Raw genomic sequence first — 57,536 nt, forward strand, 5'->3', positions numbered from 1 at the left:
CTCGCCGGCCGTCGAGGAAGGCGCGGTACGAGCGAATCAGTTCCTCCTGGAACACAGCGGTGTAGCCCTGTGTCGTCACCAGTCGGTGGTGCCCAAGAATCTTCGCGGCAATGTGGATCGGCAGGCCACCGGTGACCATCTCGGTGGCGAACATGCGCCGAAAGTCGTGCGCGGTGGCCTTGATCGGCTCACCGGCGGCGTTGCACACTCCCATCCGCTCCCATGCCTGCGCGAGTAGTTGGTTGACCATCCCTGCGATGATCACCTTGGACTGGTAGTCGCGATGGCGTTGGAACAGATGCGGCAGCGGTGGTCCCCAGGATCGCTCATGGGCATCGTGGCGAGCCACCAGCGAGACCGATCCGCCGCCGATGGCGCGCAGCCGACTGACGACGCTGGCGAGAACGCTGGCCAACTCGGGCGTGACGACCAGCAGCCTCTCCTGGTTCGTCTTGGACGGCACGATCTGGAGCAGCGGGATGACCTCACCGGTATCCGGCACGCGGTGACTGACAACAGCGAGTTGGGTGAGCTCGAGCAGCTCTTCGACTCGGACGCCGGTGTGGCGCAGCGTCTCAACGATTGCCCACGTCCAGAACGCTTCGTCCTCGAGGTAAGTCAGGTCGAGCCGCTCGGCGGTGGCGACGATTTCAACCTTGACCGGTTCCTCGACTGTTCGGCGGACGGGGCCATGCCCATCAACCCTCAGCGCTAATCGGCGGTAGCGAATGCCGATGTGTTCGAAGGTCTCGTCGTACCCCGCGGATTGGCCGGCGACGAGAAGCTCGCCCTGCTGTCGTAGGTGGTCTGCAACAGAATCGGACAGGCGCATCAAGTGCGGCAGCCGGTCCCGGACACGCTGGTGCATACGCGCGGTGACCTGCCGCTTGTTCTTCATATAGCCCTCGGTGTCGCTACGCCGCACCGGGCACGGCACTGCCCAGGGAGCCCAGGACGGGTCTTCCAGCGCCCAGGCGGCGATATCGAGGTAGAAGGCTCGGACGGGTACGAAGATGTTCAAGACGGCCAGTCGTTCGCGGACGGTGCCGTCGGCTCGGACGACCGTTCGTGTTCGCTGTCGCCAGGCTTCGGCGACGTCCTGAGGCAGGTGGAGCGAGTCGATGCCTGGGTTGTGGGCTTCGATGTCGGCCCAGAATGCGGCAAGGACACGAGCGAGGTTGGCGAAAGTGCTGTAGTCCAATGCTGGGCGTCGTTCGTCGAGGTAGCGGACGATCACGTCGCGGATTGGCCGACAGATCAGGTTGTTCGAGTCGACGATCTCACCGGTCGACAACTGGCCGCGCATCCGCATCGTGTGAAACGGCGCGTCCGGGATCTTCGCGATGCCTCGCACTAGATCCCAACCGATGCTGATACTTCCGCGGGTTTGCCCGCCGGGTCGCCCAATTGCATATCGCAGGTTCATGAAGTCGTCGAAGGTAAGCTCGTCAAGGTTGCGCCCGCAATGGAGGACTAGCGTGGTGAGGGTGTTGAGTGCGTTGACTCGCTGGGGTTTACGGATTTGCAGCTTTTCGGCGTTCTGTTCGGTCAGTGCGAACAGGTCCGGTCGGAAGGCTGCGCGGGCTTTTCCGTAGAGAATCGGCGAGGACAGGGTACGCAGGAGCCTGTGGCTGGGCAGGATGAACCGGATCAGCATCAAGCAACCCAGGGCGTCGATGAAGACAAGCCGCTTGGCCTGCCGGGAGCGGGGATCGTCCCGGGTGATCGCTTCGATCCAGTGGAGGGTGTCGTCTGGGTTCGCGAGTTCCCAGCGTGCCTGCCAACCGTCGACGGGGTGGGTGGCTAGCCAGTCGAGGATTACTCGCGTCGCCGCGATGATCGGCCCTTGTTGTCGTGGCGAGCGGCGGGTCATTTCGGGCGAGGCTCTCAAGGCGGTGAGCACATCCTCGGCAGCCGTGCAGTCCAATGGACCGCCGACGCCGCCCCGCGCGCCCCAGCGCGCGCGTTCCTCGTCGGTAGCCCGCCAGACCGGTGACCGCTTGGCTGGTGTCGGTGCCGGCGCTCTCACTTCGCAGCTCCACCGAGAAGCACGGTCAGGTCCGCGGGGTCGTACCGATTGGCCACGGGTGGTGCCTCCGGAGCCGCCTCGTGTTGCCGGTCGAGATGTGTCAGAACTCGCTTGGCGACCTCAATATCTTCCTCGAATAATGGTGACGTCGGATATTCGAACTGTCCGAATGCCTCATGCTCTCGGTGATCGTCGGCTGATCTCGGCGGCGTAGTTGGTCCAGTCTCCGGCGGAGAGTCGCTGCCATGCGACTGCGACGTCGGTGTGGATGCCGAGGGTGCGGGCCAGGATCGCTGCGGGGATCTCGGTGGCGAGCTGGAACAGGGCGGTGCTGCGGTCGGCGCCTGGCCGGATGCCGAGCTTGTTCAGTCGTTCGACGAGTTGGCCGGTGCTGATGGGCCGCCCGGGCTGCCCGCCTGGGAACAGCCAGAGCGATGGTGTCAGTGCACCGATTGTGGCGTGCCCCTTGCGTTTTTCGGCGACGGTCCGTGCCAGTTCGTCGACGGGGTGGGGAAGATTGATCGGTGAGGAGCCCAGGTGCAGCCTGACGGCGCCGTTGCTGGTCTCGAGGTCGACGATGGTCATCCGCGAGATTGCTGCCAGGGTTTGGGCGTAGAGAAGCACGAGCAGGCCCGCGAGCCGGTCCTCGGCCTTGATCGTGTCGTCGTGTAGCAGCCGGCGGGCGATGTCCCATCGGTGTTGGTCATCGAGCGGCCGGGTGGGCCCCATCCAGCGGCGTGCGGGGACGCGGGCGCTGATCAGCTTGTTCTTGTGGGCCCAGCGTATGAAGTGCCCGGCGGAGCCGCGGTTGGCCGCGGTGTCGTCGGTGAGCCATTGGTCGAGGTCTGCTTGTTGACAGGTGTCGAGGGTGAGTTGGTGATCGGTCAGCCAGTCGAGGAAGGCGACGGCTCCGTAGGTGCGCTGCCGGACGGAGTTGAACTGTTGGATCGTGGTGACGGCGCCGTTGTTGCGTTGCCGCAATCGGCGGACGAGCTGCCAGGTTGTGTAGCGGTGCAGCACGTTCCGCTGCTCGGGATCCGTCTGGGCGGCCACGACGCGGCCGAGCAACTTCTCGGCGCGGATCATGTGCTCGTCACGTTCGGGCAGGGCGCCGACACCGACGAGGACCTGCCGCAGGTGAGCGAGAGCCTGGCTGTCGGGCAGTTCGTCCAGCGCTTCGTGGGTCAACGCCCGCCGACCGGCGGCGAGGTCGGCCAGGACGGGTGCGACGGACTTCTTCCTCAGCCATCGCATCGCAGTGATCGGGTGCTCGGCGGTCGCGATGTTGTTCCGCAGCGCTTGCAGCCCGGGATGCAGAGACGCCGAGGACGGGCCCAGGATCTCGTTGAGGCCCTGGTTGATCAGGCAGCGGGGGCATTGCCCGGGATGCGGGTGGGCGGGGTCACTGCAGGTGGGGCAGTCATGCCAGACGGCAGGGGTGGTGCAGTCCGCGCAGCGTGGCTGGTCCAGGGTGCCTGAGACGATGGACGCGGTCCGGCCGCAGGAACAACACCGTGCCGTGCGCCCCTGACAAACAGGACACCATGGACGGCCGGTGATTCGGGAGGTGCCGCAGGGTTTTTCTTCGCCGCAGATCGAACAGACAGAGTTCGGCAGGGGCGGACAGGTTCCGCAGATCGGGCCCTCCGGCGTGCGGAGACTGACCGAGCGGCGGCGCCCGCAGTTGAGGCAGACTTCGAGATTGTCGGGGTCGGTGACCAGGCAGTTCGGGCAGAGCGGCCGGCCCTGTTCGTCCCGGGTCGCGGGCTCGCGGTTCGCGCCGCAGCGGACACATTCCTCGACACGGCTGTGGGCGATGCAGGTGCGGCAGACGCGTTGTCCGTCGAGGGGTTTGTCGATCCGGACGACTCGGTGGCAGCGGGGGCATGCCGGTCGGACGATCCCGGCGACGCCCGCGGCATGTAGGGCTTCGATCAACGGAAGGATCGCCCGGACGGGCGCGAGGTGCCCAGCGCCGGTGAGCAGTTCGGGTTGAGCTTCCAGTGCCCAGCCGATCCCGCGCTGATGGGACGGTCGGGAGGCGAGCTTGCCGACCGCGACGGCGATGAGGTCCGGGTCGACGTCCGGGTCCAACCGTGCGATCACACTGTGTATGACGCCGATCGGATCGCGGTCGTCGCGGTCGGGGCATCGGGCGCAGCGGGGCTGCCCGGTGCGGTCCCGGGTCGCGGCATGGCGCTGTTGGCCGCAGGCCGCGCAGGTCAGGGGTCGGATGCCGCAGGACCCGCAGTACCAGTCCTGACCGCGCCGCTGCAGGGTCCGCATCGGTTTGCCGCAGCCGGCGCAGACCGGCGGGGAAACCTCCGCGCCCGCCTCCCGCAGAGCGATCAGCAGATCCCCGATCGCCCGGGGCGCCGGGGAACGACCGTCGGTCAAGGTCACCGAGCGCTCGGCGAGAAAGGCCGCCAGCCGCCGCGACTTCGACCGCCCGCCAGCGACTCCGGCGACAACGGCTCGGACCTGGTCCGCTGTCAGCCGACCATCGACCGCCAGCACCAGGTCCGTGACGAACCCGACGGGGTCCGAGATCACGCGACCGTGGTCAACTGCGGTCACGGCAGCTCGACGCCGCGGATCCGCGCCCGCCGGGGGCGTAGGTCCCCGATACCGGCCTCGGCGCCGACAGCCCTCTTGCCGCGCGTGGTGGCCTCGGCGGCAACGGCCGGTTCGATCAGGTCGTCCATGGTGCAGTCGAGGATGTCCAGCAGCGCCATCAGGATTTTCAGGCTCATCCGTTCGGGCCGTTCGACCACGAGCCGATAGACCTGGCTCGAGGACAAGGTGACGCCGCGTTTGTCCAGCGGCTCGATCAGGTCGGTGGTCTGGAACATGCCGCGGTCGGCCATGACCTTGCGCAGGTGCCAGTGGTAGTCGAGTTTGGCGGGCATCATCGGTCCTTCTCTGACGGGGCCAGTACGGGCGCCAGCGCCTTCTGCAGCATGGTGTTCATGTAGTCGGTGCTGACGTGGGTATAGATGGCCGTCGAACTGTCGCTTTCATGCCCGACCTGCGATTGGATAAATCGACGGTCGGCGCCATCCTCGGTGAGGTGGGTGACGTAGGAGTGCCGGGCGCTGTGCACGACCAGCGCCTTCGGGAGCTTGAGCGCATCCCGGTAGGCGACGAACCGGGCGTTGATCTCCGCGGGCTTGATCCGCCCGCCCCGCTCGGTGACCCAGAGCGCCGGATGATCCGGGCAGCCGAACCGGGGCCGGACGTTCTCGACGTAGTCGACCACGGCTTCCACCGCCCAATCCATCACCGACAGCACATTCCGCCGCCGCGGCGGCTGGCCCCGTTTCGCCTTCCCGTAGCGAACGTTGAGTGTGCCGTAACGGCCGAACTGCGGCGCCGCCGGGTTGCGACCGAAGTCCACCAGATCCAGCTTCGCCGCCTCGGAGCGGCGGAGGCCCCACCCGTATATAACCTTAAAAATCGTCGCATCACGGTAAGCAGCAAGGGCCCCTTTGCGTTTCGCGCGCACCGCGCGCTCGACCTGATCGTCGGCATAGTCCAGGAACCGCTGCATCTCCTCCCGGGTGAACGGGCGCGCCTCCGGCCGGCCCTCGTAGTCGTTGAGATGAGCGATCGTGTTCCACTCGTGGCAGATCGCCACCGGATGGGTGCCGAACGCTTCCTCGCACGCGACAGCCCACCCGTATCGGCCGTCGACCAGATACTCGCTGAACAACCGCAACCCGCACTGGTAGCCCCGAATCGTCGACGACGCCAGGTGCTTTTCGCTGGTCAGCCACAGCGACCACTCATCGATGTGCGTCGGGGTCCACTGCCACGGATAGTCATTGACGAACTCCATGAACCGCCGAACCAACTTCTCCCGGGCCGTGATCGTTTCCTCGCGCAGCCCGCGGGCAGCCTGCTGGGCCCGCCACCCACGAAACATTCCCTCTGCCATCGCATCCTGCGGGCGCAACTGCGCCACCCCGGACACCAGCTCCAGACGAGCCGCCCCAGCGAGATCGACCTGCCGCAACCCACACTCCTCACGCCACCGAACAGTGCGAGAATCATGCATCAGACGGGCTAGTTAGGGCAAACCGGCTGGCCAACAGGCATTCTCCCGTCACCGCTACGGTATTCTCACCCTGCTTCCCATCAGGCCACCAGCAGATTTTCGCCCGTCTGATGCAATTCCCGAGGGTTCAGGTAGATCGACGCCGTGGTGTCAATGTCCGCGTGGCCGAGAATCACCTGCACATCACGCAAGGTCAGGTTCGAGTCGCGTGACATCCGCAGCGCCGCGGTGTGCCGTAGGTCGTGCATCGTCCAGTTCGTCCCGAGCGCGCTGTTGACCCGCCGGAACACCGCCCGCAGCGCGTCATAGGTCAGTGGTTGCTCCGCAGGTCCAGTGCCCCTGTCACGTCGACGCACCGTGCGCCAGATCGGCTCGTTCGGTCCGACGGGGGCGCTCCCGCCAAGATAGAGGCGAAGCCAAACGATGGCTTCGGCACTGGCCGGGAGCCACTGCTCGGCGCGGCTGCCCTTGCGGATCACGCGCACCAGTTGATCGCCCCAATCGACGTCGACACCGCGAAGACCGAGCAACTCACCAGCGCGCGCGCCGTTGCTCAGCGCCAGCGCCAACAGCGCCCGGTCCCGGTGCGAGCGCAACGCGGCGAACACATCACGCCACTGCTCGTCCGATAGGGTCCGCGGCCGCCGCTTCGCGATCGGTGGGTTGTAGCGCAGTCGACCCTCGGGCCGGAACGGCTCCATCGGATTGTGATGCTCGTTGGGCCGAGCGCGCCCCGCCCGCCGCACCGGATTGACGACCGGTCCCTCGCCGAGATCCGCCCAATACTCGTAGAACTCCCGTAGTACCGCCAACGCGTGACGGACCGTCCGCGGTTGGTAGCGGTCGTTCAGGTATGCCTTGCGAGTGATTGGATTGACTGTTCCCGCTGTCGTCGACGACACCGTGCGCGCGGACGCGCCTGGCTTGGTCGCCGCACCGAGCCACAGGGCGTAGTCGCGAATCTCCGCTGATGTCGCGCGCTGCCACGGCACGCCGACTATCCGCAGCCATCGCCACCACCGCAGTAAGTCGTAGGCGTAGCTGCGCGCGCTACCCGGCCGGTTGCCGAGTGCGGAGAACTCGACCAGATACCGGCGAATCGGCTCGATCGCTCCGCCGACATCGTCGACCACCAGCCATGGAGAAGGACCGGAAGCCTCGACCACCGAACCCCACCGCTCAAGTTCAATCCGTAAGCGATCCACCATCCACCCCTTCCGAGAGCCGTTGCCATCAAAAGAGGTCTATGCCACTGCCTTCAACTCGAACCGCAACCAGGACGGCGCGTCGTCGCTTAGTCCGGTCAACACCCCCATTTGAGGTTGCGCAACTGTCGTTGGGGCTGCTCGTCGTCGGTGTCCTTCGGCACGCGGACGATCACGACCGGGGAGGTCTTCGTGGGCGCCACGTTGTAGTCCGGCGCCATCTCCGGGTCGGCCCGCTCGGGGTCGATCTCGAAGGTCTCGAGCAGTGTTTTCCGGCTCGTCGTCGATGCGTAGCGACCGCACATACCGATAGCGTGCCACGGCGCACCGACGAGGCGGGTGAGGCCGTCAGTGGGCGTCGTGGAAGGCCTGCTCGATCTCGGTGGGGATACGGCCGCGAGAGGAGAGCTCGTGGCCCTGCTCGCGCGCCCAGGCGCGGATCTTCTTCGTTTCGTCGGATGGCCGCTTCACGACATTGGCGTTGCCCGGTCGGTCCGAGCGGTGCTTGCGGCCGCTGACCCGGGTGGAGTGCGCGATGTAGTACTCAAAGGTTTCGCGGATTTCCTTCGCGTGCTCGTCCTTCAGGTCGATCACGTACTCGACGCCGTCGACTGCATAGTGGATGCTCTCGCCGTTCTCACCGAAGGCGGTGCCGTCGATGTCGTCGACCATCTCTACTACGACCTTGCGTGCCACAGATTCCACTCCTCGTTCTCCGGTACCGACCGGATGACAGTACTGGCAGTATCAGAAAACGTCGCGCGCCCTACGGGCCTGGTGGTGCCCGGGCAGAGGGTCTGACTCGAGAAGGGTCTCGACCCACATCGTCCAGTCGGCTGACCCAGGCGTACGCGGTCACACTCGTCGCTCTACCTGCGACCGGCACTTATCATGCAAGGGTGATATCATGTAGGTGTGATACTCTCGCGCGGTGGGGACGTGGACCGTAGAGGTCGGGCTGGTCGAAGAGTGGCTGTTGGCACTGGATCAGTCGTCGTACGAGCAGGTGGTGGCCGCGCTCGAGTTGCTCGCGGAGCGCGGACCGCAGCTCGGCCGACCTCTAGTCGACACGGTGAAGGCGTCACGTCACAAGAACATGAAGGAACTCAGGCCGGGGTCCAGTGGCCGCTCGGAGCTGCGGGTGCTGTTCGCGTTCGACCCCGAGCGAAAGGCGATCCTGCTGGTGGCCGGCAACAAGGCCGGACAATGGAAGACCTGGTACAAAGTCAATATCCCGATCGCCGATGACCGCTTCGCGGCCCATCTCGACGAGTTGGAAGGTAGGTGAACACGATGGCAAAGAGTCTCGAGCAGATGCTCGTCGAGCGTCCTGTCGATCGCGGCGCGGTCGAGACACACAAGGCCCGCATGATCGACGAGGTGCGTGCGTATCGACTTCAGGAGCTGCGCGAATCGGTGGCGATGACACAGAAGCAGCTGGCCGAGCGGCTCGGAGTCGGGCAGAACCGGGTGTCCAACATCGAGCACGGCGACCTCGAGCGTGTGCAGATCGACACGTTGCGCCGGTATGTCGAAGCCGTCGGCGGAGCACTACGCGTCGAGGTCGAACTCGGCGACGAGCGCTTCCAGATCGCGTAATCGACGGTCGGAGATAGCCCAGATGGTGTTCGGCTGGTCCCGGACGACGTCCGTTCTGGCCGGAGGCCAGTCCGGTGGTGGGATCGTGCTCGCCCACGAAGGCGGCCTTGGCGGTAGTCAAGTAGTGCTCGGCTTCCCCGCGGCTGCGGGCCTGGAGGTCGTAGCCGAGGCGGGTGACGATCTCTGCCGGTGTGGTGTCGAACCTGTCCATCGCGTCGTGATCGTCCAGAATCCAGGCGGCGGCTTCCCGCTCGCCGGACGACCAGGGTTCGGCGGCCGTCCATCCGCACCGGTGTACGGCGCGGGCGCGGGCGACCCAGTCGGCGAGCCGATTCCGGCGCAGGGCGTCGACACCGCCGTTCGTCTCCGCGTCCATGGCCCAGATCGTTTCGACGAGGCGGCCGATCGGCCAGTCCTCGGCGGGGACAGGAGCGGGCTGCGCATCCACAGGAGCGATCGCATCGTCCGCGATGGACGCGGAGCCTTCCACCGCGCGGAGTGCCTCGGGGAAGGTCGTTCCCGGGTGGGCGGCCTGATAGGTGCGGGCGGCCTTCTTCTTCGGGGAATTCTTCGTCATCGCGGCGGTCCAATTCACTACTCACGGGCGACGCCCCGCATTCGCCGCCGTGGTCAGTGACGGATCGGGCTGTCGCAGATCCAGCGGACCTTGCCCTCGAGTGCCACCGGAAATGATGATGCGGGCATCACGGTGACTCGGGGTCAGCCGTGCAACAACCGGCTCTGACCACGAACCTAATGGGAGTCAGCAGCAGCCGACGACATCACCTACGAAACGCGTTCAGCATCCACCCCGCCCCATGTCGACCGTCCGCTTTGATGATTCAGCGGCCGATCGCGACGGTCGCCGCTGACTGTCCCCGGGTCAGGCACGCGAATCACGCCGCCGTTGGTCGTTCCTTCGGTATCAGTAGCGCGAGAAGGGCGACGATCAGGCCGCCGCCGGCGAGGTACAGCCCCCAGCGATCGGTTCAGGCTGACATTGCCCGGATCCGACCGGATCGACGCCAGCACTGCGGTGCCACCCTCCAGCTCGCCGCTCTCGTCGCCGGCCGGGCGACCAACGCCACAAGCTTCGCCACAACCTCGGTCGACAACCGCGACAGAACCTTGTCGAAAGGGACGTCCTCGCCGCGGCTCAACCCCGACGCGACGATCCGGTCGATCCGGCCAGTCGTCGGCGGTTCCAGCTTCCGGCGACGCAGCTCGGCCAGCAGATGATCCCGCACCCGATCACCGCTGCGCTCGATCTGAGTCACATGATCGGCCAGCCACCATGTCAGCGCGTCCGCACCGGCCCCGGTGCATTCCCGGAACCCGAGGGCCTGGCGGATCTGGGCACGGTGGTGCTCGATCGTGCTGCCGGACCAGTCGTAGAACGCGATCTCCGTGCGCTCCACTCCCACCTGACGTGCCACGTACTCGATCGCCTCGTCCGGGACCTCGGCCCGCCCTCGTGGGAACCGGCCCCGCTCGGTATAGAACCGGAGCAGCAGCGCGAACCCCAGCCGAGTGGGACCCCGCTTGCCACCGATCAACGCCGGCTCGTCTCCAACGATCGTCCACGCGTCGATCAGCTCGTCCTCGTCCACCTCACGCACCACAGCCGCGCAAGCTAAAACGAGATCACCATCAGCACAGGACAATTGCGGAACGCGACACGACCCTTACTGCCCTGCGCTCGGCATTCACCCCGACTTGCGGCTGGTGACACGATCCTTACCGGCACCCCAACTGATTCAAATTTCGCATTGCGCCACCGGCTTCCCCGGGGTAGATCGGCTATCTACTGCAGGTGCCGGTAGAGCCGGCCGTGGTTGCTGAACCAGGCGACATTCCCATCGGACCCCCGAACGAAGTTGGATCGGGTACCGGTGGGTTTGAGGTCGGGGCCAAGGTCGAGCCCATAGTCGGTCTTGTAAAACGCAAGGCCGAGATTCGGGACTGTCTGCTCATCCGGCAGGTAGGTGCCATCCGGGGCGTCGCTCATGTTGCCGACGAGCTGGCCATCTTTGCCGCGGAAGTTGATCACGACGGTCCCCAGGGTGCCCGATTGATCGATGTCGTCAGTGGCATACGCCCCCTCGTAGGGCGCCAACTCGGCCGTGCTCAACTTCTGGGGCGTCGCGGGCAGGTTACTGATTCCGGCGAAGCGGCGAAGCGACCAGTCCTCGGCGAACAGTTCGTTGAGCAGTTTCCCTCCACCCTCGGAATTGGTGAGCACGGTCATGGCGAAGTTACGGCTGGGCACCATGAAGAACCCGGATCGTTGACCCGCCCAGGTCCCGCCATGTTGGACGATCGTCTCGTTCTCCGCGGACGGCCGCAGCATCCATGATGCTCCCATGCCGGTGAGTTCGACCTGAAGCGTGCCGCCGACGCCTGGATTGGAACGCATGGCGATGAGCGAGTCTTTGCTCATCAACCGATCTCCCTTGGGTGTAGTGCCGTCGCCGAGGTGGAAGCGCGCGTAGCGCACCTGATCCCGCACGCTGGAAATCAACGATCCGGTCGGGTTGCAGCTGCGCGAGAAGAACCAGAAACCCGGATCCACAACGGCTTTTCCGTCGTCGACGTTGTGGGAGGCGGCGATATTCCGGCCGATTATCTGGTCCGAGAAGAAGCGGGTGTGACTTAACTCGAGCGGGTCCAGCAGCATCTTCTGGACGGCGTCCTCGTAGACCGATCCAGTCACGACCTCGACAATCCGCCCCGCCACCACCAGCCCCGCATTGTTGTAGGCGAAGACCGTGCCCGGCGGGGTCTTTTGTGGGAGCCGGGTCATCGACGCCACAAACTTGGTTATCGCGTCGTCGCCTCGACCGAAGTCCTGGAGATCGTCACCGAGCCAACCCGACGTGTGGTTGAGCAGTTGTCGCACCGTCGCCGTGGCGCTGGCTTCTGGGTCGGCGACCGCGAAATCGGGCAGATACTGGCGTATCGGTGCCTCCAGATCGACCTTGCCCTCGTCGACGAGGCGTATCACGGTCGTTCCGGTGAACGTCTTCGTCGTGGAGCCGATCCGGAACAGGGTGTCGCCGTCTACCGGTGTCGGGTGGTCGACATTGGTGACCCCGTACCCCTTGATGTACTCCTCACCGTCGGCAATGACGCCAACCGCGACCCCGGGGATCGCGTAGTCCTTCATCGCCTTGTCGATCTTGGCGTCGAGCTCGTTGAACGCTTCCTTCGTGTTCGCCGGGACGCTCGTAGCTGTGGTGGTCGACTCCTTCGACGAGCATGCCGGCAGTACGAGCACCGCCAACCCGGCGACCGCCCCGCCAAGCACCGCCCGGCGCGACAACTCAGGGCCACCGACGGCGAACACCTCGGTCGTCATCGGCGTGGCGGGAGAATGTCGTATGCCGGCAGTTGCGTCGTGTCCGTGCAGGATGTGTCCGGCTTTTCCGGATTGTCGAAAAATGACGCGATTATCTCGGCTCCGCACGGTGGCTCTGCATACACACCGTGTGCAGCTCCGGGCACTACCGCGACTATGGATTGCGAGAGATCCTTCGCGATGTAGTCGCCCCACACCGCTCCGGTCTGCCCGTCGTAAGTTCCCGACAGCACAAGCGAAGGGATGTCACTCACGGTGATGTCTCGGATCGAGTCAGGGGCCTTCGGCACGTCCCACACTTCGCAGGCGTCGCGCAGGAACGGCAGCTGCGGCGCTTGGGCCCGAACGGACTCCGGCAGTTCAGGGAATTCCTTTTCCGCCTGTTGCATTGACTGCTCGACGGTCTCGAACGGGATCCATTCACGGCACCAAATGCTCAGGGTGAGGCCCCAATGGAGGACGCCCCTCTCCGGATGCCCCCAAACCTCGGCCCAACGCGACGCAAGGGGCTGCGCATTCCCGTGTGCGAGCTCATCGACCGTTGATGGGAACTCTTTCGGTAGATGGGTAGCCACGGGGACAAACCAGTTCAGCAGCATTCCGCCGTCGACGACAACCTTCGTCTCTCCTACACCCTCAACGTTGACCGTCGTGGTGATGGGCTTCGCTTCAAGCTCATTGACCAGCCGGATGAACGTTGCCCCCAGGTCGGGATAGCGCTCTTTGCATGCCGGCTGGTCCTCGCACGCCTCGACCATGTTGTCGAATGCCTGGCGAGCGCTGGCCCAGGTCCACCCCAGGGCACCAACCGATGGAGGCGTCACTCCGTCGAACACGATCGACTCGATAGCGTCGGCGTCTTGACGCATGTAGATCAGCGCAAGGTCGGTACCGTACGAGTGGGAGAACACATTCCACTGCTCGAGGCCGAGCGCCTTGCGTAAATCAATCAGGTCATAGGTGCTCTCGGTCGAATTGAACGCCGAGAGGTCAACGGTGGGGGCCAGGCGGTCGTGGCACTCCTTCACCGCTTCTACGTACGCATCCCGTGTGGACTCAGCGTTCCACGCCATTCCGATCCTTTGGGCGAAGAACTCGAAAATCTCCGGGCAGGGCAACGGCGAGCTGGACGTCGCGTTGCCGCGCTGTCCCATCAGGATCAGATCGCGATCACGGTTCAGCGGGACGTCCGGGTTGATCGGGGGATCCGTGACCCCATCCTGACCGGGCCCGCCCATGAGAAAGACGATCGGAGCCTTGGTCGGCGGCTGCGTTTCCGACGGAACGATCGCTACTGCCAAGCGCAAGGTTCCGCTGTCTTCTTTGGTGCGGTTCACCGGTACCACCAAGTCTCCGCAGCGAGCATTCTCCAGCAGTGGGACCGGATTCGGCGTCTTCGCGCACGGACCCTCGACCAACTCCGCCGGCGGATGAGCCACGGTCGCCGGTGCCGAACCGGACGGATCGGAATTGCTGCTACACGCTGAGCTGACGAGAATCGAGACAAACGCAATCGCCGTTATCTGGTTCGCAAACCGCATGTCGACCACCCTGAATGGCGACCGCCCGAACCTTGTGTTCGGGCTCGGCCCGAGTATTTACCCAGATAAATCCTGGCACACCCCCAATACCGGAAGTTTGAGAACCGATGAAATCCGGCGATCCTGATGCGGACGCTCGGTCGGTGATGAATCGAATCGTGCAGTCGGCCAGCTCGGTTGCGAACGCATTCCATAGGCGGCGCGAGATCACCGCCGCAAAACGAGATAGCCGGTGCGATAGATTCCCCGATTGGCGTCAGGGACGGGCCAGTTGCCCGCTGTGGTCATGATGAAAGGCAGCCCGTCCAGTCGATTGTCCATACGCGCGCCCAGCGTCCCGCTCGCGATCCTCTTACAGGACACTCGAACAGGACACTCGAAACGCTCCCTCACTCGAACGGCCACCAACGTGGAATCTGACGCGGCTCCCCGATCGGGCCGCATCCACGGGCGATAATGGTCCCTATGACCGCAGAACTTGTCCCGTGCGAGATGGACGAGTGCCAAGACGAGGCGACGCACACTGTGCGGATCCAGCCGCCGGAAGTACGGATGAGCGATCGCCTCACGTAGTTCTCGGCGAGGTACGCGAATGATGATCGCGCAGATACTCGTCGGCCCGACCCCGGCTAAGGTAGGGCAAGTCGGGTAGACCAGATCCCCTCGGTCACCGGTCCTTTGAACGACGCGGCCACGACACCGATGCAACAGCCAATCATCAATGCGGTCAACGTGAGCATCCCGGTCCGGATCCTCCCGCATCCGCGAGTTCGTTCTGACACACGGCTGCGGCTCTCTGGAGCCGAGCAGCGCCCCGTGAGGTCAGTGCCCGGGGTGAACCGTGGCGTAGGCCTCCCAGATCTCGGCGCGTAGGCGTCCGCGGTCGGAGACGGGAAGGCCATGGGCGCGGGCCCAGGCTCGCACCTCGGCAGTGGGCGGTGGAGATGCGGCGGCGTGATCGTCGCCTGCGGTGGGGGCGTCGCCGGCCGTCGCTGCCTTCGTGTCATTGTCGGTGTCCGCTTCGTCGCCGGGGCCCGCATCGTCGACGTGTTCGGACGTGTCAGCGGCCGGCGCTCTCGGTCTCGCCGCACGCCTACGGCGCGTCAGCGCACCCGCGACGCCGAGGACGCCCTTGCCGACGTCGGTGGCGGTGGTTTCGGTGCCGTCGATGAGGTGTCCGACGGTGTCGTCGTCGAGGACATCTCCGGCCATGTCCGCGGTGTCTTCAATTTTGTGCGCCGTCTGAAGGACCTCGTCACCGCCACCGGCGACCAGGCGATCCGTGTCGGCGTCGATCCGGGCGGTGCCGGCGGTCATGGCCGCCACCCTCACCGATTCGAGGAGTTGACCGCGCACCGATTCGTCGAGGGCCGCGAACTCGGGCGCTGATTGGAGCAGCTTCGTGGCTTGGTCGACCATCTCCTGAGGGCTGCCGGCGAGGCGTCCCGCGCTCGCGGCGGCGAGCATCATGCCCGGCTTCGTGTGGCGGGCTCGGCCCAGCCAATAGCCCACGATCACCGCGATCGCGACCTGCAGTCTGGTCATCATCGCCGACTCCCACGCATGGATTTAACTGTGCGCGCTACTCAGATCGACTACCCCGGACCGCGCCCGCTCAATCGACTGAGGACGGTCGTGACCGGGTATTTGGGGTGCGACCACGGCCGGCTTGCGATGCGGCGGCGCGCGCACCGACCGGTCTTCGCCTACGACTGCGGGCAGGTGGTCAGCGCGGGGCTCCTTCCATCGACACTCATCGATATATTGGGCCATGACTTCCCTGGATGCGCCGGACTCGAGCATTGCCCGCCCCGCCGGTGCGGATGCACTGGCACCGGACGATGCGGCCACCTTCGCCGGGCGGTTCGCCTGCCTGGCCGACCCCACCCGCGTGCGGCTGCTGCACCAGGTCGCCGGCCACCCCGCGGGCATCACCGTCGGCGAGGTCGCCGAGGCACTGGGGATCGGGCAGCCCACCGTCTCGCATCACGTCCGCAAGCTCTCCGAGGTCGACTTCGTGACCGTCCACAAGGACGGCGCCAGCACCGTCGTCAGGGTGAACCCGTCGTGCTACACCGGACTCCCGCACGCGGCCGATGCGGTCATGGGGGCGCTCGCCGCGCGCCCGTGCAGCCCGGACGACCTCCCCGACGACGTCACGGTGCGTCCGATGGCCGAGCAGGACTGGGACGCGGTGCGCCGGATCTACGACCAGGGAATCGCCACCCGCACCGCCACCTTCACCACCGCGGTCCCCACCCGCGACGTTCTGGACGCACAGTGGCTCTCCGATCACCGGTGGGTCGCGGAGATCGACGGCACAGTGGCCGGCTGGGCCGCCCTGAGCCCGACCTCCAGCAGGGACTGCTACCAGGGCGTCGCCGAGAACTCGATCTACGTCGGGGACGGCATGCGTGGGCGCGGCGTCGGCAAGGCCCTGCTGCGCACCCAGGTCATCGCCGCCGACGACGCCGGCCTCTGGACCCTGCAGACCTCGATCTTCCCGGAGAACCGGGCCAGCATCGCCCTGCACCACTCCGCCGGATTCCGCACCATCGGCGTCCGTGAACGTATCGCCCAACTCGACGGCACCTGGCGCGACACCGTCTTCCTCGAACGCCGCAGCCCAGCCCGCGACACCTGAGAGGACACCGCTCCGGCCCCGCCGATCGGGACTCGTTCGACCACCCCCCTCACCACGGCACTCGACGCCCGAGTGTCACACCGCACCAACACGTATAGAGGACTCATGCACCCCTCACGCGCCCACCGGCTCGCCGAACTCCTGACCCTGGTGCTACTAGCTCTGATTGTGGGCGCCTGCGCACCCGCGCCGACGCCACCCGCGCCGGCCAGCACCCCACCACCGGCGGGGCCGCCGATCACCGTGCTGCCGGCCAACGGTGCAACCGCGGTCAACCCGCTCGATCCGGTGTCGGTGACCACCAGCGGCGGCGGCACACTCGAAGCGGTCGCGATGACGAACGACGAGGGCCGCGCCATCGACGGCATCTTCACCCCCGACCACCTGTCCTGGAGCCCGGGGTTCCCTTGGGCTACGGCAAGACCTACACCCTCACCGTGACCGCGGTCGGCGACGCAGGCGCGCGCAGCGAACACACCAGCACGTTCTCCACCGTGACACCGGGTAATCAGACCAAACCCACCTTTGTCACCACCGGAGGCAACCTCCTCACTGACGACGGCACCTTCGGGGTCGGCATCGTGATCGTCACCCACTTCGACGAGCCGATCACCGACAAGGCCGCCGCCGAAAGGGCGCTCAGTGTCGAGACCACACCCCCGATCAGCGGCTCCTGGTACTGGGCGGACGATCAGAACGTGCACTGGCGTCCACAGAACTACTGGGCGCCGGGCACGAAGGTCACCGTCCGCGCCGACGTGTACGGCAAGGCGCTCGGCGAAGACCTGTTCGGGCAGGAGGATGCGGCCACCACGTTCACCATCGGCGACGCCCACATCTCCGTCGCCGACGATGCCACCAAACAGGTCACCGTCACCGAAAACGGAAGCGTGGTCCGCACGATGCCGACGTCGATGGGCATGGGCGGCACCGAAGTCGTCGGCGGGCAGACCCTGTCGTTCTGGACTCAGCCCGGCGTCTACACCGTCCTCGACAAGGCCAACCCGGTCGTCATGGACTCCTCCACCTACGGGCTGCCGGTCAACTCGCGGCTCGGCTACAACGAAAAGATCAACTACGCCACCCGCATCAGCAACGACGGCATCTACCTCCACGAACTCGCCGACACCATCTGGGCTCAGGGCAACACCAACGTCTCCCACGGATGTCTGAACCTCAGCCCCGACAACGCCCGCTGGTTCTACGACTTCTCCACCCCCGGCGACGTCGTCGAGGTCCGAGGCACCGGCGGTGCCCCACTGCAGCTGTGGCAGAACGGCGACTGGAGCGTGCCCTGGGAACAGTGGCTGGCCGGCAGCGCCCTGGCCTGAAAATTGCGATGAGGCACGCGGCACACCTCGCCGCGCAACCGCCCGCGACAGTTGCCGTGTACAAGGTGTCCACCTTGTTCAGGCCATTCTCGGCCTCGCAAGGTCCCGCGGCGCCCACTCACAACCTCCCCCAAGTTCGTTCGAACTTGCGGTCTCGACTTCCGACGTTGCCCGATTCACGCAATGGCGACCCGCAAACTCGGTAGGGTCCGTTTTCATGGCTGACCAGGGGAAGATCCGGACCGTGGTGTGGGGCACCGGAAATGTTGGGCGAGCTTCGATCCGCGCGGTCGATGCGCATCCCGGGCTCGAGCTCTCCGCGGTCGTGGTGGCCGACCCGGAGAAAGTCGGACGCGACGCCGGCGACCTCGCGCGGATGGGCCGCTCATTGGGAGTGGCAGCAACCGACGATGCCGATGCCGTGCTCGCGGACTCCCCCGGCGCGGTCGTCTACGCCGCCTCCGGCGAGATTCGGCCCGATGACGCGGCAGCCGACATCACCCGCGCCCTCACCGCGGGGGCCGTCGTGGTGACTCCGTCGATCTATGCGCTGTACGACCAGCGCAATGCGCCGCCCGAGTTGCGCGACCCGATCGAGGCGGCGGCGAAGTCGGGGGGCGGCGCCCTGTTCGTGTCGGGTGTCGATCCGGGGTGGGGCAACGACATCCTGCCGATTCTCATGACTGGTCTCGCCGGGACGATCGACCAGATCCGGTGCCAGGAGATCTTCGACTACACCACCTATGACCAGCACGATTCGGTGCGATATCTCGTCGGCATGGGTCAGCCGATGGACTACGAACCGCCGATGGTCGCGGCGACGGTGCCCACGATGGTGTGGGGCGGCCAGATCCGGCTCATCGCCAGGGCCCTCGACGTGGAGCTCGACGAGATCCGCGAAACACTGCTGCGTCGTCCGCTCGACGAGACGATCACCACCGACCTCATGGGCGATTTCGAGGCGGGCACTCAGGGAGCGCTTCGTTTCGAGGTCCAGGGCATCGTGGGCGGCGAGCCACTGATCGTCATCGAGCACGTCACCCGAATCCATCCGTCGTGCGCCCCGGACTGGCCTGTGCCGCCCGACGGCGGGGACGGCGCTCACAAGCTGATCATCGAGGGCCGCCCGCGCATCGAGGTGAACGTGGAGGCCACCGACGAGGGCGGCAATCGGGCCGCAGGCGGCAATGCCACGGCCGTGGGCCGCCTGGTCAACGCGATCCCCTGGCTCCGAACCGCCGCGCCGGGGCTCTATGACGCCCTGGACGTCCCCCTCACCCCCGGGCGCGGCAAGCTCGGCAACATTCTCAGCTGACGCGAACCCACATCACTTAGCCCTTGCGCTAACTATCGTCACGGTGAATACTTTTCCTTATGGCTCAGTATTCGGAGCAGCTGAACGGCCTCTTCCAAGCGCTCGCCGACCCCACCCGGCGCGCAGTGCTGGGCAGGCTGAGCCGCGGCCCGGCAACGGTCAGCGAACTCGCGACACCGTTCGACATGGCCCTGCCCTCGTTCATGAAGCACATCCACTTCCTCGAGGACAGCGGATGGATCCGGACGCGGAAGGAAGGCCGCGTCCGGACGTGCGCGATCGAGAAGGAGCCGTTCACCGCCGTCGAAGCGTGGATCGCGGAGCAACAGGACCTCTGGGAGCGCCGCACCGACAGGCTCGAGCAATTCGTCACCGAACACGCAGACCCGACACACACGAAGGGCGCATCGCCATGACCGACACTGCCAGAACAGATCTCGACCTCACGATTTCGCGCATCATCAAGGCACCCCGAACGGCCGTGTGGCGCGCCTGGACCGACCCGGCGAGCTTCGAACAATGGTGGGTCCCCGCGCCGTCCCGGTGCCAGGTTGTCGACATGGAACTACGCCCGGGCGGGGCATTCACGACCCAGATCAGCGAGGACGGCGGCGATTTCGTGCCGCACATGGCCGGCTGCTTCCTCGCCGTCGACGATCTCGAGCGCATCGTGTTCACCAACTCCCTCGTCGGTGGCTGGCGGCCCGCGGAACAGCCGTTCATGACCGCGATCATCACGTTGAACGACCATCCGACGGGCACGGAGTACGTCGCCCACGTGATGCACAAGAACCGCGCCGACCGCGAGACCCATGAAGAAATGGGCTTCTACGACGGCTGGGGCACCGTCACCGAGCAGCTCGCCGAATTGGCTGAGCGACAGGCATAACGGAGGAGGCAGGCATGCCTAAGATCGTCCTGCAGATGATGACGACACTCAACGGTCGCCTCGACGACCCCGCAGCGTGGATCCACGACGTCGTCGACGACCAGTACCGCGAGATCGATCGAATCTATTCGACCTATGACACGGTGCTGGTCGGGCGCACCACCTACGAGGAGATGGCCGCCTACTGGCCCCGCGCGCTGTCCGAACACGCGGGGACCGAAACCAACCAGGTCATGGCCGAACGAATGAACACCTACCGGAAGCTGGTCTTCTCTCGCTCCGGAGACCACCCGCCGACCGAATGGGCCAATACCGAACAGGTCATCGTGGCCACGGACGACGATCTGACGCGATATCTCGTGGACCTGAAGGCTCAGCCGGGCAAAGACATTCACCTGTCCGGCGGATCGTCCTTCGCGCGATCGGTCCTCGCGCTGGGACTGGTGGACGAGTTCTATTTCTTCGTCTACCCGGTCATATCACCGGGCGTCTCCTCGTTCTCGGAGATACCCGACCAGCGTGGCCTCGAACTGGTGGGCACCGAGTCGTACGGCAACGGGGTGGTCGAAGTGCACTACGTGCCCCGGGAAGGCGCGGACCCACCCCGGCCGAACAGCTTCACCGACCTGCTCGCATAACGCCGATCAGCCCACCGTCGCGAACTCCCCTGCCTCCGACCATCGTTGCCGCTCGGCGGCGAAGGCGACGGCCTGTCCGGCCCGGAAGTCCCCGATCGCTTCGGCATTCGCAGTGAGGAACTGCTGGTGTTCGGCGAGCGAGAACGTGCCGTCGGTGATGTCGACGCCGCCGCCACGGCCCGCCGCGACGTCGGATCGCAGGTCCATCAGCTCCTCCGGTTCGACCGGGTACCAGGAGATCCGGTCGAAGAACCGGAGCAGCCAGGGTGTGCCGTCCTCGAACGGTCCGGACTTCTCGGGGTGCCGGTGGTTCCACACCTGGGTGGTGCGGCCGACGAACTGGTAGCCGCCCGGACCTTCCATTCCGTAGATGCACAGATAGGCGCCGCCGATGCCCACCGCGTTCTCCGGCGTCCACGTGCGGGCGGGGTTGTACTTCGTCGTGACCAGCCGATGTCGGGGGTCGAGGGGTGACGCGACGGGTGCGCCGAGGTAGACGTCGCCGAGTCCGAGCACCATGTACTCCGCACCGAAGACGGTGTCGAACACATCGTCGACACTGCCGAGGCCGTTCATGCGGCGGATGAACTCGATGTTCCACGGGCACCACGGAGCGTCGGACCGGACACCGTGCATGTACCGCTGGATCGCCTCACGCGTCGAGGGGTCGTCCCACGACAGCGGCATCCGCACGGACCGGCTGGGCACCACGAGTTCGTTCGCCGCGGGCAGCGCGTCCTCGGCCTCGCCGAGCAGCCCCATGAGCGTGGGGATCGGCAGCACGTCGGGGTCGACCCGGACCTGCAGCGACCGGATGCCCGGTGTCAGGTCGAGCAGCCCGGCCGGCTTCTCGACCTCGAGACGCTGGTGCAGGGCGTGGGCGCGGGCCCGTAGTGCGAGGTCGAGGCTCATGTCGCCGTATTCGACGAGCACGTTGTCGTCGCCGGAGCGCCGGTATGTCACGGCGGTCTCGCCGTCGCGCCGGGCGATCACGCCGTCGTCGCGGTCTCCGGTGGTGGAGAAGACCGTCGAGTGCGCCGCCCGCCGCGCGGGCCCCAGCGCACGCGGGGACGCGGCCCGGTCGGCCCGGATCGGCACGAAGCGAATCGTGTTGCCGGGGGCCAGTTGTCCGAGCTTCCAGCGTTCCGCGGAGACGACGGTGACAGGGCACACGAACCCACCGAGGCTCGGTCCGTCCGGGCCCAGGAGAATCGGTGTGTCTCCCGTGAAGTCGAGGGCTCCGACCGAGTAGGCGTTGTCGTGGATGTTGGACGGGTGCAGTCCCGCCTCGCCGCCGTCCGTACGCGCCCAGTCGGGCTTGGGCCCGATCAACCGCACCCCGGTGCGATCCGAATTGAAATGCACCTCGTAGTCGGTCCCGTACAGCGTGTCGATGTCGGCGCGGGTGAAGAACTCGGGTGCGCCGTGCGGTCCCTCGGTGACCGCAATCTCCCATCGACTGCAGAGGGCGGGAACGTGTTCGGCCGGAACCGCGGCCGGGCTGCCACTGCCCGGTTCGCCGACCCCGAGCACGTCACCCTGCCGCAGCGTGCGCCCCTCGTGACCGCCGAACTTGCCGAGGGTGAACGTCGACGCGCTACCGAGGAACCCCTCGACGTCGAGACCGCCCTGGACGAGGACGTAGATGCGCAGACCGGGTCCGGCGACCGCCCCGACGTCGAGGACTCCGCCGGCCGGAACCCGCACCGGACGCCACTGCGCCTGCAGCACCCCGTCGACGGTGACCGGTACGGGCGCCCCCGTCACACAGACCAGCGTGTCCTCGTCGAATTGCAACGCGGGACCGGACATGGCGCACTCGATTCCGGCGACGCCCTCGGCGTTTCCGAGTGCGGTGTTGCCGAGCCGGAACGACAGGTCGTCCATGGGTCCTGACGGCGGCACACCGACGTGCCAGTACCCGATCCGTCCAGGGTAGTCCTGGACGGTGGTGAGCATGCCGGGCCGGAGAACGGTGATCTTGGCGCTCATGCCGATGCTCCCGTCGGCCGGGTCACGATCATCCGGACCGGGGTCGGATCGAAACCGTTGCAGGGGTTGTTGATCTGCGGGCAATTGGACACCAGTACCAGAACATCCCGCTCCGCGCGGAGTGCCAGGCGACGGCCGGGTGCGGACAGTCCGTCGACGATTCCGAGGGTGCCGTCGGCGTCGACGGGAACGTTCATGAAGAAGTTGATGTTCGACACCAGATCCCGCTTCCCGATCCCCCATCGGGCCCCTTCCGCCAGGAAGTTCTCGACGCACGCGTGCTGGTGTTTGGTGTGGTGGCCGTATCGGAGGGTGTTGGACTCCTGCGAACAGGCGCCTCCCACCGTGTCGTGGGAGCCGACCTCGTCGGCCACGAGTGTCATCAGCGCGTCGTGATCGTCGGTTCGCAGAACGCTTCCCGTCGTCAGGAACAGATTTCGCTGCGCCGACACGGTCGCCGCGGCCGAGTACCGGTGCCGGTGCTCGTCGGCCGCGTAGATCAGAGTGTCCACGGCCTGGTTGCCGCACAGATCCACGATGGTCAGGACGTCACCGGCCTCGACCACGGCGGACCAGGGCCCCCGGGCGCCGACTTCCTCGTCCAGGATCACCGTTCCCGGTACCAGCGGTGCGGTCTCGATGGTGGTGGTCATGCCTGCTCCCGTCCCTGGAACTGCATGGCAGCCCAGACGTCTTCGGTGTTGAGAAAGGCGCGTCGGTACTCCGGGTCGGCGTCGACCGGCACGGTGACTGCCTCCCCGGTCCACGCGAGCACTTCGAGCGCGGTGGTGTCGTAGGTCGGCGACGGATCGAGCGGATGCGCCGTGTTGGCGATCAGGACGATCACCGGGAGGTGGATCAGCAGGTCGACCGCGGTGTCCGCGCCGGCCGATCCGATGCTGCTCAGCGCCCCGTCCGCACCGACCCGCACCCCGTGGAAGAACGACAGCGACGGCGGGAGGTCGCGCCGCTCGAGGCCGTGCTTCGCGGCGGCCACGGTGAAGAGCTCACGACCGGCCGGGGAAGGCGAATGCAGCCTGCCGTCGCCGTATTTCGCGGTGTTCGACGCGAGCGACGTGGTGCCGCAGAGGGCGTCGTGGTGCCCGGACCCGTCCGACACAACGGTCGCGAGCACGCGACCCTGGTCGGAGAGCAGCGGATGTCCCGCCCCGATATACGCCTGCCACGGCACCTTGACGGTGTCGGCGACGTTCAACCGCTCCCACGGCGCGTCCGCCCGGTACAGCAGCAGGTGTGCGCAGGCTCGGCCGTCGACGTCGCGCAGTCGCAGTCGCGTTCCGCGGGCCAGCACCTTCGTGGCGTACCGGCCGCCGGGGACCGTCTCGGCCCACGTGAGCAGTGCCGGATCGATACCGGACGGCGGCGTCGGCCAGGCCGACGCCGGGACCACCGGCATCGAGTCGGTGATCACTCCCGACTGGGCACGCGCGTGTTCCCTCGCGGCGCTGGTGGTCGAGGTGTCCACTGAGGTCATGTCAGGCTCCGATCGTGACGGGGTTGGGGGTCGTGCGGCCGCGCGGGAAGCACGCGATTCCGAGCGCGACGACCGCGGCGACGGTGACGGGGGCGGCCCACCGCAGGAGGGGGTAGTCGCCGCTGGGGTCGAAGATCTCCGCTCGCGGCCAGGACAGGTTGACGACCATCAGCGCCCCGTAGCCGACCGCGAGGATGTTGACGGGGAGTCCGAACCGACCGAGCGAGAACAGCTTCCGTCCGTCAGCGTCGACCTGAGGTCCGCCGTGCGGCCAGCCCTTCAGCCTCCGCAGCAGGAGCGGCACCGTGACCATCAGGTATGCGAGGTAGATCAGGATGATGCAGACGCTCGAGAGGGTCGCGAAGATCGCGGAGTTCCCGACGTTGACGGCGAGGATGCCGATGCAGACGACCCCGATCAGGACGGACGGCGCGATGGGGGTTCCGGTGCGGGTGTTCACCTTCGACAGGAGATGCGAGGCGGGCAGGCGTCCGTCGCGGGCCATCGAGAACACCAGCCGGGACGCCGCCGTCTGGATGGCGAGCGTGCAGACGAACACGGCGATCGCGACGTCGACGAGAAGGAGCGTGCCCCACGGGGAGCTGAGGATCGACGAGAGCACGTACGGCAGACCTTCGGTGGCGAGGCGCCCGTCGGTCAGGCTCGGTGCGGCCATGAGTGCACCGATGATCATCAGCCCGCCGCCCAGCGCCGACACGGAGAGCGCGAGGCGGATCGTGCGCGGCGCCACCCGGCGCGGGTTCCTCGTCTCCTCGGCCAGTTCGCCGGCGGAACCGAACCCGACCATCACGTAGGCCGCCATCAACCCCGAGACGATCCACGCCCAGCCGTATCCGGGTGATGCTCCGGCGGTGCCGGTGTCGAACACGACCTGCGGCCCGCGCTGGGCGTGCGTGAAGAACATGCCGATCACCGCGATGACGCCGATGATCTCGCAGGTGACGCCGATGTTGTTGATCCTGGACATCCAGTTGACGCCGATGGAGTTGATGAACGTCGTCAGCACGAGGAGGACGGAGCCCAGCAGTACCGCGTTGGCGGCGCCGCTCGCGGACGTCAATGTGCTGTCCTCGCCGATGATCTGGAATCCGCTCCACACGTTGGGAAGCACGACCTGCAGGGCGATGGCCGCGGCGGAGGCCGTCACCATCTGCGCGAGGATCATGAACCACCCGGCGAACCAGCCGACGATCTCACCGCCCATCCGGCGTGACCACTGGTAGATCGCGCCGGAGATCGGGTAGCGAGCAGCCAGCTCGGCGAAGTTGAGCGCCACCATGAACTGGCCGACGAACACGACGGGCCACGTCCAGAAGAACGCCGGTCCGGCGAAACCGAATCCGAGCCCGAACAGCTGGAAGATCGTAGTGAGGATGGAGACGAACGAGAACCCGGCGGCGAACGAGGCGAACTTACCCAGCGAACGGTGAAGTTGCTGCTCGTAGCCGAATTCGCCGAGGTCGCCCGTGTCGTCGCCGCCGGCCCCACCGGACGGGCGGGGAGGTGCGGCCGGCGCGGACAGCACTTGCGCAGTCCTTGTGGGTGTACTCAAGGGCTTACTCCTTCGGCGAGAGCAATATCTGTCGCTCGATAGTTTTCTCGGGGAGAGGCCTCGGTGGGTGACGCCCGCGTATACAGATCGCGGCCGGTCGTAACAGCATCGTTGCCTACGTTTCGGGGGCGTGACGAAACCCTCACGGCGGGTGGCCACCGTCGATCCTGGACGTCACCTGACATCATGGAGCGGTGACCACAGGGCCGGGACGACCCCGACTGACCAGTCAGCGCAGACCGGGGCAGAGCACTCCCGAGGAGATCCTCGACGCCGCCGGAGAGCTGTTCACCACCAAGGGTTTCGCAGCCACGTCGACCCGGCAGATCGCCGAGATGGTCGGCATCAGGCAGGCGTCTCTGTACCACCACTTCCCCAACAAGGAAGAGATCCTGGCAGCGCTCCTCGAGGAGACCGTCTCCCCCGCGCTGGCCGCCGCCGACCGGATCTGCGGCGCCCCCGAGCCCGCCACCGTGCGCTTGCACGCACTGGCCACCTTCGACGTCACCCAGCTCACCACCACCAAGTGGAATCTCGGTGCGCTGTATCTCCTCCCGGAGCTGCTGACCGACCGATTCGAGCCGTTCCGCACCCAGCGCACGCTGCTGCGTGGGCACTATCGACAGCTCGCGGACCTCGCGCTCACCGAGATCGCCGACGGCTCCGGCAACGCCTCCCCTGTCCTAGCCGACCTGCCGTTCCGAATCGTCGAGAGCGCCATCGCAACCCGCGCCGACATCGAACGCGGCCTGCTTCCAGGACCCGAGAACGAGGGTGCCGCCGGACTCCTCGCCGACACGTGCCTCCGCGCCCTCGGATGGACGAAGCCGATGGACGATATCCGGTCGAAGTCGCGGACACTCCTCGCCGAGACGGCGACCGGAACACCCCGTCACCTCTAGCCGTACACGTCGGTCCCGTGAGATAAAGTCTGGCGAACGCTTATCACTGGGGGGTTATCTTGAGCGATGTCTTTGTCGTCACGGACGGCATCAGGAATTACAGCGCCACCGCAGCGCAGGCCGCCGAACAGATCAGCAGCGCCGCCGCGCTCGATCTCGGAACAAATCTCGCGGCACTGGCACCCGTGTTCGGTCCGATCGGCGCCGACTTTCTCGCGTCCTTCGCTGCCGCACAGGCGAATCACGCCAAGTCGGTCGCCGAACTCGCAACCCACTACGCGCAGACCGCACTCGCCGCCCACACCACCGCGGAGTCCTACGACTCCGTCGACGGCTCCACCGGCGCCGCGCTCGGCACTGTCGGCGAGGGAATCCGAGCCGCCCTCGGCACTGTCGGCGAGGTAATCGGTACTGTCGGCGAGGGAATCGGAGGGCAAGCATGACGGCCGCCGGAACTCCCGCAGAACACGGAACGATCCTCGATCTGATCCAGGGATCCCCCGTCGGCGACGCCCTCGACACACCACTGCCGAGCACACCGCTCGAGGCCCTGCAGAACTTGCCGCTCGGTCCGTTGCTCGACGCGCCGCTCGGTGACCTGCCGCCGCTGCCGGCGCTGCCGGCCCTGCCGCCGAACCCGGTCGATGCGCTGCTGCAGGGTCAGGCTCTACCCGGACTGCCGGGTGTGGACGAACTGTTCAAGCCGCTCACCGACCTCGCCGGGAGTTTCGGCACCGGTACGTTCGGCTCGTTCGATCCGACGGCCCTTCTCGACATGTCCTCGGGCATGATCGATCAGGCGATGTCGATGAGCATGGCGGGGCTGAAGGTGCTCGACCAGATCTGGCAGAGCCAGGCAGCGCAGGCGGCGCAGTCCCAGGGCCTGCAGGCGCAGTCGAGTGGTACGGAACTGAGTGAACGCGGCACGGCGATCTCCGGCACCACGCAGACCGCCGCCGCGTCAGTGGCGCGGGGCAACGCGAATCTCATGACGATCTCGGAGTCGTTCGCGGCCACCGCGGTCGCCGCCGCCCCGATGGTGATGACCCCACCCGGGCAGGCGATGCTCCTCGCGTCCGCCGCCGAGCACATCAAGGCGGCCATCGGGGTGGTGACGCAGACGCGCACCGAACTGAACGAGCAGACCCTCACGATGAACGGTCTCGCCGCGCCTGTTCCGGTACCGCCGCCTCCGGCGCCCGGAGCCGTGGCGGGGGCCGCCCCGACGTCTCCGTTCGCCCTCGCGTCGACCGTGATCGAGGAGGTGGGCAAGCCGATGATCTCCGCCGTCACCGACAGCGTCGGCGACCTGGTGTCGGCGAGCACCCAGGCGGCGAGCGTCTCGTCGGGCGACCTGCCCGCGGACACCGTCGCAGCGAAATCCGGTGTGACCTCCGCCCACGGGGGCGCGGGCGGGGTCCCCGGCGCGGTGGGAATCGCCGGCGGTGCGGGCATCGGCATGTACGGCGGCGGCGCAGGCGGAAGCGCTTCCGCGAGTGGCGGTTCCGCGGGAGTCGGCCCCGTGCCGCGCGGAACGGTCGGCGGAGCAGTCGTTCCCCCGGCGGTACCCGGCGGCGCCACGTCGACTGCCTCCGCTCCCACACCCGCACAGCCCCTGCCACCCGGCGGCGCCATGGGCGGCATGGGCGGCGCCGGCATGGCTGGTGCCGGACGCGGGGGCGACGAGCAGCTGAGCGGCCGGACCACACCGAGCTACCTCGTCAACGCCGGCGAGAACAACGCGTTCGTCGGCAATCTCCCGATGGTCGCACCCGCCGTGATCGGTGGCGACGAACTCGACGACACCGCGTTCGGCGATCGGAGCTGACCACTCGGTCGAGCTCAGTCGATGAGTGCAGCCACCTCATGATCGGTGAGCGTGGTGGTGGGTACGCGGCCTTCCGCACGCACCAGTTCCACGGCCCGGAACAGGGGGCGTTCGGACAACCCCGCGCCCCGCGCCTCGCCGCGTAACTGCTCGATGAGCACCGACGCAATCGCGGCGGCCGGTACCAGTTCACTCGTGGTCAGGGCGTCGGCCAGTCTGCGGAGCCCCAGCACCTCGAGTTCACGACCGCCGTCGGTCGTGTAGAGGGCGAGCGGAACCGCGAGGGCGCCGTCCGGATCCGTGATCCGGACGCTCACCTCGCTCACCCGCGCCGAACGCACCACCAGTTCGGCCGCGACCGCCCGCGTGACGTCGACGTGCCGGCTGCGCAGTCCCCCCGTCGACCGGATCCGCCCGTTCTGCAGCGTGACACGACGGCGCAAGGTGAGGAGGGCGGACGCGGCGGTCGGGACCGCGATCACGGCCCCGACCGTCACACCGATCCACACCGATGCGAAGAATCCGACGATGACGCCGACCACCACACCGATCAGCACGGCGATCGCCGCAACCCGCTTGAGCCGCGGTGCGATCAACTCGATCGGAACGAGGTCGAGTGATACCGGCGGCGTGTCGTCAGGCGCCAAGGATCGCTCCGACGCGCGCGACGACGTCCGCCGAGGAGACCGATTCCTGATCGCCGGTGGCGAGGTTCTTGATTCCCACCGTTCCCTCGGCGATGTCGCGGTCGCCGAGCACGAGTGCCAGCGCGGCACCGGACCGGTCGGCCGCCTTCATCGCGCCCTTCACCCCACGGTTGCCGTAGGCGAGATCGACCCGAATTCCCTGGGCGCGCAACTGCTGAGCGATCACCACCAGCTTCGCCTTCGCCTCGTCGCCCAGCGGAACCCCGAAGACCTCACAACGGGCAGTCGACCCCGCGGTTTTACCCTCCGCAGCCAGGGCGAGGACGGTGCGGTCGACACCGAGCCCGAAACCGATGCCCGACAACGGCTGACCGCCGAGCTGCGCCATCAGGCCGTCGTAGCGTCCGCCGCCGCCGATGCCCGACTGCGCGCCGAGACCGTCGTGAACGAACTCGAACGTGGTCTTCGTGTAGTAGTCCAGGCCGCGGACCATGCGCGGGTTGACCACATACGGCACCCCCAGCGCGTCGAGGTGGGCGAGCACCTCGTCGAAGTGCGCCTTCGCGGTGTCGGAGAGGTGATCGAGCATGAGCGGCGCGTCCGCCGTCATCTCGCGGACCTCCTTGCGCTTGTCGTCGAGGACCCGCAGCGGGTTGATCTCCGCCCGCCGGCGCGTCTCCTCGTCGAGGGGAAGGGCGAACAGGAAGTCCTGCAACCGTTCCCGGTATTGCGGCCGGCAGGTGTCGTCGCCGAGGGAGGTGATCTCCAACCGGAACCCCTCGAGACCGAGACCCCGGAAACCGGCGTCGGCGACAGCGATGACCTCGGCGTCCAAGGCCGGGTCGTCGACTCCGATGGCCTCCACCCCGACCTGCTGCAGCTGACGGTAACGTCCGGCCTGCGGACGCTCGTACCGGAAGAAGGGGCCGGCGTAGCTCAACTTCACCGGCAACTGGCCGCGGTCCAGGCCGTGCTCGATCACGGCACGCATCACGCCTGCCGTGCCCTCGGGGCGCAAGGTCACCGAACGATCGCCGCGGTCGGCGAACGTGTACATCTCCTTGCTGACGACGTCGGTGGACTCGCCGACACCGCGGGCGAAGAGCCCGGTGTCCTCGAAGATGGGAAGCTCGATGTGGCCGTACCCGGCCAGTCGCGCCGCGCGCGTGAGTCCGTCACGGACCGCGACGAACTCGGCGGACTGCGGTGGGACGTAATCGGGAACGCCCTTGGGGGCGGAGAAGGTGCTGGCTTTGCTCACTGTCGTTACTTTTCCTTATTTCGTTCCCGAGAGTCCAACGAGAAACGGGTTCGACCCACGTTCGGCGCCGACGGTGCTCGACCCGCCGTGTCCGGGAAGAACCGCCGTGTCGTCGGCGAGGATCAGCAGCTTGTCGGCGATGGACTGCAGCAACTGTTCGTGATTGCCGCCGGGTAGATCGCTGCGGCCGATCGACCCCTGGAACAGGGTGTCACCGGTGAGGGCGATCTCGACGGGACCGTTCCCGGTGTCGACCCGCGTCCGGAAGACCACGGACCCCTGGGTGTGGCCGGGGGTGTGATCGACGGCGAACGACATCCCGGCCTGCTCGATCACGTCGCCGTCGGCGAGTGCGATCACGTCGCTCGGCTCGACGAACGCCATGCCCTCGATGAACGGTTTCATCGTCGGTCCGATGCCGCGACCGGGGTCGGACAGCATGTACCGGTCCTCGGGGTGGATGTATGCGGGAATCCCGAACTTCTCGCAGACGTCGTAGGCGTTCCAGACGTGGTCGAGGTGGCCGTGGGTCAGCAGCACCGCGGTGGGGGTGAGATTCGACTGGTCCAGGAACTCGAACAGCGGCTCGGCGGCGTCCTGTCCTGGGTCGACGACGACGCATTCCTTTGCATCGTCCTGCGCGAGGATGTAGCAGTTGGTCTGAAACATCCCGGCCGGGAATCCTGTGACGAGCACGCGTGACGCTCCTGTTCGAGTGATCATTGCAGTCGGTACAGCCTAAGCCGCCGCCCGGCCAGGATGTTCTCAGGTTCGGATGGCAGACTCTGGAGGTCGTGTGCCGGGGGTAGTTCGCACCGACCGACTGCTATATCGACCGACTTCCAGACAGACCGATACGGGAGGACCACCGCAGTGCCGAGCAACGAGCAGCGCCGGGAAGCAGCCAAACGAAAGCTCGAGCGTCAGCTCGAACGCCGCGCCGACAGAGCGCGCAAGCGCAAGCAGTTGACCATCGCCGGTTCGGTACTCGGTGTCGTGCTCGTGGTGGCCGCCGGAGCGGTCGTGTTCGCCCTCACCAGCGGCGACGACAACGCGACGGACGCATCGGCGGCCGAGTCCGCGTCGGCGTCACCCCAGTCGCCCGGTGTGATGCCCGCGGGCCGCTCCGAACCCCTGCCCGAGAAGGTGTCCTGCACCTACACCCCCGGCCCGGCGCCGGCGGCGAAGCAGGTGAACCCGCCGCGCACCGACGAGATCGACACCACCCTCCAGGAAGTCAGCGTCAGCATGCAGACGACGCAGGGCAACATCGGTCTGACCCTGGACAACGCCGACTCGCCGTGCACCGTCAACAACTTCCTGAGCCTGGCGAGCCAGAACTACTTCGACAACACCCCGTGCCACCGGCTCGTCACCTCCGAGGGTCTCAAGGTCCTGCAGTGCGGCGACCCGACGGGTGCGGGCACCGGCGGCCCGGGCTACGGCTTCGCCAACGAATTCCCCACCGACCAGTACGACGCCTCCGACCCGTCCCTGCAGGTCCCGGTGACGTACCCGCGCGGCACCATCGCGATGGCCAACAGCGGTCAGCCCGACAGCAACGGCAGCCAGTTCTTCCTCGTCTACGCCGATTCGCAGCTGCCCCCGCAGTACACCGCGTTCGGGAAGGTCGACGACACGGGTCTCGCGACCATCGAGAAGGTGGCGGCGGCCGGTGACGACGGATCGATGCAGGCCGGCGGCGGCAAGCCCAACCTGCCCATCGACATCACGTCCGTCCGGATGGACTGACGTCTCGTGTGAGGATGGACCGATGAAACGCACCTCGATCCTCGTCGCAGGCGTGAGCCTCGCGGTCCTCCTCGCCGGCTGTTCGGATTCGTCCGACTCCGGTGGCTCGTCGACCAGCACCTCGTCGAAGGCGGCACCCACGAGCGCGGCTGCGCAGTCGCTCGACCTGTCCAAGTTCGGCACGTTGCCGCCGGTCCCGGCGCCCGCCGCGGCCACCGTGGATTGCACGTATCCGGAAGGGCAGCCCGCTGCCAAGGACGTCACCCCGCCGCCCACGTCCGGGGTGTCCACCGAGGGCACCGTCCCGGTCGATCTCACGACGAGCGCCGGACCGATCGGCCTCGTCCTCGACCGCGCCGAGGCCCCGTGCACGGTCAACAGCTTCACCAGCCTGGCCCGGCAGGGCTACTTCGACGACACACCCTGCCACCGGCTGACGACGGAGCTGGGGCTGCAGGTGCTGCAGTGCGGCGACCCCAGCGGGAAGGGCACGGGCGGACCGGGCTACGGCTTCGTCACCGAGTACCCGGAGACGGCGTTCGCGCCGAACGACCCGGCCCTGGCGAATCCGGTGGTCTACCCCCGCGGCACCGTCGCCATGGCGAACAGCGGGACACCCGGCAGCAACGGCAGCCAGTTCTTCCTCGTCTACGCCGACTCGGTGCTCCCGCCCAACTACACCGTCTTCGGTTCGATCTCCGAGGAGGGCCTCGCGACGGTCGAGAAGATCGCGGCGGACGGTGACGACGGATCGATGTCCGCCGGCGGCGGCAAGCCCAACACGCCGGTCCAGATCGAGACCGCGAAGGTCGGCTGACCTCTCCCCCGGCACGCGAACGGGACGGTCGTTCGATCTGATCGAACGACCGTCCCCTTCGTCGTTGTCAGGCGGCGGACGTCACCCGGTACACGTCGTACACGCCCTCGACGTTGCGGACCACGTTCAGCACGTGCCCGAGGTGTTTCGGGTCGCCCATCTCGAACGTGAACTTGCTGATCGCCACCCGGTCACCGGACGTCGTGACCGACGCCGACAGGATGTTGACCTTCTCGTCGGCGAGGGCCTTCGTCACGTCCGACAGCAGTCGGTGCCGGTCGAGGGCCTCGATCTGGATGGCCACGAGGAACACCGAGGACGGGGACGGCGCCCACTTGACCTCGATGATGCGCTCGGACTGCTCCTGCAGGGAGCCGGCGTTGGTGCAGTCGGTGCGGTGGACGCTGACCGCACCGCCCCGGGTCACGAACCCCATGATCTCGTCGCCGGGAACGGGTGTGCAGCACTTGGCCAGCTTGGCGACCGTGCCTTCCGCTCCGGGAACCAGTACACCCGCATCGCCGGTGCTGCGCGGGCGCATCGGCATGGTGGACGGAGTCGACCGCTCGGCGAGCTCCTCCTCGACGTCGCCGACCCCGCCCAGGTGAGCCACCAGCCGCTGCACGACGTGCTGCGCCGACACATGGCTCTCGCCGACGGCCGTGTAGAGCATCGACACGTCGGTGTAGTGCAGCTCGTGCGCGATGGACGCCATCGATTCGGCGTTCATCAGCCGCTGCAACGGCAGACCGACCCGCCGGACCTCCTTCGCGATCGCGTCCTTGCCCGCCTCGAGCGCCTCTTCGCGGCGTTCCTTCGCGAACCATTGCCGGATCTTCGTCTTGGCCCGCGGGGACACGACGAACGTCTGCCAGTCGCGGCTCGGACCGGCGTTGACGGCCTTGGAGGTGAAGACCTCCACCACCTCGCCGTTCTCCAGCTTGCGTTCGAGCGCCACCAGACGGCCGTTGACCCGGGCGCCGATACAGCGGTGCCCGACCTCCGTGTGGACGGCGTACGCGAAGTCGACGGGGGTCGACCCGGCGGGCAACGTCACCACGTCGCCCTTGGGCGTGAAGACGAAGATCTCCTTGACGGCGAGGTCGTAGCGCAGGGACTCGAGGAACTCCCCCGGGTCGGCGGCCTCACGCTGCCAGTCGAGGAGCTGACGCATCCAGGCCATGTCGTCGACCTCGGCGACGTCGCCCGAGTGCCTGCCCTTGGTCTCCTTGTACCGCCAGTGCGCGGCGATACCGAACTCCGCGGTCCGGTGCATGTCGTGGGTGCGGATCTGCACCTCGAGAGGTTTACCCTCGGGGCCGACCACCGTGGTGTGCAGCGACTGATAGACGCCGTAGCGCGGCTGCGCGATGTAGTCCTTGAACCGGCCCGCCATCGGCTGCCACAGCGAGTGGACGACACCGACGGCCGCGTAACAGTCCCGGACCTCGTCGCACAGGATCCGCACACCGACCAGGTCGTGGATGTCGTCGAAGTCGCGGCCCTTGACGATCATCTTCTGGTAGATCGACCAGTAGTGCTTGGGCCTGCCCTCGACGACCGCGTTGATGCGCGACGCCGTCAGCGTCGCGTTGATCTCCGCACGGACCTTCGCGAGGTAGGTGTCCCGCGACGGCGCACGGTCGGCGACGAGCCGCACGATCTCGTCGTACTTCTTGGGATGCAGGATCGCGAAGGACAGGTCCTCGAGCTCCCATTTCACGGTCGCCATGCCCAGCCGGTGGGCGAGGGGCGCGATCACCTCGAGGGTTTCGCGGGCCTTGCGGGCCTGCTTCTCGGGTGGCAGGAACCGCATGGTCCGCATGTTGTGGAGCCGGTCCGCGACCTTGATCACGAGCACGCGGGGATCGCGGGCCATCGCGATGATCATCTTGCGGATGGTCTCGCCCTCGGCAGCGTTGCCGAGCACCACCTTGTCGAGTTTGGTGACGCCGTCCACGAGGTGGGCGACCTCTTCACCGAACTCGTCGGTCAGCTGTTCGAGGGAGTACCCGGTGTCTTCGACGGTGTCGTGGAGCAGCGCCGCGACCAGGGTCGTCGTGTCCATCCCGAGTTCGGCGAGGATGCTGGCGACGGCGAGCGGGTGCGTGATGTAGGGATCGCCGGATTTGCGGCGCTGGCTGGCGTGTCGTTCCTCCGCCACGTCGTAGGCGCGCTGCAGGAGCGCCAGGTCGGCTTTGGGGTAGAGCTCGCGATGCAGGCTGACGAGGGGTTCGAGAACCGGCCGGATGGTCGTGTTCCGCTGCCCCGTGATGCGCCTGGCGAGTCGCGCTCGTACCCGGCGCGATGCGGACGCCGGAACGGCAAATCCCTGTGCTCCACGGTTGTTACCGGAAGCCGGGTTCGCTGCAGGTGACTCGGCATCGGATTGCGCAGACGAGGTTGATCCCGTGTTCTGCGACCGATCAAGATTCGAAGTCATGCCGTCACCTCCTACCACTGAAATGGCTCGGGCCCTGCGGCCCTGGTTGGTCTCGGGCATGCGCCCCGGTGGCCGCGACGACCACCAGGCACAACTTTAGTACTCAGACCGTGACGAGGGACGTGAGCGGGTACTTTCGGAGCCGCTCGCGGCCGCCCAGCGCCGCGATCTCCAGGACCACCGCGACACCGACCACCCGGGCACCTGCAGATTCCACCAGCCGCGCCGTGGCGTCGAGCGTTCCGCCGGTGGCGAGGACGTCGTCGACGACGAGCACCGAGCGGCCGTCCAGGCCGATCGATCCGTCCGGAATCTCCAGCGTCGCCGTGCCGTATTCGAGGGTGTACGACTCGGACAGGACGGGCGGCGGAAGCTTGCCCGACTTCCGGACGGCCACCACACCCGATCCCAGTTCCCGGGCCACCCCGCCGCCGAGGAGGAACCCCCGTGCGTCGACGGCGGCGATCACGTCCGCCTCCGGCGCGCAGGCTGCGAGCGCATCGACGACGACACGGAAACCCGCAGCATCGGAGAAGACCGGCGTCAGATCGGCGAACCGCACGCCGGGCTGAGGGAAGTTTTCGGCCCACCGGGTGAGCCGGGTGACGGCGTCACGAGCCGCAGAATGGTCGCTCACCTGCGCAGAACCCACCTATCCATGTTCCAGCCGGCGCCCGAACGCGTCGGATTGACTGTTCCTGCCTGGAGACCGTTCGCGAACGCGACCGTGCGCGGCTGGTCGAACAACGGCACCGTCGGCACCTCGGACCACAGGATGTTCTCCGCCTCCGTCGACAACGACAGCTGGCTCGCGGTCGAGCTGTCGACTGCCAGTTGGTCGACGATCTGATCGACACGGCCGTTGCTGTAATCGCCGAAGTTCGATCGGATTCCACTGCGGAGGGCATACATCGCGGTAGTGGCCGCCGCGGTCCCTGCCGCACCGGGAGCGGACGCCGTCCCCGCGAGGACCACGTCCACCTGGCCGTCGCGCAGCATGGACGGGGTGAACTCCGGCGAGGCGACGTCCTGAACGGTGATTCCCGCCGGGGCGCAGGCCGCCGCCACCGCGGACACGATCTCGGCGCGGCGCGGGTTCGGCCCCAGATACCCGATCCGGACGGTCGCCGACGTGTTGTCGGTGTCGGCCAGGGCGGCGGCCGCCGCCGTCGTGTCCGCCGTCTCGTACGGGCCGCCCACGGCACCGGCCACCGACTGGTGGACGAGGCTGTCGGGGGCCGTGACACGCGTGTCGACCGATCCACCGGTCGCGCCGACACCGCCGGTCTCGCCGGCATCGCCGGTCTCGCCGGCATCGCCGGTCTCGCCGGCATCCGCGGCGATCCCGAACTTCGACGCCAACTCCTCGCGGGGCAGGCACAGCGCGAACGCCCGCCGGCCGGCGGAGGTCTCGAACAGACCCGACGTGGACAGGACGAACTGCTCGACGCTGCGGGAGGGCACCTCCGTCACGTCGAACCCGCCGAGGTCCAGATCCGGCGCCGAACCCGCGGCGACGTCGACGACCTCCACCGAACCGTCACCGATCCGGGCGCTCACGTCGGAAGCCTTGGGCCACACCACGATCCGGGACGTGGCGGGACGGTTCCCCCACCAACGGTCGTTGGCCACCAGAACCAGGCCCTCGTCCGCGGAGAACGATTCGACTTTGTAGGGGCCGGACGCGGGGAACAGGGTGAGGTCGAGGTCGCCGGGTGTCATCGTCCAGCCGTCGTTCCAGAAGTCCGCGACGCGCGAGAGCGCGCCGGCATCCGAATTCTGTACGGCGGCCACGATGTCGGGAACACCCGCGGCACCGGCGACCACGTGCGCCGGCATCATCGACGTCGCGCCGAACAGCGACCTCCAGTCGGTGACGTTCCGTCCCGCCTTGAACGTGACGACGGCATCCTTCGCGCCGGTCTGGCAGTCGATCCGGTCGATGTCCGAATAGCCGGCGGTGCTCGCCGCGTCGAACATCGGGAAACGACCGCTGTTCGCCGCCCACGTCAGCACCAGATCGTCGCAGGACATCGGGACGCCGTCGGAGTAGACCGAATTGGGGTTCAGCTTGTACTGGATCGTGAGCGCGTCCCCGGGCATCGCATTGGCGGTGCCGATGTCGGTGTCGGCGACCGGTCCGCCTTCAGGGCCCGTGTAGGTGAATCCGGGCAGCACCCGGGCGAACGCCTGCCGCGCTCCCGACACCGCACCCGCAACGCTGTTGGCGTTGTAGGTGGTGACGGTGTTGTCGATCGCGTACCCGATCGACGGGATCTGCTCGCCCTCCTCGGAACATCCGACGAGCGAGCCGGCGAGGAGCACGGTCGCGAGGAGGCCGGCGCCCGACACGGCCGTCGTGCGGCCGTGCCGGGTGAACGCACCGCGCCGGGTGCTGTGCGATGCGGGCATGTCAGTGCCTCTTCTTGTTGCGCTTCCCGGTGGGACGTGAACCCGGGGTGGGTGCGGTTGCCGAGGTCCGGCGTCGCGGGGGGCCCGCATCCGGTGCTGCGGCTCCGGCCGTGGCCGTGGCTCCCGCCTTCTGAGCTCCGCCTTCGGCGAGGGTGGCGCGGCGAGCGAGGACCTTGCGCGTGTGCGCGGCCACCGGACCCCACCGCTCCTTCAGCGTCACCAGGAGCGGTGTCGCGAAGAAGATCGACGAGTACGCACCGACGATGATGCCGACGAGCTGAACCAGCGCCAGGTCCTTCAGCGTTCCGACACCGAGCATCCACACCGCGATCACCATCAACGCCAGCACCGGCAACACACTGATCAACGTCGTGTTGATGGACCGCATCAGCGTCTGGTTGACCGCCAGATTCGCCTGCTCTGCGTAGGTACGGCGGGTCAGGTGCAGGATCCCCCGCGTGTTCTCCTCGACCTTGTCGAACACCACGACCGAGTCGTACAGCGAGAAACCGAGAATGGTGAGCAGGCCGATGACCGTCGCCGGCGTCACCTCGAACCCGACCAGCGAATACACGCCCGCCGTGACGGCAATGTCGAAGAACAACGCGACGATCGCGGCGATCGCCATGTCCCGCTCGAATCGGACGGCGATGTACACACTGACGATCACCAGGAACACAAGCAGCGCGATCAGCGCCTTCTGGGTGATCTGCCCGCCCCACGTCTCGCTGACGTCGGCCACGCTGATCACGTTCTTGCTGACGGCGCCGTCACTGTCCTTCGGCTGGAACTGGTCGTACAACGCGTCCTGCAGCGTCACCACCTGCGCTGCGTCGAGCGCCTCGGAGCGGATCTGCACGGTCGCGCTCGAACCCGATCCCACCGTCTGCACCGAGACGGGATCCATTCCCAGCGCCTCGGAGTAGACCTCCTCCACCTGCGCGGTGTCGACACCGCCGCCTGCGGGGAACTGGATCCGCGATCCACCCTCGAAGTCGATACCGAGAGTGAACCCGCGGACGAGGATGCTCAGCAGGGAGATCAGCACGATCGTGCCGGTCAGGATGTAGTAGAAGCGGCGGCGCCCGACGACCTCGAAGGCGCCGGTTCCGGTGTAGAGCCGGGACAGCAGGCTGTGCTGGGGCATCGACGACTGGTTGACGCCCGAATCGGACAGCGAAGACTCGGGTTCCGTCTGCGTTGCAGACTGGGACGACGTGGTCGACTCGCTCATACTCGTGACTCCTTCGCCGACGCTGCGGCAGCCTTGCGTTCCTTGGCGATCTGCTGCACGGCACCCAGCCCGTTGACCCCGGGCTTGGACCAGAACGGCGACTTCGAGGCCAGATGCACCAGCGGCCACGTCACCAGGAACACGACGACGACATCGAGGATGGTGGTCAGGCCCAACGTGAACGCGAAACCGCGCACCTGGCCGACCGCGAGGATGTACAGGACTGCGGCGGCGATGAAGCTGACCGCGTTACCGGACAGGATGGTCCGCCGCGCACGGGCCCAGCCGCGGGGAACCGCGGACCGGAAACTGCGTCCCTCCCGCATCTCGTCCTTGATTCTTTCGAAGAACACCACGAACGAGTCGGCCGTCATGCCGATACCGATGATCAGACCGGCGATGCCCGCGAGGTCGAGCGTGAAGTTGATGTACCGGCCGAGCAGCACCATGATCGCGTAGACCATCACGCCGGACAGCACCAGCGACAGCGCCGTGAGCACCCCGAGCATGCGGTAGTAGAGCAGGCAGTAGATCAGCACGAGGATCAGGCCCACCAGGCCGGCGATGAGGCCGGCCTGCAGCGAGGCGAGACCCAGCGTCGCGGACACGGTCTCCGCCTCCGACGCCGCGAACGAGAGCGGTAGCGAACCGTACTTCAGGGTGTTCGCCAGTTCCTTCGCGCTGTCCGCGGTGAACGAACCGGTGATCGACGTCGAACTGCCCGCCGGCGTCGCACCCTGCACGACCGGTGCGCTGACCACCTTGGAGTCGAGCGTGAACGCGGCCTGCTTGCCGATGTTCTGCGACGTGAACGTGGCCCAGGTGTTGCTGCCCTCGGTCTTGAACGTCAGGCTCACCTCGTGCCGCGACTGCTGGGAGTTGTAGCCGGACGATGCGTCGGCAATCTCCTGGCCGTCGATGATCGCCGGCTCGAGCAGGTACACCGCCTGACCGTCGGTCGAGCACGCGACCAGCGGCAGGGCGGGGTCGTCGTTGCCGCGCAGCGGGTCGGGAACCCCGCAGTCGAGCGTGGCCATCGCCTGCTGCTGCACGGCGGGGTCGGTGCTCTGACGCGTGGCCCGGGCGGCCGCGATCTCGTCGGCCGCCTCGCCGGTCTCCGTGCCGGACGCGGGTTCCGTCGCTGGGGCCGGCTCGGGCGACGTGGACGGATCCTGCGCCGGGAACGGCCGGTTCTGCGGCGCGGGGGTCTCGGTACCGGCGGGAGCGTCCGCCGGAGTCTCACCGGTGGCCGGTGCCGTTCCGCCGGTCGCTGCCGCGGCCTGCGACGTCGTGACCGGACGGACGTACAACCGCGCGGTCTGACCCAGCGAACGCGCCTGCGCGCTGTCGTCGCCGGGGACCGTGATGACGAGGTTGTCGCCGTCGATGACCACCTCGGAACCGGACACGCCGAGTCCGTTCACACGGGTCTCGATGATCTCCTGCGCCTGCCGCAGGCTGTCCGGCGTCGGCTTGCTGCCGTCCGGGGTGCGTGCGGTGAGGGTGACTCGGGTCCCGCCCTGCAGGTCGATGCCCAGCTTGGGTGTCGCGGACTTGTCGCCGGTGAAGAACACCAGGGCATACAGAACCGCCACGAGCACCGCGAAAACGGTGAGGTAGCGGACGGGATGCACCGATCCTGTGGAAGGTGCCACGATCTCTATGTCTCCTCAGTACGTGCAGTTCGAGTGGGAACGTTCGCAGCGCACCGGAACAGCAGACGCAGGGCTGAGCCCCGGTTGCCGCGCCCGGCGGGCCCGCGACGCGACGGCTGCGGGTACGCCGCGGAAGCGTCGATCAATCCTTGTTGAGCCGCGGCGTGGTGTCCTCGCCGTTCTCACGATCCTCGCGCACGGTGTCGGCGGCGGGGGCCTCGGCGTCGATCGACTCGTGGTCGATGGCGCCGTCACCCTGCAGCGGGGCGTCGACGATCTGCTCGCGGACGACCAGACGCGACCAGGTGGTGACCACTCCGGGGGCGATCTCCAGGTCGATCGTCTCGTCGCCGAGCGCAACGACGGTTCCGTGCAGACCGGCAGTCGTGAGGATGCGGTCACCCACCGAGATCGAGTCCTGCAGGGCAGTCGCCTTGGCCGCCTCCTTCTTCTGCCGGCGGATCCCCAGGAACATCGGGACGAGCAGCGCCAGAATCAGGAGCGGGAAGAGAAAATCCATCTGTAAGTCAACCTCGAGGTATGTCGCACGGTCCGAAGCACTGGTCCCGGTTGGACCGATGCAATACACCAGTGTGCCATCACCGGCCCGGACACCGGTTCGGTCGGCACGGGGCGGGCGTTTCTTCCGGGGCCGATCAGGGGTCTTCCGGATCGAACAGGGAGGCCTGCGGCTCGTTGACGCGGACGTCGATTCCGCTGGTCACAGCGTCGGGCGGAGGTGTCAGGCCCAGTTGCGTCCAGGCGGCCGCGGTCGCGACGCGGCCGCGGGGTGTCCGGGCGATCATTCCGGCGCGAACGAGGAAGGGCTCACACACCTCTTCGACCGTGGCGGGCTCCTCACCCACCGCGACGGCCAGGGTCGACACCCCGACCGGTCCGCCGCCGAAGCTCCGCACCAGGGCGCTGAGGACCGAGCGGTCGAGGCGGTCGAGACCCAGTTGGTCGACGTCGTACACGGCGAGGGCCGCGTGCGCGATCTCGCGGGTGACGACACCGTCCGCACGGACCTCGGCGTAGTCACGGACGCGGCGGAGCAGGCGGTTCGCGATGCGGGGCGTGCCCCGCGACCGGCTTGCGATCTCGGCGCCCGCCTCCTCACCGAGTTGCACCCCGAGGATGCCCGCCGAACGCATGAGGATCTGCTGCAGCTCCGCGGGTTCGTAGAAGTCCATGTGGGCGGTGAACCCGAAGCGGTCGCGCAGCGGCCCGGTGAGCGCACCCGAGCGGGTGGTGGCCCCGACCAGGGTGAACGGCGCGACCTCCAGGGGAATGGACGTGGCGCCGGGGCCCTTGCCCACCACGACGTCGACCCGGAAGTCTTCCATCGCGAGGTAGAGCATTTCTTCGGCCGGCCGGGCGATGCGGTGGATCTCGTCTATGAACAGCACGTCGCCCTCGACGAGATTGCTCAACATGGCGGCGAGGTCGCCGGCGCGCTCGAGCGCCGGACCCGACGTCAGCCTCAGCGAGGAGCCCAGTTCACCGGCGATGATCATCGCCATGCTGGTCTTCCCCAGCCCGGGCGGTCCGGACAGGAGGATGTGGTCGGGGGTGCCGCCTCGCATCTTGGCGCCGGTCAGGACGAGTTGCAGCTGCTCCCGGACCCGTGGTTGGCCGATGAAATCGTGGAGGTTCTTGGGTCGCAAGCTGGCTTCGATGTCGCCGTCGCCGGCAACGAGGTCGGCCGAGACCGGTGACGCCCCGTCGTGGTCGCCACCGGGTTCGGGATTCATCTGGTCTTCCCGAGCAGGGACAGGGCGGAGCGCAGCGCCGTGGAGGTGGTCGACTCCGGCGCCTCGGCCAGGACGGAATCGGTGGCTTGTTCGGCCTGTTTGGCCGGGAAGCCGAGCCCGACGAGGGCTTCGACGATCTGGTCGCGGACCGATCCGCCGCCGGCCGCACCGAGCGGGACCACGCCGGACGAGGAGGAGACCGCGTCGACCTTGTCGCGCAGTTCGACGACCATCCGCTCGGCCCCGCGTTTGCCGATGCCGGGCACCCGCGTGAGTGCGGTGACGTTGCCCTCGGCCAGCGCCGCCCGCAGCGCCTCGGGTTCGAGGACGGCGAGGGTCGCCATCGCGAGTCGCGGACCGACACCCGACACCGTCTGGAGAAGCCCGAACAATTCCTTGGACTCCGAGTCGGGGAACCCGTACAGGGTCATCGAGTCCTCACGGACGATCATGGCCGTGACCAGCCGCGCCTCGGACCCCCGCTGCAGTCCGCCGAGGGTGGCCGGAGTCGCGTTCACGCGGTATCCCACTCCCGCGGATTCGATTACCGCATGGTCGAGGGCGATCTCGAGCACCTCGCCGCGGACGGACGCGATCATCGTGTACCTGCCTTCTTCACTTCGGCCAGTCGGGCCTGGTAGCGACGTTTCTGTTCGGCGGCCGCGGCTTCGGCGCGGGCCATGCGTTCGATCATCGGCGCCCGCCAGCAATGGCAGATCGCCAGTGCCAGTGCGTCCGCCGCGTCGGCCGGTTTGGGTGCGGTCGCCAGTTTCAGGATCCGGGTGACCATCGCGGTCACCTGAGCTTTGTCGGCGGAACCGCTCCCGGTGACGGCGGCCTTGACCTCACTGGGGGTATGGAAGCACACGGGGATCCCGCGGCGCGCGGCGGCGAGGGCGACGACGCCACCCGCCTGCGCGGTTCCCATCGCGGTACGCACGTTGTGCTGGGAGAACACGCGCTCGATCGCCACGACCTCCGGCCTGTGGAGGTCGATCCACGATTCGGCGGCCTCGGAGATCCGCAGCAACCTGGACGACAGCTCCAGATCTGCCGGGGTCCGGACCACGTCGACGGCCACCGGGGTGACGGTGCGACCGCTGCCGCCGTCGACCACTCCGAATCCGCACCGGGTCAGACCGGGATCCACACCCAGCACACGCACGCAAAGCCACCTCTCCCACGCCGAACAGCTGTTCGATAGCTTAGCCGTGGGGTCGGACGAGTCGGCGCACCAACACGCAGGACGGCGCTGGGCGGGCGAGCGTCCGCTCCCCTGCCCAGCGCGTCGTGCGATCAGTCGTCGAGTTCGGCGAGCACCTCATCGGAGAGGTCGACGTTGGTGTAGACGTTCTGCACGTCGTCGGACTCCTCGAGTGCGTCGACGAGTTTGAACACCTTGCGGGCTCCGTCGGCGTCGACCGGGACCTCGACGGAGGCGCGGAAGTCCGCCTCGGCGGAGTCGTAGTCGATTCCCGCCTCCTGCAGTGCACTGCGGACGGCGACGAGGTCGGTGGGCTCGCTCACGATCTCGAATGTGTCGCCGAGGTCGGTGACCTCTTCGGCACCGGCATCGAGGACGGCCATCAGCACGTCGTCCTCGGCCTGGTCACCCTTCTCCAGGGTGACGACGCCCTTGCGGGTGAACAGGTAGGACACCGAACCCGGGTCTGCCATGTTGCCGCCGTTGCGTGTCATCGCGGTACGCACCTCACCGGCCGCGCGGTTGCGGTTGTCGGTGAGGCACTCGATGAGGACGGCGACACCGTTGGGCCCGTAGCCCTCGTACATGATGGTCTGCCAGTCGGCGCCGCCCGCTTCTTCACCGGCGCCGCGCTTGCGGGCGCGCTCGATGTTGTCGTTGGGGACCGACGTCTTCTTCGCCTTCTGGATCGCGTCGTACAGGGTGGGATTTCCCGCAGGATCGCCACCGCCGGTACGGGCCGCCACCTCGATGTTCTTGATCAGCTTCGCGAAGGCTTTGCCACGCTTGGCATCGATCACAGCCTTCTTGTGCTTGGTGGTGGCCCATTTGGAGTGGCCGCTCATGCGATTCAAGCCCCTTTCCTGCTGCCTTTGGCACGCCGAATGCGCGGTTTCAGCTTTGACGATGTTACCCGCAGCCCTGTCGCCGCTGTGCGTTCCCGGGGTAACAACTCGCATAAGTCGCCATTGTTTGCATATAATGCAAACATGTTGATGCGGGTCGACCACAGTTCCACCACCCCACTGGGTGAACAGATCGCCGCGAACGTGCGCGGAGCGTTCCTGCGCGGCGAGATCGGTCCGGGCGACCGGCTTCCCTCCGCCCGGGCACTGGCCGAGTCCATCGACGTCAACCTGCACACCGTGCTGCGCGCCTACGCCGCACTGCGGGACGAGGGGCTGATCGACCTCCGCCGGGGCCGGGGCGCGGTCGTTCGCGCAGACACGGACCCGATTCACACCGGATTGACCGAAGCTGCACGCACTTTCGTGGCCGAGGCACGACGCCTCGGACTCGACACCGACCAGATGCTCGACATGATCAAGGAGACCACCAGACAATGACGACCTCCCGAACGCGCCTCCTCGCCGCGACCTCGGCTGTACCACTCCTCGCGCTCGTGATCGCGAGGCTCGCCTGGAGCGGCGAACTGCCGCCGGTGGTGGCCAGCCACTGGTCCGGCACCGAACCCGACGGGTTCAGCGACACCGATACCTATTTCTGGATTGCGTTCACCGTCTGCGCCGCGGCCACCGTGATCGGCGGTGTCGTGGCGGCCCGGGTCCGCACCGACGCCGCGCTGTGGCTCCCCGCGGCCGTTCTCGCCGGGTGGACGGTGGCCACGGCGTGGATCGTCAGCGTCGCTGCCACGATCGACGCCGGCTCCCCCGAAGCGGCGACGCTGGGGTGGTGGATCGTGATTCCGCTGCTGGGAATCGTGTGGGCGATCGCCACGTTCGCACTGCTCCACCGGACGCCGCGATCCGCGCCGCACGGCCCCGCACCGACCCTGCCCGTTCCCCTGACATCCGGCGAACGCGCCGCCTGGACCGGATACGCCCGCGGACGCTGGGCGGGCGTGCTCGCTCTCGCGATGGCTCTGGCGACCGTCGTGTCCGCGCTGGTGGGAGCGCTGTGGCTCGCCGTCCTGTTCCTCGTCCTGGCGATTCTCGGCGGCGCGTTCGCGTCCGTCACCGTGCAGATCGACCGAACGGGACTGACGCTGTCGTCGTGGAACGTGCGCTGGCGGAGGATCCCCCTCGACTCCGTCGACGAGGCCCGGGTGACCGAGATCCACCCCATGGAGTGGGGCGGCTGGGGCTACCGCTCCACACCCCGAGGGACCGCGGTCGTGATCCGCGGCGGCGACGGCATCGTGGCGACCCGCAGGGACGGCCGCCCGTTCGCGGTCACCGTCGACGGCGCCGCGCAGGGTGCGGCGCTCCTCAACTCGCTCGTCGCACCCCGGCCGGCGGGTTAGACCTTGCGGACGATGTCGACGAACAACTCGTGCACCCGCCGGTCCCCCGTGACCTCCGGGTGGAACGATGTCGCCACCACGGAACCCTGCCGGACGGCCACGATGCGGCCGGCGGCCGCGCCACCCGACTCGGGCACGCGGGCGAGGACCTGCACGTCGTCGCCGACCCGCTCCACCCACGGGGCCCGGATGAACACGGCCCGCATCGGGTCGCCGACGATGCCCTCGAAATCCAGGTCGGATTCGAAGGAATCGACCTGACGGCCGAAGGCGTTGCGGCGCACCGTCATATCAATCGCGCCGAGGTGCTGCGCATCGGGTCTGGTGTCGAGGATCTCGCTCGCGAGGAGGATCATCCCGGCGCACGAACCGTAGGCCGGCAACCCGCCGCGCAACCGCGCCTTCAGCGGTTCGAGCAGTTCGAAGATCTGCAGCAGTTTGCTCATCGTCGTCGACTCGCCACCGGGGATGACGAGGCCGTCGATCTTCTCGAGCTCCTCGGGGCGGCGGATGCCGACCGCGTCCGCGCCCGAATCATTCAGTGCGGCAAGGTGTTCACGGACGTCGCCCTGGAGGGCGAGTACTCCGACGAGGGGACGGGTCATGCCATGTTTCCTGTCTCGATGTCGCGCTGGTCCTGATCGCGCTGGATACGGGTCAACCCCTCCTGCACGACGGCGGCCACCATGGTGCCGTTCCGGTCGAACATGCGGCCCTGGGTGAGGGCGCGGCCGAAGCCGGCGGAGGGTGAGGTCTGGTCGTACAGCAACCACTCGTCGGCGCGGAACGGGCGCAGGAACCACATCGCGTGATCGAGCGACGCGGTCTGCGTCACCACGCCCGGGTGCGGGACCTTCGACGCGCCGAGCAGCGTCATGTCGCTGAGGTAGGCGAGGGTGCAGATGTGGAAGACCTGATCGTCCGGCAACTTGTTGCGGTAGCGCATCCACACACGTTGCTGCGCGGCGATTCCGGGTGTCTTCCGCGTGGAGTCGGCCGGGACGATACGGACGTCCCATTCTTTCCACTCCCGGTAGAGGTCGGTGGCGGCGAGTTCCTCGACGGTCTGTGCGTCGACAAGTTCTTCGGGCGCGGGAACGGATGGCATCGTGTCCTGATGCTCGATGCCCTCGTCCTCGCTGTGAAACGACGCCGACATGGTGAAGATGGCCTTGCCGTCCTGGATGCCGGTGACACGCCTGGTGCAGAAGGATCGGCCGTCCCGGATCCGGTCGACCAGGTACACGGTGGGTTTCAGCGGATTGCCGGGCCGCAGGAAGTACCCGTGCAGGGAGTGGACCTTGTATCTCTCGTCGACGGTACGGACGGCGGAGACGAGCGACTGACCCGCGACCTGCCCGCCGAATGTCCGCTTCAGAACAGACGGATGCACCGCGCCGCGGAAGATGTCCTTCTCCAGCGCCTCGAGTTCGAGAATGTCCTCGATGCTCGCCATCAGCCCTCCTTCTGTGCCTGGTCAAGGTTATCGGCCCGATGCGGGCTCGAGGCACCATGGGTGCCATGACGATGTTCACACCGACGAGCCCGGACGGTCTCGTCGCACTCGTCGCCGAACGCTGCCTCGCAGTGGACGGCACCGCTGTCGTCGCGATCGACGCCCCCGACGGCGCGCACCCGATACCCCTCGCGGACTCGGTCTGCGCGTCGCTGCGGGAGCAGGGCCGGCCCTGCGACGTCGTGTCTCTCCACGACTACGTCCGGCCCGCCTCGCTGCGCCTCGAGCACGGGCGCGACGACGAACTGAGCTACCGCACCCTCTGGTTCGACTACGACGCGCTGAACCGGGAGGTGGTGCGGTCGGTGCGCACCGACCGCCGGTGGTTACCGAGGCTGTGGGACGAGCGCGAGGATCGCTCGGCCCGGTGCGCCCGTGTTCCCGCCGCCGACGGTCAGGTGGTTGTCGTGGCCGGCCCGATGCTGCTCGGCCGGGACCTCGATTTCGATGTCACCGTGCAACTCCACCTGGGTGAGGGGGCGCTGAACCGCCGCACCCCGGGCGATCAGCGTTGGACCGTGCCGGCCCTGCTGCGGCACGCTGCCGGCAACTCGGACGAACCCGACCTGCTGGTGCGGTACGACCATCCGCCCAAACCCGCCGTCCGAGCGGGCCGCTGATCCGCTCACGTCGTGCGCAGGAACCGGGTCAGCCCTTCCTGCACCACCGCCGCGACCAGGTTTCCCTTCCGGTCGAAGATCCGGCCCTGCGCCAACGCTCGCCCGAAACCGGCGGACGGTGACGTCTGGTCGTATAACAGCCATTCGTCTGCCCGGAAGGGGCGCAGAAACCACAGGGCGTGATCGAGTGAAGCGCTGTTGATCTCGACACCGGGGTGCGGTGTCATGGCGGAACCGATGAGCGTCATGTCGCTCATGTAGGCGAGAGCGCAGATATGGAAGACGGGGTCGTCGGGCAGCGTCTTGCGGGATCGGAACCACGCCTGCTGCTGGGCGGCCGCACCGCGCCGACGGTCGACCTCGCCGTGTCCGACCATCCGGATGTCCCAGTCGGACCACTCCTGGGCGAGCCACGCGATCTCCGGGTCTTCGGAGTCACTGGCGAACGGCAGCATGTCGGGCGGCGGGACCACGGGCATCTCGTCCTGGTGCTCGATGCCCTCGTCCTCGACCTGGAAGGACGCCGACATCGTGAAGATCGCCTGACCGTCCTGTACGGCGCTGACCCGTCTGGTGACGAACGAGCGACCGTCCCGGATCCGGTCCACGAGATACACGATCGGCTTCGCGGGGTGTCCGGGACGAATGAAGTAGCCGTGCAGCGAGTGGCACATGAAACGGGGTTCGACCGTGCGGACCGCCGCCACCAGCGCCTGACCGGCCACCTGCCCACCGAACGTGCGGGGAAGCATGGTCTCGGTCGCTATGCCCCGGAAGATGTTCTCCTCGAGGCGTTCCACTTCCAGGATCTCTTCGATCGTCGCCATTCACGGCCCCTTCCGATGCTCGTCCGCTGACACTCTCACACGGATCCGCCGCGCCGACACACCGGCACCGCACGAGGCCGGGTGACCTGGTGCGGTGCCGGTGGAGCAGTGCCGTGAGTGCCGCTCGATCGATCACCGATCGAGCGCGGGAATCACCAGCCGCGTTCGGCGAGCCGGTGCGGGACGGGGATATCGTCGACGTTGATGCCGACCATGGCCTCGCCGAGCCCGCGGGACACCTTCGCCAGGACGTCCGGGTCGTCGAAGAACGTGGTGGCCTTGACGATCGCCGCGGCCCGCTCCGCCGGGTTGCCGGACTTGAAGATGCCGGAACCGACGAACACACCCTCCGCGCCCAGCTGCATCATCATCGCCGCATCGGCCGGGGTGGCGATGCCACCGGCGGTGAACATGGTGACCGGCAGCTTTCCGGCCTTCGCGACCTCGACGACGAGATCGTAGGGCGCCTGCAGTTCCTTCGCCGCGACGTACAGTTCGTCCTCGCTCAGCGAGGTCAGCCGGCGGATCTCGCCGCCGATGGTCCGCATGTGGGTGGTGGCGTTGGACACGTCACCGGTGCCGGCCTCACCCTTGGACCGGATCATCGCCGCGCCTTCGGTGATGCGGCGCAAGGCCTCACCGAGGTTGGTGGCACCACAGACGAAGGGGATGGTGAACTTCCACTTGTCGATGTGGTTGGCGTAGTCGGCGGGGGTGAGGACCTCGGACTCGTCGATGTAGTCGACGCCGAGGGACTGCAGGATCTGCGCCTCCACGAAGTGCCCGATGCGGGCCTTCGCCATCACCGGGATGGAGACGGCGGAGATGATGCCGTCGATCATGTCCGGGTCGCTCATCCGGGACACGCCGCCCTGGGCGCGGATGTCCGCGGGAACCCGCTCGAGCGCCATGACCGCGACCGCACCGGCGTCCTCGGCGATCTTCGCCTGATCGGGTGTGACGACGTCCATGATGACCCCGCCCTTCAACATCTCGGCCATGCCGCGCTTGACGCGCGCAGTACCGGTGGTGGGGGTGGTGTCGGGGGTGCTCACAACGAACTCCTGGGGTGTGGCGTGGATTGACTTCGAATAGCGGCATGCGTGAGCGACGACGTTCACGCTGCAGTACCCGATTCTAGGACGAGCGGCAGTCCACTTCCGTAGCCAGTCCGCGATTGCTGGCTTTCTCGGGAAGCGAGCGGGCTCAGGTGATCGCCCGCACCTCGGGGTCGTCCGCCGCCGACGCGACGGCGCCGGCCTCGTCGAGCAGGTCCGCGAGGTCGTGCGGATACACGGCCTCACCGGCCGCCGCCAGTTCACGAACCGTGTCCGCGGTGCACCACCGGTGACCGGTAATGGTGCGGCTCTCGAGTTCGGTGAAGCCGCCGTGATGCGGCTCGAACCCGTCGGTGCGCAGGGCGAAGAACAGCTCCTCCGAGCGGATGAGCTGGCCGTTCCAGGAGAAGATCGCGACCCGCCGCCACATCGGCCCGCGCAGTGAGTCGGCCGATGCGGTGTGCCCGGTCTCCTCCGCGATCTCCCGGACCGCGGCGGCCCGCAGGTTCTCGCCCTTCTCGACGGCGCCGCCGATCGTGAACCAGTAGTACACGTCGGGGACGGTGGGGTCATGACCGCGGAGCAGCAGGACCCGGCCCTGACCGTCGAGCAGCACCACCCGGGCGGACGTGCGGACAGAGTCGAGGGACAGGCCCTCGGTGACCGCCGCGGCAGACGATCGTTCGGTGATCTCGAAATACGTCGGCAGCGGGGCGGTGCCCCCCAGATGCAGCCAGCGGACCGGCCGCCGGGTGCGGAGCGCGAGGGTGTCGCGGACGGCGTCGTTGTGGAAGCGGCGGGCGATCAGCACCCGCGCCTCGGCATCCGCCAGTTCCGCCACCAACTGGGGTCGCAAAGTGACGAGGTCGAGGGACGACAGCGCACTCGACAGCGCGTTCTCGGCGATCTCGCGTTCCGCCCGGTCCGAGCGTTCGGCCCGCGCGGCCATGGCCGCGAGCGATCTGCCCTCGGGCGGGTCCATCGCGGCGGCGGCCGCCCGCACGACCACCGCCCGGCGGGCGAGGGCAGCATCGAGGGACTGCCAGGACAGATCGGAGCGCACGTGCAGGCGGTCGAGGCGATTGGCCGTTCCGTACGCCCACAGCCCGATCGCCAGGACCACGGCGGCGACCAGGGCGAGAACCAGGATCGTGAGGGCGGAGAACGTCACGAGCCGACCTCCCGGACGCCGTCGCGGCCGACCGTGACCGTCTCGTAGACCCGCAGGATCTGTTCGGCCACCACCGGCCAGTCGTACTCGGCGACCACGGTCCGGCCGACGTCGGTGAGCGCAGCACTGCGCTCGGGGTCTCCGAGTACCGAGTCGATGCCGGCGGCAAGCGCAGCGGCATCCCCCACGGGCACCAGGACCCCGGCCTGCCCGTCCCGCAGGACCCGGCGGAACGCGTCCAGTTCGCTGGCCACGACGGCGGCTCCCGCGGCCATCGCCTCCACCAGCACGATGCCGAAGCTCTCGCCGCCGAGGTTGGGGGCGCAGTACACGTCGGCGCTGCGCAGTGCCGACGCCTTCTCTGCGTCGTCGACCTGACCCAGCAGACGCAGGTGCCCGAACAGGGGACCCGCCTCGCGGCGCAGCTTGTCCTCGTCGCCGCGACCGACCACCAGCACCTCGAGGTCGGGATATTGCTCCACCAGCGCCGGCAGCGCCTTCAGCAGCACGGCCATGCCCTTGCGGGGCTCGTCGTAGCGTCCGAGGAAGAGGATGGTCTTTCCGGGACGCGGGTATCCGGGCAGCGGCTCGGCGTCGGCGAACGCGGGCACGTCGACCCCGTTGGGGATTTCGACGGCGTCGGAGCCGAGTGATTCCACCTGCCACCGACGCGCGAGTTCCGACACGGCGATGCGTCCGCTGATCCTCTCCAGGTAGGGCTGGAGCACCCCCTGAAACGTGCTCAGCACCAACGACTTCGTGGTCGACGTATGGAAGGTCGCCACGATCGGGCCCTCGGCCACACGCATGGCGAGCATCGACAGGCTCGGCGCATTCGGCTCGTGGATGTGCAGGACGTCGAAGTTGTTGTCCGAGATCCACCGCCGGACGCGGGCACTCGCGGCGGGGCCGAAACTCAACCGGGCCACCGACCCGTTGTACGGAATGGCGAGGGCGCGGCCCGCGGAGACGACGAAGTCGGGCAGATCGACGTCGTCGGAGGCCGGGGCCAGGACACTCACCTTGTGCCCGCGCTCGATCAGGACCTCCGCGAGGTCGACGACGTGGGCCTGCACTCCGCCCGGCACGTCGAACGAGTACGGGCAGACCATTCCGATCTTCACGAGTTCTCCATGCGAGCGAGCCTCGCCTGCGACAGGTCGGAGAGCCACAGCGGCTGAAGCATGTGCCAGTCCTCGGGGTGCGCCGAAATGTTGACCTCGAACCGTTCCGCGAGAGCCTGCGTCGCCCCGGCAACCCCGACGCTCGTGTCGATCGGGGGGTCGATACGGAAGCCCCAGCCGCCGTCCGTGAACCAGCAGTGCACCGGAAGCAGCGGAGCGCCGGTGTCGATCGCCAGCTTCGCCGGACCGGCGGGCATGCGGGTCGGTTCGCCGAAGAACGTGACCGGGACGCCCTTCTTCGCCAGATCGCGTTCACCGAGAAGGCACACGATCCCGTTGCCGCGCAGTCGCGCCGACAATTCCACGAACGGTGGGTGCTCTCCCCCGCTGAGCGGGAAGATCTCGAACCCGAGCCCTTCCCGGTAGTCGACGAAACGCCGGTACAGCGACTCCGGCTTCAGCCTCTCGGCGACCGTGGACAGTCCACCCCAGTGCTGGGCGCACCACACCCCGGCCATGTCCCAGTTGCCGCTGTGCGGCAGCGCCAGAATCGCACCGCGGCCGGCTTCCTTCGCGGCGTCGAGGTGCTTCTGGCCTTCGATCAGCTCGTCGAGCGCGGCGCCGGTCTGCACGAGGTCCATCGACGGCAGCCGGAAGGCCTCCCGCCAGTACCGCGCGTAGGACCGCATCGACGCCTTCATCAGCGTGTCCGGCACCTCGGCCGGGGGCACGCCCAGCACGCGGGCGAGATTGCGGCGCAACTGTTCCGGGCCGCCGTTCCGTACGGCGAAGTCGGCTCCCCTGTCGAACAGGGAGACCGCGACCTTCTCGGGCAGCGCGCGGACCAGCCGCCAGCCGGCCGCATACCCCAGGTCGCTGATCCGTTCCGACAGGCCGCTCACTGCGCGGTCGCCTGTCCGTCCGGCGGCGTCGTGTCCGACGGCGGCAGGGGCAGCACGTCCCGCGCGCCCGGCGACCGGCGAACCGCCAGAACCCGCTGGAACACGGTGATCACGCTGCCCACCGACAGCAACCACATCGCGACGTGAACGGCCCACGGGACGCCGAGACCGGTCACACCGGCCCCGACCAGGACGATGATCAGCCGGTCGGGTCGCTCGATGAGTCCACCGTCGGCGGACAGTCCACTCGCCTCGGCCCGCGCCTTGGCGTACGAGATCACCTGCGAGGTGACGAGACATAGCAGCGTCGCGATCAGCAACGGCTTGCTGTTCTCGTGATAGACCGCCCACCAGGCGAGACCGGCGAAGATCGCACCGTCGGCCACCCGGTCGCAGGTGGCGTCGAGGACCGCGCCGTACCGCGTTCCGCCGCCGCGGGCACGGGCCATCGCGCCGTCCAGCATGTCGAACATGACGAACAGCCAGATGAACATCGCTCCCCAGAACAGATGTCCGCTGGGAAACAGTGTGACCGCGCCGGCGACGGTCGCCACGGTGCCGATGACGGTGACGGAATCCGGGGTGAGCCCCGTCTTGACGAGGGCCTTCCCCAATGGCGCCGTCACCTTGGACACGGATGCCCGTCCGAAGAAGCTCAGCACCTCTCCACCCCGTTCTTCACTTCCCGCCAGGAACCCCGAACGCGTGAGTCTGCGACTCGCGCGTCATTCATCTATCGAGTCATTCATTCCAGGCCTTCGCCAGCAGCCCCCGGGTCTCCCGCAGCAACTGCGGCATGACCTTGACCCCGGCGAGGACCGTGATGAAGTTCGCGTCTCCGCCCCAGCGCGGAACGATGTGCTGATGCAGGTGTTCGGCGAGGGACCCGCCGGCCGCCGCCCCGAGATTGAGACCGACGTTGAAACCGTCCGGCCGCGACACCCGCTTGATCACGCGCAGAGCCTGCTGCGTGAACGACATCAACTCGGCGCTCTCCTCTTCCGTCAGGTCTTCCAGCGCCGCGACCTTGCGGTAGGGAACCACCATCAGGTGCCCAGGGTTGTACGGGTACAGGTTCAGCACCGCGTACACGTGCTCCCCGCGGGCCACGATCAGCCCGTCCTCGTCGTCCATCTTGGGGATGTCGATGAACGGTTCGTTCGGGGTGTCCCGCGACTTCGGCGTCTCGGCGATGTACGACATGCGGTGCGGCGACCAGATCCGCTGAAGGTGATCGGGTTCTCCGGGGCCGCGGTCCACGAGGCGGCCGGGGCCGGCGAGCATCTCGTCGGCTGTCACGTCCTCACCTCCGGTCATGTACGTCACCCTTCCTTACCGGGTTGCAGCAGCTCCGCCGTCGGCGAAGCGTTCACGCGGCGGCCGATCCACTCGGTGACGATGCGCACGGCGTCGTCGACGGCCACGCCGTTGACCTGGGTGCCGTCACGGAATCGGAAGCTGACGGCGCCCGCCTCGACGTCCCGCGCACCGGCCAGGAGCATGAACGGCACCTTCTGGGCGGTGTTGTTGAAGATCTTCTTCTGCATGCGGTCGTCGCTCGCGTCGACCTCGGCGCGGACACCCGCCGCCTTCAACTGCTTCACCACGTCGAAGAGGTGGTCGGCGAACGCCTCGGCCACCGGGATGCCCACCACCTGGACCGGCGCCAGCCACGCCGGGAACGCACCCGCGTAGTGCTCCGTGAGCACCCCGAAGAACCGTTCGATGGAGCCGAACAACGCGCGGTGGATCATGACGGGACGCTGCTTGGTGCCGTCGTTGGCGGTGTATTCGAGGTCGAAGCGCTCGGGCAGGTTGAAGTCGAGCTGAATGGTGGACATCTGCCAGGTCCGGCCCAGCGCATCCTGTACCTGCACCGAGATCTTCGGCCCGTAGAACGCGGCGCCGCCCGGGTCCGGCACCAGGTTCAGGCCCGACGCCTCGGCGACCTCGGCCAACGTGTTGGTGGCTTCCTCCCACACCGCGTCGTCACCGACGAACTTGTCCGGGTTCTTGGTGGACAGCTCGAGGTAGAAGTCGTCGAGACCGTAGTCCGCGAGCAGGCCCAGCACGAAGTTCAGCGTGGTGGTCAGCTCGTCGCGCATCTGCTCCTTGGTGCAGTAGATGTGCGCGTCGTCCTGCGTCATGCCGCGCACGCGGGTCAGTCCGTGGACGACGCCCGACTTCTCGTACCGGTACACCGAACCGAACTCGAAGAGCCGCAACGGAAGCTCGCGGTACGACCGGCCGCGGGAGCGGAAGATCAGGTTGTGCATCGGGCAGTTCATCGGCTTGAGGTAATAGTCCTGGCCCGGCTTGCGCACGGTGCCGTCCTCGTTCAGCTCCTCGTCGATGTGCATCGCCGGGAACATGCCTTCGCGGTACCAGTCCAGGTGACCCGACACCTCGTACAGGTGCCCCTTGGTGATGTGCGGGGTGTTGACGAACTCGTACCCCTCCTCAACGTGGCGCTTCCGGGAGTAGTCCTCCATCTCGGTGCGGATGATGCCGCCCTTGGGATGGAACACGGGCAGACCGGAGCCGAGCTCGTCGGGGAAACTGAACAGGTCGAGTTCCGACCCCAGCTTGCGGTGGTCGCGGCGCTCGGCCTCGGCGAGCAGCTCCAGATGCTGCTCCTGCGCCTCCGCCGACTCCCACGCGGTCCCGTAGATGCGCTGGAGATCGGCATTGTCCTGATTGCCGCGCCAGTACGCCGCCGAGCTGCGGGTGAGCTTGAACGCCGGAATGTGCTTGGTGGTGGGGATGTGCGGGCCGCGGCAGAGGTCTCCCCAGACCTTCTCACCGGTCCGCGGATCCAGGTTGTCGTAGATGGTGAGCTCGTTGCCGCCCACCTCCATGATCTCCGGATCGTCGATCCCGGACTTGTCGTCGATCAATTCGAGCTTGAAGGGCTCCTTCGCCAGCTCGGCGCGTACGTCCTCGAGCGACTCGACGACGCGGCGGGAGAACCGCTGCGACCCCTTGACGATCTTCTTCATCCGCTTCTCGAGGTTCGCGAGATCCTCGGGCGTGAACGGGCGGTCGACGGCGAAGTCGTAGTAGAAGCCGTCCTTGATCGGCGGGCCGATGCCGAGCTTGGCCTCGGGGAATTCCTGCTGGACGGCCTGCGCGAGCACGTGCGCGGCCGAGTGGCGGATGACGCTGCGACCGTCGTCGGTGTTCGCCGCGACCGGCTCGACCTCGACGTCGGTATCGGGCGCCCAGGACAGGTCCTTGAGCTGGCCCTCCAGGTCACGGACCACGACGACGACGTCCGGACCCTTGCTCGGGTAGCCGGCCTCCCGAACCGCGGTACCGGCCGTAGTCCCCGCGGGCACCCGGACGAGGGCGGCTGGGGCGGCGGGTGCGGGGGTGCTCACGGCGATGTTCTCCTAGGTGAGGTGTGCGGTGCAGACATGGTGAATGTGCCAGCCCATGTTATCGGCCCAGCAGTCACACCCAACCACGCGTCCGGCTAGAGCGGGCTCTCCAGCCACGAGTAGTCGAGGCCGATCCACGTTCCGACGAGACCGAACGTCCCGAGCAACCACAGCGTCGCCAGGACGACGACACCCGTCAACAGTGCGCCCGCACCCTTGACGACCAGCGACTGTCGCGAGAACCAGTCCATGAAGTTGTCGTAGCGCTTCCGCGCATAGTGCAGCAGCCGGTGCGCCCACGCGAATTCGGACGCGAGGATCCCGAGTCCGGCGAACACGATCAGCCAGCCGGGACCCGGGTAGGGAATCGCGACGATCCCGGCGGCGAGGACGAGGGCGCCGATCACACCCACCGCGATGCGGTACGTCAGGTTCAGGCTCGGCCGCGCGGCGATGTGCTCTCGCCACCGGCGCCAGCGACTCTCCGCTTCCTGGAACGGGGACAGATCCGAATCGTCCACGTCCACGTTCTCGGGAGCGGGTCCCGGCCGAGCTTCTCCGCTAGTCACCAGTCCACCCTACCGACCGCGACCTGCGGCGGCGCGTCGTCGCACCGCCGCAGCCGCTCGCGGGTCAGCCCTTCACGCACACGACCTGCCGCAGATGGGCCACGACCTCGACGAGATCGGCCTGCGCCTCGATCACCTGCTCGATGTCCTTGTAGGCGCCGGGAATCTCGTCGATCACGCCCGCATCCTTGCGCGATTCGACTCCGGACGTCTGCCGCACGAGGTCGTCGACCGTGAAGCGCTTCTTCGCCTTCGTCCGGCTCATCGTCCGTCCTGCCCCGTGCGACGCAGAATTGAACGACAGCTCGGAGCCCAGGCCCCGCACCACATAGGAACCGGTGCCCATGGAACCGGGGATGAGGCCGAGATCACCCCGACCTGCCCTGATCGCGCCCTTGCGGGTGACGAGCATCGGCTCGCCGTCGACGATTTCCTCCGACACGTAGTTGTGGTGACAGGAGATCGGTTCGTCGAACCGCACGGTCCTGCCCGGCAGGGACTGCCGGAAGGCCCGCATCACCAACGTGAGCA

55 protein-coding genes and 1 pseudogene (2 of these 56 cut by a window edge) are annotated in these 57,536 nt (G+C 67.5%); 16 read left to right on the plus strand and 40 right to left on the minus strand.

Annotation, left to right across the window (positions count from 1 at the left end; genetic code table 11):
• The 7 genes from RJ1_RS13120 to RJ1_RS13155 form a co-directional block, all read right to left on the minus strand.
• Positions 1-2,029, minus strand: the 5' portion of a protein-coding gene (locus tag RJ1_RS13120; protein WP_073360502.1) for a tyrosine-type recombinase/integrase. 362 nt of this gene lie to the left of the window's left edge; only the first 2,029 of its 2,391 coding nucleotides appear in the window; its start codon is at positions 2,027-2,029; the stop codon falls past the left edge of the window.
• Positions 2,030-2,203: 174 nt separating this feature from the next.
• Positions 2,204-4,606, minus strand: coding sequence for a hypothetical protein (locus RJ1_RS13125; RefSeq protein ID WP_073360504.1), 2,403 nt, complete (start codon positions 4,604-4,606; stop codon positions 2,204-2,206).
• Entirely contained in the window at positions 4,603-4,938 is a 336-nt protein-coding gene (locus RJ1_RS13130) for a helix-turn-helix domain-containing protein (protein WP_174694976.1), read from the minus strand. Before RJ1_RS13130 ends, RJ1_RS13125 begins: the two co-directional genes overlap by 4 nt.
• Entirely contained in the window at positions 4,938-5,966 is a 1,029-nt protein-coding gene (locus RJ1_RS13135; RefSeq protein WP_083400704.1) for a tyrosine-type recombinase/integrase, read from the minus strand. The genes RJ1_RS13130 and RJ1_RS13135 overlap by 1 nt, the downstream gene beginning before the upstream one ends.
• Before the next feature lie 200 nt (positions 5,967-6,166).
• Positions 6,167-7,219 carry a tyrosine-type recombinase/integrase gene (locus tag RJ1_RS45355; protein WP_240319691.1) on the minus strand — a complete coding sequence of 351 codons (1,053 nt, stop codon included), beginning with the start codon at positions 7,217-7,219 and terminating at the stop codon, positions 6,167-6,169.
• A 170-nt stretch (positions 7,220-7,389) separates the two neighbouring features.
• Positions 7,390-7,596 (minus strand): SOS response-associated peptidase family protein, encoded by a 207-nt coding sequence (locus RJ1_RS13150; protein WP_240319692.1) that lies wholly within the window; start codon positions 7,594-7,596, stop codon positions 7,390-7,392.
• 43 nt (positions 7,597-7,639) lie between these two features.
• Positions 7,640-7,987, minus strand: a complete 348-nt coding sequence (locus RJ1_RS13155) for a histone-like nucleoid-structuring protein Lsr2 (protein ID WP_073360512.1) — start codon at positions 7,985-7,987, stop codon at positions 7,640-7,642.
• A 235-nt stretch (positions 7,988-8,222) separates the two neighbouring features.
• Between RJ1_RS13155 and RJ1_RS13160 the strand changes: the two genes are divergently transcribed.
• Both RJ1_RS13160 and RJ1_RS13165 read left to right on the plus strand, forming a co-directional pair.
• A complete protein-coding gene (locus tag RJ1_RS13160) occupies positions 8,223-8,579 on the plus strand; it encodes a type II toxin-antitoxin system RelE/ParE family toxin (protein WP_043790203.1) in 357 nt (118 codons plus the stop codon).
• 5 nt (positions 8,580-8,584) lie between these two features.
• Positions 8,585-8,890 carry a helix-turn-helix domain-containing protein gene (locus tag RJ1_RS13165; protein WP_073360601.1) on the plus strand — a complete coding sequence of 102 codons (306 nt, stop codon included), beginning with the start codon at positions 8,585-8,587 and terminating at the stop codon, positions 8,888-8,890.
• A 989-nt stretch (positions 8,891-9,879) separates the two neighbouring features.
• On the opposite strand, the gene RJ1_RS13175 is transcribed toward RJ1_RS13165, so the two are convergent.
• From RJ1_RS13175 to RJ1_RS13190, 4 genes are all read right to left on the minus strand, one after another.
• On the minus strand, positions 9,880-10,500 hold the full coding sequence (locus RJ1_RS13175; protein ID WP_162850317.1) for a DUF4158 domain-containing protein: 621 nt from the start codon (positions 10,498-10,500) through the stop codon (positions 9,880-9,882).
• 194 nt (positions 10,501-10,694) lie between these two features.
• Complete coding sequence (locus RJ1_RS13180) at positions 10,695-12,248, minus strand: serine hydrolase domain-containing protein (protein ID WP_083400432.1); 1,554 nt, start codon at positions 12,246-12,248, stop codon at positions 10,695-10,697.
• Positions 12,245-13,789: an alpha/beta hydrolase gene (locus tag RJ1_RS13185; RefSeq protein WP_073360604.1), complete on the minus strand. Its 1,545-nt coding sequence runs from the start codon at positions 13,787-13,789 to the stop codon at positions 12,245-12,247. Before RJ1_RS13185 ends, RJ1_RS13180 begins: the two co-directional genes overlap by 4 nt.
• Positions 13,790-14,611: 822 nt before the next feature.
• Positions 14,612-15,337: an Lsr2 family DNA-binding protein gene (locus RJ1_RS13190; protein WP_073360516.1), complete on the minus strand. Its 726-nt coding sequence runs from the start codon at positions 15,335-15,337 to the stop codon at positions 14,612-14,614.
• A 223-nt stretch (positions 15,338-15,560) separates the two neighbouring features.
• On the opposite strand from RJ1_RS13190, the gene RJ1_RS13195 reads away from it, so the two are divergent.
• From RJ1_RS13195 to RJ1_RS13220, 6 genes and pseudogenes are all read left to right on the plus strand, one after another.
• The gene (locus RJ1_RS13195) at positions 15,561-16,433 is read left to right on the plus strand and encodes a helix-turn-helix domain-containing GNAT family N-acetyltransferase (protein WP_073360517.1); all 873 of its coding nucleotides are present in this window, start codon (positions 15,561-15,563) and stop codon (positions 16,431-16,433) included.
• A 105-nt stretch (positions 16,434-16,538) separates the two neighbouring features.
• Positions 16,539-17,764, plus strand: a pseudogene (locus tag RJ1_RS13200) (L,D-transpeptidase).
• Between the two features lie 217 nt (positions 17,765-17,981).
• On the plus strand, positions 17,982-19,079 hold the full coding sequence (locus RJ1_RS13205; protein ID WP_073360519.1) for an NAD(P)H-dependent amine dehydrogenase family protein: 1,098 nt from the start codon (positions 17,982-17,984) through the stop codon (positions 19,077-19,079).
• 59 nt (positions 19,080-19,138) lie between these two features.
• Complete coding sequence (locus RJ1_RS13210) at positions 19,139-19,495, plus strand: ArsR/SmtB family transcription factor (protein ID WP_073360520.1); 357 nt, start codon at positions 19,139-19,141, stop codon at positions 19,493-19,495.
• Complete coding sequence (locus tag RJ1_RS13215) at positions 19,492-19,968, plus strand: SRPBCC family protein (protein ID WP_073360522.1); 477 nt, start codon at positions 19,492-19,494, stop codon at positions 19,966-19,968. Before RJ1_RS13210 ends, RJ1_RS13215 begins: the two co-directional genes overlap by 4 nt.
• Positions 19,969-19,982: 14 nt before the next feature.
• On the plus strand, positions 19,983-20,606 hold the full coding sequence (locus RJ1_RS13220) for a dihydrofolate reductase family protein (protein ID WP_073360523.1): 624 nt from the start codon (positions 19,983-19,985) through the stop codon (positions 20,604-20,606).
• Positions 20,607-20,612: 6 nt separating this feature from the next.
• Here RJ1_RS13220 and RJ1_RS13225 read toward each other — a convergent pair whose 3' ends face one another.
• From RJ1_RS13225 to RJ1_RS13240, 4 genes are read right to left on the minus strand one after another with little or no spacing between them, the layout of a single operon-like run.
• Entirely contained in the window at positions 20,613-22,598 is a 1,986-nt protein-coding gene (locus tag RJ1_RS13225) for a 5-oxoprolinase/urea amidolyase family protein (protein ID WP_073360525.1), read from the minus strand.
• On the minus strand, positions 22,595-23,251 hold the full coding sequence (locus RJ1_RS13230) for an urea amidolyase associated protein UAAP2 (RefSeq protein WP_073360526.1): 657 nt from the start codon (positions 23,249-23,251) through the stop codon (positions 22,595-22,597). The genes RJ1_RS13225 and RJ1_RS13230 overlap by 4 nt, the downstream gene beginning before the upstream one ends.
• Positions 23,248-24,093, minus strand: a complete 846-nt coding sequence (locus RJ1_RS13235; RefSeq protein ID WP_073360528.1) for an urea amidolyase associated protein UAAP1 — start codon at positions 24,091-24,093, stop codon at positions 23,248-23,250. Before RJ1_RS13235 ends, RJ1_RS13230 begins: the two co-directional genes overlap by 4 nt.
• Before the next feature lies 1 nt (position 24,094).
• Positions 24,095-25,639 carry an amino acid permease gene (locus RJ1_RS13240; RefSeq protein ID WP_073360530.1) on the minus strand — a complete coding sequence of 515 codons (1,545 nt, stop codon included), beginning with the start codon at positions 25,637-25,639 and terminating at the stop codon, positions 24,095-24,097.
• Between the two features lie 221 nt (positions 25,640-25,860).
• Between RJ1_RS13240 and RJ1_RS13245 the strand changes: the two genes are divergently transcribed.
• Genes RJ1_RS13245 through RJ1_RS13255 form a run of 3 tightly spaced genes read left to right on the plus strand, consistent with a single transcriptional unit; the run spans position 25,861 to position 28,396 of the window.
• Complete coding sequence (locus RJ1_RS13245; RefSeq protein WP_073360532.1) at positions 25,861-26,568, plus strand: TetR/AcrR family transcriptional regulator; 708 nt, start codon at positions 25,861-25,863, stop codon at positions 26,566-26,568.
• A gap of 59 nt (positions 26,569-26,627) precedes the next feature.
• Positions 26,628-27,011: a type VII secretion target gene (locus RJ1_RS13250; protein ID WP_073360533.1), complete on the plus strand. Its 384-nt coding sequence runs from the start codon at positions 26,628-26,630 to the stop codon at positions 27,009-27,011.
• Positions 27,008-28,396, plus strand: a complete 1,389-nt coding sequence (locus RJ1_RS13255; protein WP_073360535.1) for a hypothetical protein — start codon at positions 27,008-27,010, stop codon at positions 28,394-28,396. Before RJ1_RS13250 ends, RJ1_RS13255 begins: the two co-directional genes overlap by 4 nt.
• 14 nt (positions 28,397-28,410) lie before the next feature.
• On the opposite strand, the gene RJ1_RS13260 is transcribed toward RJ1_RS13255, so the two are convergent.
• Genes RJ1_RS13260 through RJ1_RS13270 form a run of 3 tightly spaced genes read right to left on the minus strand, consistent with a single transcriptional unit; the run spans position 28,411 to position 31,000 of the window.
• Positions 28,411-29,043 (minus strand): hypothetical protein, encoded by a 633-nt coding sequence (locus RJ1_RS13260; protein ID WP_073360536.1) that lies wholly within the window; start codon positions 29,041-29,043, stop codon positions 28,411-28,413.
• On the minus strand, positions 29,033-30,304 hold the full coding sequence (gene hisS / locus RJ1_RS13265) for a histidine--tRNA ligase (RefSeq protein ID WP_073360538.1): 1,272 nt from the start codon (positions 30,302-30,304) through the stop codon (positions 29,033-29,035). The genes RJ1_RS13260 and hisS overlap by 11 nt, the downstream gene beginning before the upstream one ends.
• Before the next feature lie 15 nt (positions 30,305-30,319).
• The gene (locus tag RJ1_RS13270; RefSeq protein ID WP_174694977.1) at positions 30,320-31,000 is read right to left on the minus strand and encodes an MBL fold metallo-hydrolase; all 681 of its coding nucleotides are present in this window, start codon (positions 30,998-31,000) and stop codon (positions 30,320-30,322) included.
• A gap of 177 nt (positions 31,001-31,177) precedes the next feature.
• Here RJ1_RS13270 and RJ1_RS13275 point away from each other — a divergent pair, with 177 nt between their 5' ends.
• Complete coding sequence (locus RJ1_RS13275) at positions 31,178-32,056, plus strand: peptidylprolyl isomerase (protein WP_073360541.1); 879 nt, start codon at positions 31,178-31,180, stop codon at positions 32,054-32,056.
• 22 nt (positions 32,057-32,078) lie between these two features.
• Positions 32,079-32,873 (plus strand): peptidylprolyl isomerase, encoded by a 795-nt coding sequence (locus RJ1_RS13280; protein WP_073360542.1) that lies wholly within the window; start codon positions 32,079-32,081, stop codon positions 32,871-32,873.
• A 67-nt stretch (positions 32,874-32,940) separates the two neighbouring features.
• Here the strand turns inward: RJ1_RS13280 and RJ1_RS13285 are convergent, their stop codons facing one another.
• The 10 genes from RJ1_RS13285 to RJ1_RS13330 form a co-directional block, all read right to left on the minus strand.
• The gene (locus RJ1_RS13285) at positions 32,941-35,316 is read right to left on the minus strand and encodes a RelA/SpoT family protein (RefSeq protein ID WP_005241006.1); all 2,376 of its coding nucleotides are present in this window, start codon (positions 35,314-35,316) and stop codon (positions 32,941-32,943) included.
• Positions 35,317-35,419: 103 nt separating this feature from the next.
• Positions 35,420-35,953, minus strand: a complete 534-nt coding sequence (locus RJ1_RS13290) for an adenine phosphoribosyltransferase (protein ID WP_073360606.1) — start codon at positions 35,951-35,953, stop codon at positions 35,420-35,422.
• A complete protein-coding gene (locus RJ1_RS13295) occupies positions 35,950-37,728 on the minus strand; it encodes an ABC transporter substrate-binding protein (protein ID WP_073360543.1) in 1,779 nt (592 codons plus the stop codon). Before RJ1_RS13295 ends, RJ1_RS13290 begins: the two co-directional genes overlap by 4 nt.
• A 1-nt stretch (position 37,729) precedes the next feature.
• The gene (secF, locus tag RJ1_RS13300) at positions 37,730-38,962 is read right to left on the minus strand and encodes a protein translocase subunit SecF (RefSeq protein WP_073360544.1); all 1,233 of its coding nucleotides are present in this window, start codon (positions 38,960-38,962) and stop codon (positions 37,730-37,732) included.
• Positions 38,959-40,617: a protein translocase subunit SecD gene (gene secD, locus RJ1_RS13305; RefSeq protein ID WP_073360545.1), complete on the minus strand. Its 1,659-nt coding sequence runs from the start codon at positions 40,615-40,617 to the stop codon at positions 38,959-38,961. Before secD ends, secF begins: the two co-directional genes overlap by 4 nt.
• A gap of 142 nt (positions 40,618-40,759) precedes the next feature.
• Positions 40,760-41,137: a preprotein translocase subunit YajC gene (gene yajC / locus RJ1_RS13310; protein WP_073360546.1), complete on the minus strand. Its 378-nt coding sequence runs from the start codon at positions 41,135-41,137 to the stop codon at positions 40,760-40,762.
• Between the two features lie 136 nt (positions 41,138-41,273).
• Positions 41,274-42,371, minus strand: coding sequence for a Holliday junction branch migration DNA helicase RuvB (ruvB, locus tag RJ1_RS13315; RefSeq protein WP_073360547.1), 1,098 nt, complete (start codon positions 42,369-42,371; stop codon positions 41,274-41,276).
• Positions 42,368-42,970, minus strand: a complete 603-nt coding sequence (gene ruvA / locus RJ1_RS13320) for a Holliday junction branch migration protein RuvA (protein ID WP_073360548.1) — start codon at positions 42,968-42,970, stop codon at positions 42,368-42,370. Before ruvA ends, ruvB begins: the two co-directional genes overlap by 4 nt.
• Positions 42,967-43,536, minus strand: coding sequence for a crossover junction endodeoxyribonuclease RuvC (gene ruvC, locus RJ1_RS13325; RefSeq protein ID WP_073360550.1), 570 nt, complete (start codon positions 43,534-43,536; stop codon positions 42,967-42,969). Before ruvC ends, ruvA begins: the two co-directional genes overlap by 4 nt.
• 131 nt (positions 43,537-43,667) lie before the next feature.
• Positions 43,668-44,420 carry a YebC/PmpR family DNA-binding transcriptional regulator gene (locus RJ1_RS13330; RefSeq protein WP_073360551.1) on the minus strand — a complete coding sequence of 251 codons (753 nt, stop codon included), beginning with the start codon at positions 44,418-44,420 and terminating at the stop codon, positions 43,668-43,670.
• 144 nt (positions 44,421-44,564) lie between these two features.
• Here RJ1_RS13330 and RJ1_RS13335 point away from each other — a divergent pair, with 144 nt between their 5' ends.
• Positions 44,565-44,921 carry a GntR family transcriptional regulator gene (locus tag RJ1_RS13335; RefSeq protein WP_073360553.1) on the plus strand — a complete coding sequence of 119 codons (357 nt, stop codon included), beginning with the start codon at positions 44,565-44,567 and terminating at the stop codon, positions 44,919-44,921.
• A complete protein-coding gene (locus tag RJ1_RS13340) occupies positions 44,918-45,838 on the plus strand; it encodes a hypothetical protein (RefSeq protein ID WP_073360554.1) in 921 nt (306 codons plus the stop codon). The genes RJ1_RS13335 and RJ1_RS13340 overlap by 4 nt, the downstream gene beginning before the upstream one ends.
• On the opposite strand, the gene pdxT is transcribed toward RJ1_RS13340, so the two are convergent.
• Positions 45,835-46,443, minus strand: coding sequence for a pyridoxal 5'-phosphate synthase glutaminase subunit PdxT (gene pdxT, locus RJ1_RS13345; RefSeq protein ID WP_073360556.1), 609 nt, complete (start codon positions 46,441-46,443; stop codon positions 45,835-45,837). The genes RJ1_RS13340 and pdxT overlap by 4 nt on opposite strands.
• A complete protein-coding gene (locus RJ1_RS13350) occupies positions 46,440-47,294 on the minus strand; it encodes an acyl-CoA thioesterase (RefSeq protein ID WP_073360557.1) in 855 nt (284 codons plus the stop codon). Before RJ1_RS13350 ends, pdxT begins: the two co-directional genes overlap by 4 nt.
• Positions 47,295-47,350: 56 nt before the next feature.
• Between RJ1_RS13350 and RJ1_RS13355 the strand changes: the two genes are divergently transcribed.
• Positions 47,351-47,974 (plus strand): nucleoside/nucleotide kinase family protein, encoded by a 624-nt coding sequence (locus tag RJ1_RS13355; protein WP_073360559.1) that lies wholly within the window; start codon positions 47,351-47,353, stop codon positions 47,972-47,974.
• Between the two features lie 5 nt (positions 47,975-47,979).
• Here the strand turns inward: RJ1_RS13355 and RJ1_RS13360 are convergent, their stop codons facing one another.
• The 10 genes from RJ1_RS13360 to RJ1_RS13405 form a co-directional block, all read right to left on the minus strand.
• On the minus strand, positions 47,980-48,801 hold the full coding sequence (locus RJ1_RS13360) for an acyl-CoA thioesterase (protein WP_073360561.1): 822 nt from the start codon (positions 48,799-48,801) through the stop codon (positions 47,980-47,982).
• Positions 48,802-48,953: 152 nt separating this feature from the next.
• The gene (pdxS, locus tag RJ1_RS13365) at positions 48,954-49,856 is read right to left on the minus strand and encodes a pyridoxal 5'-phosphate synthase lyase subunit PdxS (protein ID WP_073360607.1); all 903 of its coding nucleotides are present in this window, start codon (positions 49,854-49,856) and stop codon (positions 48,954-48,956) included.
• Positions 49,857-50,007: 151 nt separating this feature from the next.
• Positions 50,008-51,030: an NUDIX hydrolase gene (locus tag RJ1_RS13370; RefSeq protein ID WP_073360562.1), complete on the minus strand. Its 1,023-nt coding sequence runs from the start codon at positions 51,028-51,030 to the stop codon at positions 50,008-50,010.
• Positions 51,027-52,154, minus strand: coding sequence for a glycosyltransferase family 4 protein (locus RJ1_RS13375; protein WP_073360564.1), 1,128 nt, complete (start codon positions 52,152-52,154; stop codon positions 51,027-51,029). Before RJ1_RS13375 ends, RJ1_RS13370 begins: the two co-directional genes overlap by 4 nt.
• Entirely contained in the window at positions 52,151-53,056 is a 906-nt protein-coding gene (locus RJ1_RS13380; RefSeq protein ID WP_073360565.1) for a phosphatidylinositol mannoside acyltransferase, read from the minus strand. Before RJ1_RS13380 ends, RJ1_RS13375 begins: the two co-directional genes overlap by 4 nt.
• Positions 53,053-53,718, minus strand: a complete 666-nt coding sequence (pgsA, locus tag RJ1_RS13385) for a phosphatidylinositol phosphate synthase (RefSeq protein ID WP_073360568.1) — start codon at positions 53,716-53,718, stop codon at positions 53,053-53,055. The genes RJ1_RS13380 and pgsA overlap by 4 nt, the downstream gene beginning before the upstream one ends.
• Positions 53,719-53,797: 79 nt before the next feature.
• Entirely contained in the window at positions 53,798-54,373 is a 576-nt protein-coding gene (locus RJ1_RS13390; protein ID WP_073360608.1) for an ATP adenylyltransferase, read from the minus strand.
• A gap of 5 nt (positions 54,374-54,378) precedes the next feature.
• Complete coding sequence (thrS, locus tag RJ1_RS13395; protein WP_073360571.1) at positions 54,379-56,436, minus strand: threonine--tRNA ligase; 2,058 nt, start codon at positions 56,434-56,436, stop codon at positions 54,379-54,381.
• Positions 56,437-56,531: 95 nt separating this feature from the next.
• A complete protein-coding gene (locus tag RJ1_RS13400) occupies positions 56,532-56,957 on the minus strand; it encodes a TIGR02611 family protein (protein WP_073360609.1) in 426 nt (141 codons plus the stop codon).
• Between the two features lie 112 nt (positions 56,958-57,069).
• A protein-coding gene (locus RJ1_RS13405; protein WP_073360573.1) for an RtcB family protein crosses the window boundary here: on the minus strand, positions 57,070-57,536 show its 3' portion. It continues 739 nt past the right edge of the window; only the last 467 of its 1,206 coding nucleotides appear in the window; its start codon lies off the right edge, out of view — the gene reads right to left on this strand; the stop codon is at positions 57,070-57,072.

The organism is Rhodococcus jostii NBRC 16295 (assembly GCF_001894825.1).
Classification (GTDB): domain Bacteria; phylum Actinomycetota; class Actinomycetes; order Mycobacteriales; family Mycobacteriaceae; genus Rhodococcus_F; species Rhodococcus_F jostii.

What these genes read in the sequence shown, in the direction of transcription:
- RJ1_RS13330 (WP_073360551.1), bottom strand. Translation starts at nt 44,420, where the DNA reads ATGAGCGGCCACTCCAAATGGGCCACCACCAAGCACAAGAAGGCTGTG.
- RJ1_RS13180 (WP_083400432.1), bottom strand. Translation starts at nt 12,248, where the DNA reads ATGACGACCGAGGTGTTCGCCGTCGGTGGCCCTGAGTTGTCGCGCCGG.
- pdxT (WP_073360556.1), bottom strand. Translation starts at nt 46,443, where the DNA reads ATGACCCGTCCCCTCGTCGGAGTACTCGCCCTCCAGGGCGACGTCCGT.
- RJ1_RS13150 (WP_240319692.1), bottom strand. Translation starts at nt 7,596, where the DNA reads ATGTGCGGTCGCTACGCATCGACGACGAGCCGGAAAACACTGCTCGAG.
- RJ1_RS13340 (WP_073360554.1), top strand. Translation starts at nt 44,918, where the DNA reads ATGACGACCTCCCGAACGCGCCTCCTCGCCGCGACCTCGGCTGTACCA.
- RJ1_RS13225 (WP_073360525.1), bottom strand. Translation starts at nt 22,598, where the DNA reads ATGAGCGCCAAGATCACCGTTCTCCGGCCCGGCATGCTCACCACCGTC.
- RJ1_RS13205 (WP_073360519.1), top strand. Translation starts at nt 17,982, where the DNA reads ATGGCTGACCAGGGGAAGATCCGGACCGTGGTGTGGGGCACCGGAAAT.
- RJ1_RS13195 (WP_073360517.1), top strand. Translation starts at nt 15,561, where the DNA reads ATGACTTCCCTGGATGCGCCGGACTCGAGCATTGCCCGCCCCGCCGGT.
- RJ1_RS13130 (WP_174694976.1), bottom strand. Translation starts at nt 4,938, where the DNA reads ATGCCCGCCAAACTCGACTACCACTGGCACCTGCGCAAGGTCATGGCC.
- RJ1_RS13390 (WP_073360608.1), bottom strand. Translation starts at nt 54,373, where the DNA reads ATGACCGGAGGTGAGGACGTGACAGCCGACGAGATGCTCGCCGGCCCC.
- ruvA (WP_073360548.1), bottom strand. Translation starts at nt 42,970, where the DNA reads ATGATCGCGTCCGTCCGCGGCGAGGTGCTCGAGATCGCCCTCGACCAT.
- secF (WP_073360544.1), bottom strand. Translation starts at nt 38,962, where the DNA reads ATGAGCGAGTCGACCACGTCGTCCCAGTCTGCAACGCAGACGGAACCC.
- RJ1_RS13295 (WP_073360543.1), bottom strand. Translation starts at nt 37,728, where the DNA reads ATGCCCGCATCGCACAGCACCCGGCGCGGTGCGTTCACCCGGCACGGC.
- RJ1_RS13135 (WP_083400704.1), bottom strand. Translation starts at nt 5,966, where the DNA reads ATGGCAGAGGGAATGTTTCGTGGGTGGCGGGCCCAGCAGGCTGCCCGC.
- yajC (WP_073360546.1), bottom strand. Translation starts at nt 41,137, where the DNA reads ATGGATTTTCTCTTCCCGCTCCTGATTCTGGCGCTGCTCGTCCCGATG.
- ruvB (WP_073360547.1), bottom strand. Translation starts at nt 42,371, where the DNA reads ATGAATCCCGAACCCGGTGGCGACCACGACGGGGCGTCACCGGTCTCG.
- RJ1_RS13165 (WP_073360601.1), top strand. Translation starts at nt 8,585, where the DNA reads ATGGCAAAGAGTCTCGAGCAGATGCTCGTCGAGCGTCCTGTCGATCGC.
- RJ1_RS13280 (WP_073360542.1), top strand. Translation starts at nt 32,079, where the DNA reads ATGAAACGCACCTCGATCCTCGTCGCAGGCGTGAGCCTCGCGGTCCTC.
- RJ1_RS13210 (WP_073360520.1), top strand. Translation starts at nt 19,139, where the DNA reads ATGGCTCAGTATTCGGAGCAGCTGAACGGCCTCTTCCAAGCGCTCGCC.
- RJ1_RS13355 (WP_073360559.1), top strand. Translation starts at nt 47,351, where the DNA reads ATGGGTGCCATGACGATGTTCACACCGACGAGCCCGGACGGTCTCGTC.
- RJ1_RS13350 (WP_073360557.1), bottom strand. Translation starts at nt 47,294, where the DNA reads ATGGCGAGCATCGAGGACATTCTCGAACTCGAGGCGCTGGAGAAGGAC.
- RJ1_RS13190 (WP_073360516.1), bottom strand. Translation starts at nt 15,337, where the DNA reads ATGATGACCAGACTGCAGGTCGCGATCGCGGTGATCGTGGGCTATTGG.
- RJ1_RS13285 (WP_005241006.1), bottom strand. Translation starts at nt 35,316, where the DNA reads ATGACTTCGAATCTTGATCGGTCGCAGAACACGGGATCAACCTCGTCT.
- RJ1_RS13185 (WP_073360604.1), bottom strand. Translation starts at nt 13,789, where the DNA reads ATGCGGTTTGCGAACCAGATAACGGCGATTGCGTTTGTCTCGATTCTC.
- RJ1_RS13220 (WP_073360523.1), top strand. Translation starts at nt 19,983, where the DNA reads ATGCCTAAGATCGTCCTGCAGATGATGACGACACTCAACGGTCGCCTC.
- RJ1_RS13230 (WP_073360526.1), bottom strand. Translation starts at nt 23,251, where the DNA reads ATGACCACCACCATCGAGACCGCACCGCTGGTACCGGGAACGGTGATC.
- RJ1_RS13335 (WP_073360553.1), top strand. Translation starts at nt 44,565, where the DNA reads ATGTTGATGCGGGTCGACCACAGTTCCACCACCCCACTGGGTGAACAG.
- RJ1_RS13255 (WP_073360535.1), top strand. Translation starts at nt 27,008, where the DNA reads ATGACGGCCGCCGGAACTCCCGCAGAACACGGAACGATCCTCGATCTG.
- RJ1_RS13235 (WP_073360528.1), bottom strand. Translation starts at nt 24,093, where the DNA reads ATGACCTCAGTGGACACCTCGACCACCAGCGCCGCGAGGGAACACGCG.
- RJ1_RS13360 (WP_073360561.1), bottom strand. Translation starts at nt 48,801, where the DNA reads ATGGCGACGATCGAAGAGATCCTGGAAGTGGAACGCCTCGAGGAGAAC.
- RJ1_RS13215 (WP_073360522.1), top strand. Translation starts at nt 19,492, where the DNA reads ATGACCGACACTGCCAGAACAGATCTCGACCTCACGATTTCGCGCATC.